Raw genomic sequence first — 55,137 nt, 5'->3', positions numbered from 1 at the left:
CGATCCGGATCCTCGCCCAGCGTCTGTTCGACCAAGGCCACCACCGGCTCACCATCGACCCGGCGGCGGCCAACGTCCGTGCGATTCACGTGTACGAGAAGCTCGGCTTCCGCCGCGTCGGGATCCTCCGCGACTACGAGCAGGGGCCCGACGGGACCTGGCACGACGGCCTGCTGATGGACCTCCTCAAAGGCGAACTCAAGGGCGAACTCAAGTAACCGGCAGCTGCTGCGAAAGCCGGTCCGCGATCTTCTGCACCACCGGCGCGATATGGCTCACCGCGTCCGCCGTCAGGCGTCCGGACGGGCCGGAAACCGAGACCGCCGCGGGCACCGGCGCTCCGGGGATCGCGACGGCGATGCAGCGCACTCCGAGCTCCTGTTCCGCCTCGTCCAGCGCGTAACCCTGTCCGGCGATCTTCTTCAGCTCCACCGCGAGCGCGTCCGCGTCGGTGAACGTGTGCTCGGTGTATGCGGGCATCCCCGTACGTTCCAGCAGCGCCGCGACCTCGTCGGCGGGCAGTTCCGCCAGCATCGCCTTGCCCACGCCGGTGCCGTGCGGCAGCAAGCGCCGTCCGACCTCGGTGAACATGCGCATCGAGTGCTTCGAGGGCACCTGTGCGACATACACCACCTCGTCGCGTTCCAGCACCGCCAGGTTCGCCGTCTCGCCGACCTCCTCGACCAGCTCCACCAGCAGCGGCCGCGCCCACGCGCCGAACTGCATGCTCGCGTTCTCGCCGAGCCGGATCAGCCGGGCGCCGAGCGCGTAGTGCCGGTTGGTGTTCTGCCGGACGTAGCCCAGCGACACCAGCGTGCGGATCAGCCGGTGGATCGTCGGCATCGGCAGCCCGGACAGGGTCGCCAGCTCCGACAGGCTGGCCTCTCCGCCAGTGTCCGCCAGGTGCTCCAGCAGCTCGAACGCGCGCTGCAGGGACTGGACGCCGCCGTCTCGTCCGCTCTTCTCAGCCGCCACCAGTGGTCCTCCTCACAGACCCGATTGATGTTCCGCTATGCAGAAACTATAGTCCGTCAGGTAAAAACCGTAGGGACGTTATCCAAAGCACTACTCGGGGTGTTGCGCATGTCTGAGGTCCAGGTTCTCGGCGGGTCCGTCGAGCGTGGGGACGAGATTCTGACGCCGGAAGCCCTCGCTTTCGTAGCGGGCTTGCACGACGAGTACGCCGCACGGCGCGACGAACTCCTCGTCGCGCGGGGCAAGCGGCGCGAGGAGGCCCGTACCACCGGCCGCCTCGATTTCCTCGCCGAGACCAAGGAGGTCCGCGAGAGCGACTGGCAGGTGGCCGGCGCTCCGGCCGCGCTGCGCGACCGCCGCGTGGAGATCACCGGTCCGACCGATCGCAAGATGACCATCAACGCCCTCAACTCCGGCGCCAAGGTGTGGCTCGCCGACTTCGAGGACGCCAACACGCCGCACTGGGCGAACGTCGTGGGCGGCCAGGTCAACCTGTCCGACGCGATCCGCGGCACCATCACGCTCGACCAGAACGGCAAGCACTACGAGCTGAAGCCGGACGTCGAGCACGCGACGATCGTGGTCCGCCCGCGCGGCTGGCACCTCGACGAGCGGAACCTGACCTTCGGCGGGCGCAAGGGCGTCGGCGCGCTGGTCGACTTCGGCCTGTACTTCTTCCACAACGCGCAGGAACTGCTCAACCGCGGCAAGGGCCCGTACTTCTACCTGCCGAAGATGGAAAGCCACCTCGAAGCGCGGCTGTGGAACGACGTGTTCACGCACGCCGAGAAGGCGCTGGGCATCCCGCACGGCACCGTCCGCGCCACCGTGCTGATCGAGACCATCCCGGCCGCGTTCGAGATGGAAGAGATCCTCTACGAACTGCGCGAGCACGCCTCCGGCCTCAACGCAGGCCGCTGGGACTACCTGTTCAGCGTCATCAAGTACTTCCGCGACGCGGGCGAGAAGTTCGTGCTGCCGGACCGCAACTCGGTCACCATGACCGCGCCGTTCATGCGCGCCTACACCGAACTGCTCGTGCGCACCTGCCACAAGCGCGGCGCGTTCGCGATCGGCGGCATGGCGGCGTTCATCCCGAGCAAGGACCCGGACGCCAACAAGGGCGCCTTCGACAAGGTGCACGCCGACAAGTCGCGGGAGGCCGGGGACGGCTTCGACGGTTCGTGGGTGGCGCACCCGGGCATGGTCGCACTCTGCAAGGAAGAGTTCGACAAGGTCCTCGGCGACCAGCCCAACCAGCTGGGCCGCACCCGCGACGAGGTGAGCGTGACCGCCGACCAGCTGCTTGACGTCGCCTCGACGCCGGGCAGCGCCACCGCGGCCGGGCTGCGCGCGGCGGTCGACGTCGGCATCCGCTACCTGGCCTCGTGGCTGGGCGGCAACGGCGCGGCGGCGATCCACAACCTGATGGAGGACGCCGCCACGGCGGAGATCTCGCGGTCGCAGGTGTGGCAGTGGGTCAAGAACGGCACGCAGCTGGACAACGGCGAGAAGGTCACCGCGGAGCTGGTGCGCGGCGTCGTGGCCGACGTCCGCGGCGAGCTCGCGGCGGAGGTCTCCGACGATCTGCTGAAGCCCGCGGTCGAGCTGTTCGAGCAGGTCGCGCTGGCTGAGGAGTTCCCGGACTTCCTGACCCTGCCGGCGTACGAGCACATCCAGTAATGGGCGACGGACGGCTCGCCGAGGACGTCTACCGCAACGCCGACGCGCGGTTGGCCGAGGCCGACGCGCGCGTGGCGGCGCGGTATCCCGGCGAGTCTCCGGGCCGTCGTCCGGTGCACACGGTGTACGTGCCGGCGTCGCAGTACCGCACGCGCCTGGTCGCCGATTGGGGCAAGCAGGCGATGCGGGTCTTCGTCGAACACGGCGACCTGCTGAACCTCGACCCGGCGGTGGCCGAGCGGGTCCGCGAGAAGCTCCTCACCGAGCCGATCGAGGATCTCCGCATCGACTTCGAGGACGGCTACGGCCATCCCGGCGACGAAGCGGAGGACGCGGCCGCGGAGGCCGCCGGGCGGACGCTCGCGACCACCGGCGGTACCCCGTTCGTAGGAATCCGGTTCAAGAGCTTCGAAGCCGCGACGCGGCGTCGGGGCATCCGGACGCTCGATTTGTTCTTGTCCGGCTTGCTGTCCGAAGGATCGCTGCCGGACGGATTCGTGGTGACGCTGCCGAAGGTCACCGCGGTCGAGCAGGTCGAAGTCGCCGCGGAAGTGTTGGGGCGACTGGAAACCGCGTACGGACTGGCGGACCGCGCATTGCGGTTCGAGGTGCAGATCGAGACCGCGCAGTCGATCCTCTCGACTGACGGCACGGTCTCGGTGGCACAGATCATCCAGGCCGCGGACGGCCGGTGCTCGGGCCTGCACTACGGGACTTACGACTACAGCGCGGGTCTCGGCATCAGCGCGGCGTACCAGAGCATGGCGCACCCCGCGGCCGACTTCGCGAAGCAGTTGATGCAGGTCGCGGCTGCCGGAACGGGTGTGCGGCTGTCCGACGGTTCGACCAACCGGCTCCCGGTGGGCGACGACCTGCCGGGTGCGTGGGCCGAACATCTGCGGCTGGTCCGACGGTCGCTGGAGAACGGCTTCTACCAGGGCTGGGACCTGCATCCGCACCAGCTGCCGACCCGGTACGCGGCGACGTACGCCTTCTACCGCGAGGGCGCCCCGGCGGCGGCCAAGCGGTTGCAGGACTACGCGTCGAAGACGGCCGGGGGAGTGCTGGACGAACCCGCTACGGCGGAAGCGCTGGCCCGGTATCTGCTGGGCGGGTACAACTGCGGAGCGCTGGCCGAGTCGGAGCTGCCGTTCGAACCGGCGCGGCTGGACGCGTACGCGCGGCGGCAAGCCTGAACGATCGCGAGTGCCTGTGCTACTCAGCGCAGGCACTCGCGATCGCCGCGGTGTCCCAGTAGAACGGGCGCACCTCGGCGATCCGCCCGTCCTCGATCCGGATCGCCTGCAGGATCGGGAACTCCAGCTCCCGCCCGGTCGCGCGCGCCCGGGCGCGGACCTGGGTGAGCACCACCGACGTCGCGCCGAGGGCGAGGAACTCCTGTTCGCCGATCTCGAACGACTCCCAGATCCGGCTCATCTCGAGGAAGAACTTTTCCAGCCCGGCGTGGCCGTGCCAGTCGCCGCCGAACGGCAGGCCGTCGGCCTGGTGCAGTACGACATCCTCGGCGAAATACGCGGCCAGCGGGGCAAACGAGGCCGAACCGGGGCCACCGGCGGCGAAATACTCAGCTTCGGCTCGATACATGCCGTTGAGCACGGCAGCGGGGTCAGTCACGACCGCCAGCTTGCCCACGCGCCGACGGCGCCGCTGGCGGCAATCGGACTTCGCGGTCCCCGCACCCGGCTGCCCCGGCCTGGGTAGACTTCACGGCGGTCTTTTCGAGGGCGGGAAAGGAAACACGAAAGCCATGGCTGAGGAAACCGGAACGGTCGAAACGCTGGAGTTCCAGTCCGAGGCGCGCCAGCTGCTGCAGCTGATGATCCACTCGATCTACTCGAACAAGGACATCTTCCTGCGCGAGCTGGTCTCCAACGCCTCCGACGCGCTGGACAAGCTGCGGCTGGAGACGTATCGCGACAAGGATCTGCAGGCCGAGACGGAAAACCTGCACATCGAGATCCTCCTCGACGCCGACGCGCGCACCCTCACCGTGCGCGACAACGGCATCGGGATGAGCCGGGACGACGTCGTCAACCTGATCGGCACCATCGCGAAATCCGGCACCGCCGACTTCCTGCGCAAGCTGAAGGAGTCGAAGGAATCCGCGGGCCAGGACCTGATCGGGCAGTTCGGCGTCGGCTTCTACTCCAGTTTCATGGTCGCCGACAAGGTCACCCTGGTGACCCGGCGCGCGGGCTCCGGCGAGGGCGCCCGCTGGGAGTCCACCGGCGAAGGCACCTACACGATCGAAACCCTCGCCGACGCCCCGCAGGGCACCTCGGTGACGCTGCACCTCAAGCCCGCCGACGACGAGGACCACCTCTACGACTACACGTCGCCGTGGAAGGTGCGCGAGATCGTCAAGCGCTACTCGGACTTCATCACCTGGCCGGTGCAGATGGCCAAGGAAAGCAAGGAAGACGAAGAGGGCGGGCTCGAGACCGTCAACTCCATGAAGGCGCTCTGGGCGCGTTCGAAGGACGAGGTCTCCGACGAGGAGTACCACGAGTTCTACAAGCACATCAGCCACGACTGGACCGACCCGCTCGAGACGGTCCGGATGCAGGCCGAGGGCACCTTCGAGTACCAGGCCCTGCTGTTCCTGCCCTCGCGCGCGCCGGTGGACCTGTTCATGCGGGACGCGAAGCGCGGCGTGCAGCTGTACGTCAAGCGCGTGTTCATCATGGACGACTGCGAAGCGCTGATGCCGAACTACCTGCGCTTCGTGAAGGGTGTTGTCGACGCGGCGGATCTGTCGCTGAACGTGTCGCGCGAGATCCTGCAGCAGGACCGGCAGATCCGCGCGATCCGGCGGCGGCTGGAGAAGAAGATCCTCTCGACGGTCAAGACCATGATGACCGAGGAGGCCGAGAAGTACGCGACGTTCTGGTCCGAGTTCGGCCGCGCGGTCAAGGAGGGCCTGATCGACGACCCGGAGAACCGGGAGCAGATCCTGGAGATCTCGTCGTTCGATTCGACGCATCACGCGGAGAAGCCGACCTCGCTGCGCGACTACGTGTCGCGGATGAAGGACGGCCAGGAGCACATCTACTACCTGACCGGCGATTCGCGCACCGTCATCGAGAACTCGCCGCACCTGGAAGCGTTCCGCGCCAAGGGATACGAGGTGCTGATCCTCACCGACCCGGTCGACGAAATGTGGACGGAGTCGGCGAGCGGCTTCGACGGCAAGACGTTCCAGTCGATCGCGAAGGGCGAGGTCGACCTCGGCGACGAGACGTCCGAGGAGAAAAAGGCCGAGTACGAAGACCTGCTGAAGTGGATGTCGGCGACGCTGACCGACACCGTCAAGGAGGTCCGGCTGTCCTCGCGGCTGACGACGTCGCCGTCCTGCATCGTCGGCGACGCGGGCGATCTGACCCCGACGCTGGAGAAGATGTACCGCGCGATGGGGCAGGAACTGCCGCCGGTGAAACGGATTCTGGAGCTCAACCCGGAGCATGCGCTGGTGACCGGCCTGCGCAAGGCGTTCGCCGAGCACCCGGAGGACACCTCGCTGGCCGAGACGGCGGAGCTGCTGCACGGCATGGCGTTGCTGGCCGAGGGCGGCGAGCTGAAGGACCCGAGCCGGTTCCTGAACCTGGTGGCGGATCGCGCGGCCAAGGCGTTGTGAGGCGTTTCGTGAGTGGCTGCACCGGTTTCGGGGCAGCCACTCACGAACCCTTCCGGAGGTGAGTGTCGCATGAGGACAGTCGTCGAGAACGCCGCGATCGCGACGGTCAGCGGTCCCGAGTACCGCCACGGACACGTCGTGATCGAGGACGACCGCATCGCTGCTGTCGGCGACGGAGCCTTCACCGGAGAGGCGGACGAACGCGTCGACGCCGCTGGCTGCCTCGTCACGCCGGGCCTCGTGAACACGCACCATCATCTTTACCAATGGGCTACCCGGGGCCTCGCCGCCGACCACACGCTGTTCGAGTGGCTGGTCGCGCTGTATCCGGTGTGGGCCAAGCTGGACGCGGACATCACGCACGCCGCGGGCACCGCCGGAATGGCGCGGCTCGCGCTGACCGGCTGCACGACGGTCGCCGATCACCACTACGTCTTCCCAGCCGACGGCGGCGATCAGGTGGCCGCGCTCGCCGCCGCACGGGAGCGGATCGGCCTGCGGCTGCACTTGGTCCGCGGCTCGATGGACCGTGGCGAATCGGACGGCGGGCTGCCGCCGGACAGCCTGGTCGAGACCGTCGAGGACGCCCTGCTCGGCACCGAGGCCGCAATCGACCGCTATCACGACGCCTCACCGGGTGCGCATCTGCAGATCGCGGCAGGCCCGTGCTCGCCGTTCACCGTCACCGAGCGGCTGATGGCGGAGTCGGCCGAATTGGCGCGCCGCAAGGGCGTCCGGCTGCACACGCACCTGGCCGAAACCCAGGACGAGGAAAAGCAATGCCTCGCCGAAACCGGTCTCACGCCTGCTGAATACGCGGACAAACTCGGCTGGCTGGCACCGGACGTCTGGCTCGCGCACACCGTGCACCTCGCGCCGGACGCGATCCGCCGGTTCGGCGCGACGTCGACTGGTTCCGCGCATTGCCCGACCTCGAACGGCCGGCTGGGCAGCGGAATCGCCCCGGTGCGGGATTTGCTCGACGCGGGTGCTCCGGTCGGGTTGGGCGTCGACGGCGCGGCTTCGAGCGAATCCGGCGGCTTGGCGGAGGAATTGCACCAGGCGTTGCTGCAGGCCCGGCAACGCGGCGGGCCGAAGGCGTTGACCACGCGGGAAGCGTTGTGGCTCGGCACGATGGGCGGCGCGCGCTGCCTCGGCCGGGAGAGCGAGATGGGCTCGATCGAGGTCGGGAAGCTCGCGGATCTGGCGGTATGGGAGCTGAACGGGCTGAACTACGCGGGGATCGACGACCCGGTCGCGGCGTTGGTGCTGGCCGCGCCGCCGCCGCTGCGGAAGCTGTTCGTGGGCGGACGAACAGTGGTGGATCAAGCGCGGCTCACTACGGCGGACGAGACGGCGATCGCGGGCGAGCTGGCGAAGGCGAGCGCTCGGCTGCGGGAAAGCTGAGTGCGGTGGGCCGCCCTCGCGGACGGCCCACCGGTTCCAGGCTCAGGCTCGTGCCACGGTCCACAGCGCGGTCGGTGCGTGGCAGATCCGCACCCCCACCGCTTCGGGGCTGCCCCCGCTGTTGTTCAGGCAGAGACCGGTCTGGACGTTCTTGAAGTACTTGTTCGTGGTGGACGAGGTCGTCCAGTCAGTGGTGTTGGACGAGCAGGTCGTGGTGAACACGGCCGTTCTGCTCGCGGCGAGGCAGGCGTTGGTCTCCAGGTTCCGGAACTTGCCCGGGGCGTAGTTGGTCCACACCTGGTTCCGCCCCTCGTTGCACTTGAGCGTGTAGACGTCGCCCTTGGTGTTGCTGTCCAGGCAGACGCTGGTTCCCGCGCGCTGGATGTAGAAGTTCGCGATGGCGGTGACGGATTGTTCCCCCGCGGACGCGGTTCCGGACAAGGCGGCAGTCAGCATTGCGGCGGCCGCGCCCTCTCCGGCGAGCCGCAGCATTCCCCTCGATGACATTTCGCAGTCGATGGCCGGACGGGAGACACGCTGCCGGGCGTCGTCCCGAAGCCGTCCCCGCCTCGTCATCCAGCTCACTGCGGGCGGTTGACCAGCACCGTTCCCGCCTCCGCCAGCGGCGCCCGCACCGCCTGGACCGGATCGGTCGCGCTCGGCTTGCGCGCCGCGTCGGAGATCCGCAGCAGCAACGCGACCAGGATGTAGTTCGCGAGCAGCGACGAGCCGCCCTTCGACAGGAACGGCGCGGTGATGCCGGTCTCCGGGATCAGCTTCGTCACTCCGCCGACGACCACGAAGATCTGCATCACCACGGTGAACGCGAGCCCGCCGCCGAGGAGTTTGCCGAAGCTGTCGCGGACCGCGAGCGCGTGCCGCATCCCGCGCAGTGCTATCAGCAGGTACAGCATCAGCACCGCGGCCAGCCCGAGGAAACCCAGTTCCTCGCCGATGCTGGCGGTGATGAAGTCGGTGTTCGCCTCCGGCACGATGTCCGGCCTGCCCGCGCCGAGGCCGGTTCCGCCCATGCCGCCGGTGCCGAGGCCGAACAACCCCTGCGCGACCTGGTACCCGCCGCCGGCCTGGTCGTAGGTCGCGAGCGGGTCCATCCAGTTTGCGACCCGCTGCCGCACGTGGTTGAACAGGAAGTACGCCAGCACGCACCCGCCGGCGAACACCGTCAGCCCGGCGTACACCCAGATCACCCGCTCGGTCGCCAGGTAGATCATCACCAGCACGATCCCGAAGAACAGCAGCGAGGCGCCGAGTTCCTTCTCGAACGCCAGCACCGCGACGCAGCCGAGCGCGGCGAGGATGATCGGCCCGAGGTCGCGCGCCCTCGGCAGTTCGACGCCGAGCATCTTGCGCCCGGCCACGCGGAACAGTTCTCGTTTCGCCACCAGTGTGGTCGCGGCGAAGACGATCAGCAGCAGCTTCGCGAACTCGCCCGGCTGGATCGACAGCGGGCCGATCTTGATCCACACCTTCGCGCCGCCGGCTTCCGACAGCGACGCCGGCAGCAGTGCGGGCAGCAGGACCGCGACGATCCCGGCCAGCCCGGCGAGATAGCCGTAGCGGGTCAGCACTCGGTGATCGCGCACGAACCCGAGCACGGCCAGGAACAACGCCAGCGACACCACCGTCCACAGCACCTGCTGCCCGGCGACGGCCGAGTACACCTTGCCGCGCTGCACCGCCTGTTCGGCGAGCCCGAGGTCGATCCGGTGGATCACCACCAGGCCCAGGCCGTTCAGCAGCACGGTGCACGGCAGGATCAGCGGATCCGCGTGCGGGGCCCAGCGCCGGACCGCGAGGTGCGCCACCGCCGCGACCGCGGTGAACGACGCGCCGTAGCCGATGATCGAGAAGTTGATCTGTCCCAGGGCGTTCGCGTCCACGAGGAGGAACGCGAACCAGACGATCGCCACCGCGAGCAGAAGCAGCCGCAATTCCGTACCGCGCGCGGCAGGCATGAATTTCCCGTCTTTGGCAAGCAGTGAACCGCCGCGAGGGTAGTCACGATTTCTGGCAGGACGCTGAGAATGCGCGGCAATTCGGTCGGACTGTCCGAAAGCGACGAGTTCGCGGCCAGGATATGCTTCGGAAAAAGCGGACGGGCGAGCGGAGAACCAGCGGTGGCGACAGAACTGACCCCGGTGCCGGTCCAGGCGCCGGCGCCAGCCCCGTCGGCGAAAGGAACGAAACGCGCGCTCGGCGCGGCGGTGGCCGCGGTGCTGCTCGCGGCCGCGTTCCTGGTGGTGCTGCACGTCGACCGCTACTGGGGGCCGATCGACCCGGTCAGCGCGATGCTCAGCGACTACGCCTGGACTCCCGGCTGGTGGATGTGGGCGGCGGCGATGCTGCTGACGTCGGCCGGATCGGTGGTGATCGCCGTGGTCCTGCGCCGCCGCGGGCTGCTGTACGGGCCGCTGACGCTCGTCGCGGTGGCCGCCTGGTGCGCCGGGCTCGCGGCGGTGGCGTTGTTCACGAAGGACCCGCAGGGAAATGCGGTGACATGGGTCGGAAAAGTGCATCTCGGCGCGACTGGGATCAGTTGTGTGAGTTTGCCGTTAGCCGGCTGGCTGCTCGGCTGGGCGCACCGGAATTCGCCGCAATGGCGGGGTTACGCGCGCTGGTCGCGCATTTTGGGGCTGACCGCCGTGCCGTTCTTTCTGCCGTTTCTCATTCCGTTCGCGGCTAATGTCGCATTCGGGCAGCATCTGCCGACCGTGGCGACCGGGCTCGTGGAACGGCTGATGGCGGTGCTGGAACTGGCCGAACTGCTCGTGCTGGCCGGATGGGCGTGGCGCGCGGCGGAGTAGCTCAGGTGGCGTCGGGGTCGACCGGCGGGCGTTCGTTGGCCCGCAACGGAACCGGCGCCGGAGCGGGCGGCGGAGTCGGAGCCGGGGGAGTGTCGTCGAGCAGATACCTCGTCACGGCGGCCCGGGGGTTGCCGACTCGCAGGGATTGCAGTTCCTGCAACGGTTTCCGCAGCTCCTGGTACTCGGGGCCGAGCTCCGCTTCCAGCTGGGCTTTGGTGCCCGCGGCGAACCCGCGCGCCCGTTTCAAGGCCTGCGCGGCCCACTGCGCGGCCTCGGGCAGCCGTTCCGGGCCGAGGATGAACAACCCGGCGAGCAACAGAATCACGATGTGGTCGATGCTGAGACCGAACACCGGCCACCTCCTGCGGACCCGGATGTTGGTCCCAGCTTAGCCGTCCCCGGTGCAGCGTTTCCCGTCGTCACCCAGTTCGGTCAGCAGCCGTCGCGCTACGTCGACGACGGCCGCGCCCGCGACCGCCATCGGTTCAGTCGTCCGCATGGAGCGGCACAACACGAACGCGCCCTCCAGGCTGGTCACCAAGGCGAGCGTGAGCGTGCGCGCGTGCTCCTCGGGAAGGCCGAAGGCGGAGAACCCCTTGGTGCCCGCTTTGGTCCACGCCTCGAACACGTCCGCGGTGGCCTTGCGCAGGGGTTCGTTCGTGGTCGCCACTTCGAGCGCGACGGTCGCGATCGGGCAGCCTTCGACGTAGTCCGTGTCGAGCAGCGTGGTGACCGCGCCCGCGAAGAAGGTTTCGAGGCCGGTGATCAGGTCCGGCGCCGGGGTGATGAAGACTTCGAACAGCTGCGCGTACTGCATCCCCGAGGTGCGTACCACTTCTTCGCCCAGCTGTTCCTTGCCGCCGGGGAAGAAGTGGTACACCGACCCGAAGGGCGCGCCGGCCTTCTCGACAATCTGCTTCATGCCGGTGCCGGCGTACCCGCCTTGCCGGAACAGCTCCGCCCCGGCGGCGAGGATGCGGTCCTTGGTGCCTGTCACGCCACCGAGGATAACTCCTTGACAGTAGAGCGTTCTATCAAGCGCGGCCGGAGCACCAGGTTGAGCACCACCGCGGTCACACAGCCCGCGCTGATCCCGGAGTTGAGCACGACCTGCAGCGCCGCCGGGAACCCGGAGTAGAAGTCCGGCATGACGATCGGGATCAGCCCGACCCCGAGCGACGCGGCGACGATCGCGACGTTGACCGGATGCTCGAACGACGCCTTCGCGAGCGTCCGGATGCCGCTCACCGCGACGCTGCCGAACAGCACCAGCCCGGCCCCGCCGAGCACCGGCTGCGGCACCAGCGCGACGATCCCGCCGGTCATCGGGAACACGCCGAGCAGCACGAGCACCACGCCGCTGGCCGCGACCACGTACCGGCTCACCATGCGGGTGAGCGACACGAGCCCGATGTTCTGCGCGAACGCCGTGCAGGCGAACCCGCCGAAGATCGTGCCGACTGCGGTGGAAAGCCCGTCCGCGCGCAGGCCGTCGGCCAGTACGCGGCTGGTCGTCGGCCGGTCCACGATCTCGCCGAGCGCCAGCAGGTCAGCGGTGCTCTCCGCCATCACCACGAGCATCACGATGAGCATCGAGACGATCGCCGCGATGTCGAACGCCGGAGCGCCGAAATGGAACGGCGTCACGATGCCGAACACCGGGGCCTGCTTCAGCGTCGATGTGTCGACTTGGCCGAGCGGCCACGCGACGGCGGTGCCGACGACCAGGCCGAGCAGCAGCGCGATCCGGCTCCAGAACCCGGTCAGGAACCGGGTGAAGACGAGCACCGCGACGAGCGTGATCCCGGCCAGCACGAGCCCGCTGGGCTTGGCGGATTTCTGCTGCGCGGCGATCCACTGCACGGCGACCGGCAGCAGCGAGACCCCGATGAGCGTGATGACCGTCCCCGTCACCACCGGCGGGAAAAACCGCGTCAGCTTGGAGAAAAACGGTGCGGCGAGCACGACGAACACGCCGCCGGCGAGCGTGGCGCCGTAGACGACACCCAAGGCGTTGCCGTCGCGATGCTGCGCTGCGATGGACAGAATTGGCGCTACGGCGGCGAAAGTGACGCCGTTGACCAGGGGCAGTCTCGCGCCGAAGCGCCAGAAACCGAGGGTCTGCAACAGGGTGGCCAGTCCCGCGGTGAACAGCGCCGCGCTGATCAACAGCGTGAGCTGGCCGGGGGAGAGGCCGACGGCCGCGCCGATGACGAGCGGTGGCGCTACCACTCCGGCGTACATGGCCGCGACGTGCTGGATTCCTCCGAGGATCAGTTGCGGCAGCGGGGGCCGCACGTCCACGGGGTGCCGAGAAGGTCGTTCCTGTGTAACTGACATGCGCTCTCCCGGAGGGGACTCGGGGCTAGAGCACGGCGTCGGTCCAGGCCGGGCCGGGCTCTTCGGCTTCGTCGCGGACCACCGTGCCTTCGATGAGGCCGTACGGCCGGTCGGCGGCGTAGAACACCTCGTTGTGGTTCTCGAGGCCGAAGGGGCTTAGATCGACGAGGAAATGGTGCTTGTTGGGCAAGGAGAACCGGATCTCGGCTACTTCCGGCCGTGCCTGCAGCACGGCTTCGCCCATCGCGTACAGGGTCTGCTGCAGCGAAAGACTGTGCTTGGTGGCGAACGTCTCCAGGAGCGTCTGCCGGATCGCCCGATGGCTCTTGGCCCAGTCGATCCCGGTGAATCCCTCGTAACGCCAGCGCGCGGTCACGGCGGTGGCGAGAATGCGGTCGTCGGTTTCGACGAGCGTGGTGTACTCGTCCTTCGGGTAGCCGTGGAATTCGGACCCGGTGGACTTGAGCACGACGAGACCGTCCACTCCGGACACGACCCAGGCGCGGTCGGCGTGCACGGTGACAGTGGTGGTGCGGCGTTCGCCGCCGGAGCTGCTGAACGAATGGTCGTGCGGCGCGCCGTCCACCGTGATGCGGTCCCATTCCTGCTCTTCGACGGAGACCCGCGCGCCGGTGATCTTTTCCTGCGTGTCGACGAAGCGCCTGCCGAGCCGGAGGGCGAAGTCCTCGATCTCGCCGACGTCCTGCTGCTTGGCGAAGGCGTACATCGTGTTCTTCTGCGTGTCGGTGGCCAGCACGGCGGAGTTGTCGCCGGTGAGATGCGTGTCCGACAGGTCGCCGCGCAGCGCCGAGGACACCGTGAGGTCGCGCAGATGGTGCACGCCGCCGGTGCGCCGGACGGTGACGAGGCGGACCTCGGCCTTGCCGTACTGGTTGGGGCCCAACGAGATTCCCATGTCAGCTCCCGCGATAGGTGGAATAGGCGAACGGGCTCAGCAGCACCGGCACGTGGTGGTGCGACGTGCCGTCGACGATCCGGAAGGCGATGGTGACGTCGGGGAAGAACGCCTCCGGGCCGAGGTAGCTCCCGGTGTCGAAGATCAGCCGGTACACCCCGGGGGCGAGCGTGTCCGGGCCGAGGTCGCGGATGCGGCCGTCGTCGTCGGTCTTGCCCTCGGCGATCAGCGAGCCGTCCTGGCGCTCGAAGCGCACTGAGATACCAGCGGCGGGCTTTCCCGTGGCGGTGTCGAGGACGTGGGTCGTCACGAGGCTCATGCCGTCGCCTCCTTGATGAGTTTCACACTGGCTGCCTGGGAGTCGACGGCATGAATATCCATGATTCGCTTGCAAGCGGCGCTCATGCTGTTACCGCTTTCGCCAGGCGCAGTTGCGCGATCTTGGCCAGCTCCGCGCCGGCGACGTCGAGTTCGGTCTCCGGGTCGTTGCCGAGCCGGGAGCGCAGGTTCGCGAGCAGCTCCTCGCCGCTGCGCCCGCTGGCGCACACCAGGAACACATGACCGAAACGCTGCTCGTAATCGGCGTTGGCGGCGGCGAATTCGTCCGCATTGTCCACTCCGGACTGTTCCGAACGGGACCAATCGGCGTCGCTTCCCCTGCTGGTCGGGCGTTCCCCGATCCTCGGGTGCGCGGCGATCGCGTCGCGGATCTCGTTGCGCCGCAACGGAGTCGCGCTGTCCGCGCTCTTGCTCAGCGCGGCGAAATCGGCGTACGGGCGGCCGTCGAGCACGGTGTCGACCCAGCGCGGCACGGCCAGGCAGGCGGTGAGCGTCGGCCGGAGTTCGGCGGCGGATGCGGAGTTGAACTCGGCGAGTGCGAGCGGCAACGGAATCTCCTCCGGGGAGGTGGTGTTCCGCTGACCGTACGGCCGGGTCGAGCGTGCGTCAACACTTTGTTGAATCGCGGCCCGTGGCTGTTTCAGTCGGCTTCCCGGTTGAGGTAGTTGTAGACCGTGAACCGCGTGACGCCCAGTTCCTCGGCGACTGCCGAGACCGATTTCCGCAGGTTGAAGGCCCCTCGCTCGCGCAGCAGGCGTACCGCGCGCTGCTTCTCCGGGCGGTCGAGGTCGCGGAGTTTCGAACCGAGTTCGCGTTCCACGTCGGCGATCAATCGCGACAGCGCGCTGTTGAGTTCGACCGCCGGAACGGTGTCGGAATCGTCGGTCCGGCGCAGCTGCAGCGTCACCCGGGTGGCCCCGCCTTCGAGGGCGGCGCGGGCGATCGACGGCAACGCGGCGAACAGTTCGTCGGCGGTCCCGCGGGCCAGGGTGCCGAGCGGGCCGAAGTCGGTGTCGAGTCCGGCCGCGTCGGCGGCGTCGCGGGCGCGAACGGCGTGCTCCGGCGGCGCGCCCTCGCCGCGGAACGGCTCGCTGGTGAACTCGGCTTCCAACTCCACCCGGTGACCGTAACGTGGTAGGGACGGCGTTGACGAGCCGGGAAGGACGTGTCTAATCTCGGTGAGCGAAAGACTCTTTCCGTAACGTGGAACTGGAGGGTGCCGTCGATGGACCTCGTGGTGCGGGCCGCGCGTGCGGTGACCCCCGCCGGTCTCGGGCCGGCGACGATCGGCGTGCGCGACGGGCGGATCGTCGCGGTCGAACCCGGTGTCGTCGAGATAGCCGGCGCGCGGGTCGTTGACCTGGGCGAGGACGAGGTGCTGCTGCCCGGTCTCGTAGACACCCACGTGCACGTCAACGACCCTGGCCGGGCCGAATGGGAAGGCTTCGAGACCGCGACGCGCGCGGCCGCAGCCGGTGGCGTCACGACGATCGTGGACATGCCGCTCAACAGCCTGCCGCCGACGGTCGACGTGGCCGCGCTGGAGGTGAAGCGCAAGGCAGCGAGCGGCCGGGTGCACGTGGACGTCGGGTTCTGGGGCGGCGCGATTCCCGGCAACGAAGGCGATCTGCGCGGGCTGCACGACGAGGGCGTCTTCGGCTTCAAATGCTTCCTGCTGCACTCCGGCGTCGACGAATTCCCTCCGCTGGACGCGGCCGGCCTGGAATCCGCGCTGCGCGAGCTGAAGTCGTTCGACGCGCAGATGATCGTGCACGCGGAGGATTCCGAAGCGATCGACGCCGCCCCCGATCCGCACGGCGAGAAGTACCACGACTTTCTCGGTTCTCGCCCGCGCGGCGCGGAAAACCTGGCCATCACGCACGTGATCGAAGCGGCCCGGCGCACCGGCGCCCGCGCGCACGTCCTGCATCTGTCCTCTTCGGACGCTTTGCCGCTGATCGCCAGCGCGCGCCGCGAAGGGGTCGCGCTGTCGGTGGAGACCTGCCCGCACTACCTGTCGTTCATCGCCGAGGAAATCCGTGACGGGGCAACGCAATTCAAGTGCTGCCCGCCGATTCGCGAGGCAGCGAACCGGGAATTGCTGTGGCAGGGTTTGGCCGACGGCGTGATCGACACGATCGTCAGCGACCATTCGCCGTGCACGCCGGAGCTGAAACGCTTTGACACCGGCGATTTCGGTCTCGCCTGGGGCGGAATCTCCAGCCTGCAGCTCGGTCTGCCCGCGATCTGGACGCAAGCCCGCCAGCGCGGCTTCGGTCTCGTCGACGTGGTGCGGTGGATGGCCGAGCGTCCGGCCGCGCAGGTGGGGATGACGCGCAAGGGCAAGCTGGAAGCGGGCTGTGACGCCGATTTCTGCGTCTTCGCGCCGGACGAAGCTTTCGTCGTGGACGTCGCGAAGCTCGCGCACCGCAACCCGGTGAGCGCGTACGACCAGCGTCCGCTCGCCGGTGTCGTGCGCGGCACCTGGCTGCGCGGCGAGCCGGTGACCGGCGACGAGCCGAGGGGGACTTTGCTGACCCGGGGCAATTGCTGAAGAGATGGAGGAGCACGTGTCCGACCGTCCGGAGTGGACTACCCAGCCCGATCTGGCCTCGCGCCTGTTCGGGGGCACCGTGATGTGGGCGAGCGACGAACTGTTCGCCGAGAAGGAAAACCTGGTCAACCCGTGGCGGCCGGCGCACCGCGCCGAAACGTTCGGCCCGAAGGGCCAGGTGTACGACGGCTGGGAGACCCGGCGGCACCGCGAACCCGGCGACGACCACGCCCTCGTCCGCCTCGGCCTCGGCGGCGTGGTGTCCGGGGTAGTAGTGGACACGGCGTTCTTCAAGGGCAACTACCCGCCGTTCGTGTCCGTGGCGGCGACGTCCGTCCCCGGCTACCCGAGCGCGGCCGAGCTGCAGGACGCCGACTGGGACGTCCTGGTCGACCGCGAACCGGCGGTCGGCGACTCGGAGAACTACTACAAGGTGACGTCCCCGCGCCGCTACACCCACGTGCGCCTCACCCAGCACCCCGACGGCGGCGTCGCGCGACTGCGCGTGCACGGTTCTCCGGTGCCCGATCCGGCGTTGCTCGACCCGCGCTCGCTGGACCTGGCGGCCTTGGAGAACGGCGCGGTCGTCACCGGATGCAGCGACATGTTCTATTCGTCGCCGAACAACATGCTGTCGCCGGGCCTCGCCGCGCACCAGGCGGAAGGCTGGGAAACCGCCCGCCGCCGCGATGACGGCAACGACTGGGCAACGGTGCGGCTGGCGGGCGCGGGCTTGATCCGGTTCGTGGAGCTGGATACCAGCAACCTCAAGGGAAACGCGCCCGGCTGGGCTTCGGTGAGCGGCCGCGCCGACGAGGGCGAGTGGGTGGAGTTGTTGCCGCGCACCAGGTTGCAGCCCGACACCCGGCACCGCTTCGCCCTGGCGGACGACGGCCCCGAGGTAACCGAAGTCCGGCTGGACATCTACCCGGACGGCGGCCTCGCCCGGCTGCGCCTCTTCGGCGAACTGAGCAAACGCGGCCGGGAAGCCGTGACTGCGCGGTTCGCGGAGACCTCCGACTGAGTTTTCCCGGTCCGTGAAGGGCCCCTTGAGGGAACCAGATTCCCTCAAGGGGCCCTTCACGGCTTTTGGGGTTACTCCGCGCTGTTTCCCTCGGTCGCGGGGTCCGGGTGCTCCTTGCGCCACTCCTCGTCGGAGGTCTTCCAGGCTTCCTCGGCCTGCATGTGGATGTCAGTGATCGCCTTGTCGAAGTTGATCGAGTCCTTGCCCATCCAGCCTACGAAGTTCTTGCTGCTCTTGGCGTCCGCCAAGCCCTTCATGAAGGGGTACAGGTTCGGGTGCGTCTTGAAGTACTCGTCCGGGCCCTTGACGATGTCCTTCCAGACGTTCTTGCCCCCGGTGTACTTCTGGACCTGGGGGAGGTTGCACATGTTCTCCATCCAGTCCTCGTGCTTCTTCATCCACCTGAAGTCGTACGGCTTGAACGGCGACTGCGGGCCGGAGGGCCGCCCGGACCCGCCTCCCTCGCCCTGAGAGTTCCCGTGCTCGCCGCCGCCCTGGTTGCCTTCTTGGTGGTTTCCGCCTGCGTTGTTGTCGTGGTGGTTGCCACCCGCGTTGTCGTCGTGGTGGTTGCCGCCGCCCGCGTTGTCGTCGTGGTGGTTGCCGCCGCCCGCGTTGTCGTCGTGGTGGTTGCCGCCACCCGCGTTGTCCTCGTGGTGGTTGCCGTTGTTCTCGTGGTTCGGGTTGTTGCCCGGGTGGTCTTCCTGGTGGTTGTTGCCGCCGGGAGTGTCGTCGTGCGGGGTGTTGCTGCCGCCGGGGGTGTCCTCGTGGTGGTTGTTCCCGCCGGAGGTGTTGTCGTGGCCGGTGTTGTTGCCCGGCGCGTTCTCGTGGTTGCCGCCCCCGCCCGGGGTGTCTTCGTGGTGCGGGTTGCCGCCAGGAGTGTCGTGCGGGCGGTTGGTCGGCGGGTTGAAGTGCTGGTCCGCGGCCAGCCAGGTGTCGAACGGGTCGTCCTCGTGCGGCTGGTTGTTCGGCCGCTCTTCGTGCGGGTTGTTGTTCCCGCCCGGCGTGTCGTCGTGGCCAGGGTTGTTGCCCGGCGCATCGTCGTGGTGGTTGTTGCCGCCGCCGGGAGTGTCGTCATGGTGATTGTTGCCGCCCGGCGTGTCGTCATGCGGCGTGTTGTGCCCGCCATTCCCGCCGCCACCGCCGCCGTGGTTTCCGCCGCCGGGCGGGAGGTCGGTCATCTCGTGGTTGTTCCCGCCGCCGTGCGTGCTGCCGCCCCCGCCGTGCGTCCCGCCGCCACCGGCACCGCCGCGCGAAGGCTTGACCTTCTCCGCCAGTTGGGCCAAGCGGCTCGCGGTCCGCCCGCCCAGGCCGACCACCCGGGCGATCTTCGACGCCATCGTCAGCGCCAGCGAGATCCCCGACCGGATCACGTTGCCCACCCCGACCACGATCGACGCGCCGAACGTGAACGCCGCCATCGCGAGCGCGATCAGCATGGTCGCGATGACGTCGCCGAGGAACGTCGTGATCAGGTCGCGGATCAGCGAGCGCACCACGGTGACCAGGGCCATCGTCGTCTCGACGACGTAACCCGCGACGTCGACCGCCTGTCCGGCGCTGTCGATCTGGCCGCGCCGGTCGCCGATGTTCTTCTTGAACGCCTCCGCGCCCTCGCCCTGCCAGTTGACGACCGTCTTCTGCAGCGTGGTGTCGAGGTCCTTCGCCGCGTTGCGCAGGTTCTGGGCGGTCTTGTGCAGTTCCTCGGCCATCTTCTTGATCGCCTCGGGTTTGCCGGCGAGCTTGTCGAGGCCTTCTTTGAGGAACGAGATGTGCTCGATCAGCCAGCCGAGCCCGGCCGCGATCAGCTTGCCGAACGGGTCGAGGACGAGCGCCGCGGTGTCCGCGATCGCGCCGACGATCGAAACGCCGATCTCGACGCCCACCGCGGCCGCGTCGGCGCCGTGCAGGTGCTGGATCTCCTGGATCGACGAGACGACGCTGTGCCAGCTGTCGATGGCGCCCGCGCCGGTGGTGTTGTTCGAATCCGTGATGGGGACGACGGCGCTCATTTCACCTGCTCCGGCTTGAACTGGTCGAACGCCTTCGCGAGGTCCTGGTCGCCCTTGCTGTACTGCTCGCTGGCCTGGCGCGTCTTGTCCGCGCTGTCGGTCACGTCCTTCGCGACGCCGTGCAGATTGTCGGAGACGGCCTTCAGCGCGATCCGCGCGGGAATGGCGAGCACCTGCGCGAGCACGACGCCGAACGCGTCGATGTCCCCGCCGTTGGCGTCGTCCACCGCCTTCGCGGAGTCGTCCACCGTGGGCACGGTGGTCTTGTCCATGTACTCGCTGAATTTGTGCAACTCGTCCGGGTGGACGGTGAAGCCGTTCCCTGCCACCAACACTCCTTCGCCTGCCGCGATCGCGCCGCGCCGAGTAGAGCAGCGGCGGTTGAACCGGAGGCGACGTCCGTGCGGACGAAGGTTGAACGAGACGCCCTTCCTGCCCGAGCGTCCGGGCCGGGTTGCCCTCGCGGGTCAGCCCCGGGCGCTCGGCCGGTTCAGGTAGGCGGAGAAGGACGACAGCAGGGCCGCGACGCCGACGATCGCGGTGACCCACCACGGGCCGCCGGTCACCAGGTTGAACACGAACGCGGCAGCCATCAGGACGGCGGCGATGATGTTCCTGATCTGCAGCCCGGAGGGTTTCGCCATGCCTCCACCTTCTCACGGCGGCCGCGGCCCGGACTTGCCTGCCGCTGGCTAGATTGCTAGCATTCTAGAATGGCCGGTGAAGAGGTCAAACAATTCAACGTCTACCTGCCGGTCGAGCTGATCAAGCAGGTGAAGTACCGGGCGATCGAGAACGAGCAGTCGCTGTCCGCGCTGGTCGCCGCGGCTTTGCGGGCTTATCTCGGCGACCCGCCGGAACAACGAGAGGACGGCTGACATGAGCGACGGCATCACCATGCTTTTCCTGGAGACGCACAACTGGGGCAAGACCGCGAAGTTCCTGCAGCGCGTGGGTTTCGGCCTCGATTTCGAGACCGACCACAGCTCGGGCCAGCTGTCGAACGGCGACGGCGTGCCGGTGTTCGTGGCCGAGGTCCCCGAAAGCCAAGAGCCGCGCACGAGCGTGGTGGTAGCGGTGCCGGACGAGTCGGTCGACGCGGGACTCGACGTCGTCACCCCGTTCGAGGACACCCACTACGGCACCCGCGAAATGACCGTGCGGGATCCGGACGGCAGGGCCTGGGTCCTGCGTGCCCCGAAGTGAGCGAGCCGGACCACACCGCGGTGCGCGTCGCGTTGTGGCGCGCGCTGCACGTGCTCGCCGATCCGCCGCCGCACGCGCTGGTCGACGAGATCGGTCTCCGGCTGGCGGATCCCGGCCCGGACTGGCGGTCCCGGCCGGACATGGACCTGGACTTCACCCGCGGGTTCCGCGCCGGGATCGTGCTGCGCAGCCGGTTTGTCGAGGATCTGGTGCGTGAACGCGGGGTCTCGCAGTACGTCCTGCTCGGCGCCGGGCTGGACACGTTCGCGCAGCGGGAGCCGGAGCTGGGCGTGCGGGTGTTCGAGATCGACCAGCCGGGCACGCAGGAGTGGAAGCGGGAACGGCTGGCCGAACTCGGGCTGCCCGCTCCGTACCGCTTCGTGCCGGTCGACTTCGAATCCGGCGAGCAATGGCCGGAACGCTTGGCCGCCAACGGTTTCGAGGTCGCGAAACCCGCCGTGGTGGCGTCGACGGGCGTCAGCATGTACCTGACCCGCGAGGCGAACGCCGCGACCTTGCACGCGCTCGCCGGGTTCGCGCAGGGCACCGTCGTGGCGATGACGTTCCAGATGCCGGAGGAGTACCTGGACGCACCCGACCGGGCGGCGCGAGCAGCGGCGATGAAGGGCGCGGAGGCGGCCGGGACGCCGTTCGTGAGCTTCTTCGCGCCGGACGAGATGCTGGATTTCGCGCGGGAGTGCGGCTTTCAGGACGTCCGGCACGTCAGTGCGGCCGAGTTGACCAAGCGGTATCTGTCCGGGCGTTCGGACGGGCTGGAGACGTCGGGGGAGGAATTCCTGGTGGCGACGGTCAGCTGAACTCGGTCTCGTGGTATCCCACCGGAAACCCTTCGGCGGTAAGGAAATCGCACAGCTGGGCGGCCAGATCGTCCTTCTCCGCGCCGGCCTCCATCGTGGTCGTGGCAGTGGCTTCCCATTCGCCGCAGACGGAGTGCCGCCACGGCCGGATCGTCCAGGCCAGCTCGATGTGTCCGCCGGAGCGGAACGTCGCGGACACGATCAGGTCCCGATCGGCGTTGACCCAGCGTCGTTCGCCTTCCCAGCCGCGGAAGTCGAGTCCGTCGAGGAATCGGGCGAGGCCGCGGCCTGTCACGTAGTTGGTGACGTGCTCCAGCCGGGCATCGAGCCCAGGCGCCTGGACGCGCACGGCAAAGAACAACCGCCGGTCCAGGTGGTGGTCGGCGGCGTGCCGTTCGCCGAACCGCACCGAGACCTGGTCGCCGCGGAAGACGACTTCGAGGTCGTCCAGGCAGGTCATCTCGGTTTCGGGCCGCGGCCAGCCGTGCGGGCAGTTCGGGTTCACGCCGCCAACGTACTGGTCAGGGCGCGGCTTGCCGCCGAGAGCTGATCACCCCGGTGTTGAACCCCGCGAGATGCAACCCGCCCGCGAACCGCGCGTGCTCGATCTTCACGCAACGGTTCATCACCACGTCCAGCCCGGCTTCGCGCGCCCGATCCGCCACCGGTTCGTGCCACAGCCCGAGCTGAAGCCACAACGTCCGCGCTCCGGCGTCGACGACCTCCTCGGCAACCCCGGGGAGGTCGTCGTGCTTGCGGAACACGCTCACCAGATCCAGCTCGCCCGGCACGTCCGCCAGCGACGGATACACCGGCCGTCCCAGCAACGTGTCGAGCCGCGGGTTCACGAAGTTGACCTCGTACCGCGTCGAAGACAGCAGATACGTCGCCACGAAGTAGCTCGGCCGTGCCGGATTCGCCGACGCACCCACGACCGTCACCGATTCCGTACGCCCGAGAAGCCGCCGCCGCTCGACCGCTCCGACGTCGTAGCTCATGCGTTCACCGCCTTGTCGAGGGCCTGGTCGAGGTCCCACAGCAGATCCTCGACGTCCTCCAGCCCGACCGACAGCCGGATCAAGTCCGCGCCGACGCCAGCCGCGGCGAGCTGATCCTCGGACAGTTGCGCATGCGTCGTCGAGGCCGGATGGATCACCAACGTCCGCGCGTCGCCGACGTTTGCCAAGTGCGACAACAGTTCCACCGACTCCACGAACTTCTCGCCCGCCGCGCGCCCGCCCTTCACCCCGAACGAAAACACCGCGCCCGGCCCGGCAGGCAAGTACCGCGCAGCCCGCTCGTGATCCGGATGGTCCGGCAGCCCCGCGTAAGACACCCACGCGACCCGCGGGTCCGCGTTCAGGTACTCCGCGATCGCCCGCGCGTTGACGACGTGCGCGTCCATCCGCTGCGGCAACGTTTCCACACCCTGCAGCAGCAAAAACGCCGAATGCGGCGACAACACCGCGCCGATGTCGCGCAACTGCTCCGCGCGCAGCCGCGTGCAAAACGCGTACTCGCCGAAGTTCTCCCAATACTTGAGCCCGCCGTAGCTGTCGACGGTCTCGGTCATCCGGGGGAAGTTTCCGTTGCCCCAGTTGAAAGTTCCGGCCTCGACGACCACCCCGCCGAGCGTCGTGCCGTGCCCGCCGAGGAACTTCGTGGCCGAGTGCAGGACGATGTCCGCGCCGTGCTCGATCGGACGGCAGAGGTACGGCGTGGCGAGCGTCGCGTCGACCACGAGCGGGATGTCGTGCGAATGCGCGAGATCGGCCAGCCCGGCGAGGTCCGCGATCGCGCCGCTCGGATTGCCGATCACCTCGGTGTAGATCAGCTTCGTGCGGTCGGTGACGGCTTTGGCGTACTCCTCGGTGTCGCCGTGCACGAACGTCGTCTCGACGCCGAACCGCGCGAGCGTCCCGGTCAGCTGCGTGACCGTCCCGCCGTACAGGCCGGCTGCCGACACGATGTGGTCGCCGGACTCCGCGAGCGCCGAGAAGGTGAGGAACTCCGCCGCCTGCCCGCTGGCCGTCGCGACCCCGCCGATGGCCCCTTCGAGACTCGCGATGCGCTCCTCGAACGCCGCGACGGTCGGGTTGCCGATCCGGCTGTAGACGTTCCCGTACTTCTGCAGCGCGAACAGATTGGCCGCGTCGGCCGCGTCCTCGAACACGAAGCTGGTCGTCTGGTAGATCGGCACCGCACGGGCCCCGGTGGCGGGGTCGGGAGTGCCGCCGGCGTGCAGGGCGCGGGTGCGGAAGCCCCAGGTGCGTTCGCTCATCGACCGCCACGCTAACCCAGCGCCGGGGGCGGCGGCCATTCCTCCCGGAGAGTGGTTCGGCCAGCGGTCTAGGCACGCCGCCAAGTGCTCACCGAAACCGCCAGCGTCACGTCCCGCCCCGCTGCGGCCTCGAGCCGCTCCCGCCGCCCGTCCCGGTCCAGATGGAACCCCGCTGGCCCCATCGCCACGACATCCCGCACCTGCGCGGCACTGAACTCCTGAGTCCGCACCACCTCGACCCCGGACTCCCGCACGAACAACCCGCCCAACGCGGCTTCGAGCCGTTCTTCCTTCCGGGAATCCACCGCGAGCACCAGATCGCCCAGCTCCGCGAGATGTCCCGGCAATGGCGACGCCACCACGAGCTTCCCGCCTGGCGCGAGCACCCGATGAAACTCCGAAGCATTCCGCGGCGAGAACACGTCCAGCACCACCGAAGCCACCCCGTCGCCCACCGGCCACGGCTCCCACAGATTCCACACCGCCGCACCCAGCCGCGAGTGCGCCCGCGCGGCCCGCCGCAGCGCGATCGCCGAGACGTCCAGCGCGAGACCGACCGCGTCCGGCGCGTCGTCCAGCACCCGCGAGAGGTAATAGCCGGGTCCGGCGCCGGCGTCGATGATCAATCCAGGAGCAGAACCAGCAGCGGCGACCGCCTCGGCGAGCGGCGCGTACGCCCCGGATGACAAGAACGCCGCCCGCGCGTCCACCATCGGCGCGGTGTCGGCCGTCCCCGCCGGGATGCGCGCGTGCAGGAGATTGACGTAACCCTGCCGGGCCAGATCGAACGAATGCCGCCGCTCGCAGCGCAGCGTCCGGCCGGTCAGCGCGACCGGCTCCGCGCACACCGAACAGCGCAGCGCTTCGATCACCCGATCAGGCAAAGACATGGGCGTTATTCGACCACGAGGTTGCCTGACCGGACATTTCGCCCCACTCTCGGGGAAACGTCCCCGTAACAACCACCGCACCGGAGTTCACGCGAGGGAAACGTGAACCGAAGCCCGGTGAAACACCCGCGGCCAACACTTCCTCAGCAGTTGCCCACGGCACGGGAGGACGATTGTGCTGAACGCCGGAGATACCGCCTGGGTGCTGATCAGCGCCGCGCTGGTCATGCTCATGACCCCAGGCCTCGCGTTCTTCTACGGCGGCATGGTCCGCGCGAAGAGCGTTTTGAACATGTTGATGATGAACTTCATCGCACTCGCCATAGTCGGGGTGCTGTGGGTGCTCTTCGGGTTCTCGCTGTCCTTCGGCAACGATGCTTTCGGAGGCCTGGTCGGGAACTTCGACTACGCCGGCCTGTCGGACGCGTTCGGCAAGCTCGTCGGCCTCGCGAGCGCGGGCCCGCCCGCCGTTCCGTGGCCCGGGCCGGACGCATTGCCGCTGCTCGCGTTCTGCATGTTCCAGCTGATGTTCGCGATCATCACCCCGGCGCTGATTTCCGGCGCCATCGCGGATCGCGCGAAGTTCTGGGGCTGGACGCTTTTCGTGACAATCTGGGTGATTGTCGTGTATTTCCCGGTCGCGCACTGGGTGTTTTCGTTCGACGGATTCACCGGCAAGGACGCGGTGGGCGGCTGGATCGCCAACCAGCTCAAGGCGCTCGACTTCGCGGGCGGCACGGCGGTGCACATCAACGCGGGCGCCGCGGGTCTCGCCCTCGCGCTGGTGCTCGGCAAGCGCAAGGGCTGGCCGAAGGACACCGGCCGTCCGCACAACGTCCCGTTCGTCCTGCTCGGCGCCTCGCTGCTGTGGTTCGGCTGGTACGGCTTCAACGCCGGTTCCGCGCTCGGCGCGAACGACCTGGCGGGCGTCGCGTTCACCAACACCACCGTCGCGACCGCGGCCGCAGTGCTCGGCTGGCTGCTCGTGGAACAGCTCAAGTTCGGCAAGCCGACCACGCTCGGCGCGGCTTCCGGCGCGGTCGCCGGCCTGGTCGCGATCACGCCCGCCTGCGGTTTCGTGAGCCCGCTCGGCTCGATCGCGATCGGTGTGATCGCCGGGGTGCTGTGCGCGCTGGCCATCTCGCTGAAGTTCCGCTTCGGCTTCGACGACTCCCTCGACGTCGTCGGCGTGCACCTCGTCGGCGGTCTCGTCGGCACCATCCTGATCGGGTTCTTCGCCACCAAGAGCGTCAACTCGGCGGGCGCGGACGGTCTCTTCTACGGCGGCGGTTTCAAGCAGCTGGGCATCCAGGTGGTCGCCGCGCTTGCCGTCCTGGGCTACTCGTTCGTCATGACCTTGATCATCGGCTTCGCGATCAAGAAGGCGGGCGGGTTCCGCGTCAGCACCGAGCACGAGGTCAGCGGCATCGACGAGGGCCAGCACGCGGAGAGCGCCTACGACTTCACCGGCATGGGCGGCCTCGGCCACTCGGCGACCTTCCCGGTCAAGCCCGTCACGAAACTCGAGGAGACCAAGGCATGAAGCTCATCACCGCGATCGTCAAGCCGTTCACGCTCGACGACGTCCGCTCCTCGCTGGAGCAGCTGGGCGTGCTCGGGATGACGGTCAGCGAGGTCCAGGGCTACGGCAGGCAGAAGGGCCACACCGAGGTCTACCGCGGGGCCGAGTACTCGGTGGATTTCGTGGCCAAGCTGAAGATCGAGGTCGTGGTGGACGACGCCGTCGTCGAGAAGGTCCTCGACGCGGTCACCACCGCCGCGCACACGGGAAAGATCGGCGACGGGAAGGTCTGGGTGACGCCAGTGGAGACCGTGATCCGGGTCCGCACCGGCGAACGCGGCACGGACGCGCTGTAGCCGATGACCGACGGGGGAGAACTGGCCCGAGCCACTGCGCTGCTGCTCGAAGGACGGCACGGAGCACCCGCACTGCGGGCGTCCCTGGTCGATCTCTACGAGTTCTGGCTCGGGAAAGGAGCGACGGCGGCCGGCGTCGACACCGCGGACCCAGGTGTCGCGCTGGTCGCCGTGGGGGGTCTGGGACGGCGCGAGCTGGTGCCGTACTCCGATCTCGATCTGGTGTTGCTGCACAACGGAAACGCCGGGATCGGAGAGATCGCCGACGCCCTGTGGTACCCGCTGTGGGACGCGCGAGTCGGTCTCGACCACTCTGTCCGAACCCCTGGCGAGGCCCTGAAAGTCGCCGCGGAAGACCTGCGCACCGCGCTCGGTCTCCTCGACGCCCGGCACCTGGCCGGCGACCCAGCCCTCAGCGAACGCCTGGCGTCCGCCGCCCGTGACCAATGGCGGCGCACTGCCCGCAAACGCTTGGCGGAGCTGGCCGAATCCGTCCACGCCCGGTGGCACCGCAGCGGCGAGATCGCCCAATCCGCCGAGCCGGACCTCAAACACGGCCGCGGCGGACTCCGCGACTTCGGCGTACTGGAAGCACTCGCCGCCGGACAGCTCACTGCCCGTCCCGGCGAAGAACTGTTGGCAGCCAAGCAACTCCTGCTGGACGTCCGCACCGAACTGCGCCGCGAGTCGCGTCGCGAACGAGACATCCTCGGTGCCGCGGACGCCGACGTCGTAGCGCACGAACTGGAACTCGGCGATCGATTCACCCTGGCACGCAAGCTTTCCGGCGCGGGCCGAACCATCGCCTACGCCGTCGACGTCGCCCTCCGGTCCACTGTGGAACAACCACGCCCGCTCTTCGGCCGGCGTCCCGTCCGCCGCCCGCTGGCCGAAGGCGTCGTGCTGCACGGCGACGAGGTCGCACTGGCCCGAGACGCACTCCCCGCCCGAGACCCGGCCCTCCTGCTTCGTGCCGCGGCCGCCTCCGCCCGCACCCGAAAGCCCATCTCGCCTGGCACTCTGCGCACCCTCGCCGAATCCGCACCTGAACTGCGCGAACCCTGGCCAGACGACGCCCGCAACGCCCTCGTCGAGTTGCTGGGCGCGGGGGAGGGCCTGGTCGACGCAGTCGAAGCACTGGACCGCACCGGCTTGTGGTCCCGGCTGTTCCCCGAATGGGGCGCCGTACGCGACCTGCCGCCGCGATCGCCAGTACACCAGTGGACAGTCGACCGCCACCTAGTCCAAGCGTGCGTCGAAGCAGCGAAACTCACCACCACCGTGTCGCGGCCAGACCTGCTCCTGATCGGCGCACTGCTGCACGATATCGGCAAAGGCCGCGAGGCTGACCACTCGGAACTGGGCGCGAAGATCTCCGCCTCGGTAGCGCGACGACTGGGCCTCCCGCCCTCGGACGTCGCGACCGTCTCCGCCATGGTCCGCCACCACCTGCTGCTCCCGCACACGGCGACCAGACGCGACATCGGCGACCCCGCGACCATCTCGCGCGTGGTGAAAACCCTGGACCGCGACATCGTCCTGCTGGAACTCCTGCACGCCCTGACCCGCGCCGACTCGCTGGCCACCGGCCCCGGCGTCTGGACCGACTGGAAGGACCGCCTCCTGGCCGAACTGGTCAGCGGCTGCGAGGAAGCGGTGCACGGCAAGGGTTTCACGCCTCCCGAACCACTGGACGACGACCAACGCGAACTAGTCGCCGAGGCTGCCCGCACGGGCACCGGCCAGATCCGGATCTCCGCACACGGCAAGGTCGTCACAGTCCTGCTGGCCGTGCCCGCGGACCGCGAACTGCTGGCGCCCGCGGCCGGAGTCCTGGCCCTGAACTCGCTGGAGGTCCACTCCGCGATCCTGCGCGAACACTCCGGCCGCGGCCGTGCGGGCGTCTTCACCGCGTCACCGAAGTTCGGCTCCCTGCCGGATCCCGCGCTGCTGCGGGAACAGTTCGCCCGCGCAGTCGCCGGAACGATGCCGCTCACCCAACGCCTGGCCGCGAAGGAACGCGACTACGCCACCTCGTCGCCAGCCGTGGTCAAACCAGTAGTCAGATGGTTCGACGACGAAACGAGCGGCCCCGACGCCGTAGTGCTGGAACTGCGCGCCGCCGACCGGATCGGCCTGCTCTTCCGCGTGGCAAGCGCCCTGCGCCGCGCCGAGGCAGACGTCCACTGGGCGAAAGCCGCGACCCTGGGCGGCGCGGTAGTCGACTCCTTCGCCCTGTCGCCACGCTCCGGCCACGTCACCCCACAGTGGCGAACCGCCATCACCGACGCCGTCCTGGCGGCTCTCTCCTGAAGGTCCGTGAAGGGCTCCTTGAAGGAATCAGATTCCTTCAAGGAGCCCTTCACGGACAGCTGGCCAGGGCAAGCAGACCCGGCCGCATTGCGCCATCCGGGCTCACCCATCCGGGGTGTCGGGAGCGAAAAGGCCGATTCCGGTGGCAGGATGGCAGGTCCGAGCAAGGGGGCGAGGTGAACGCGGTGCGGGGTCAGGAGAACCTGCCGGAGCTTTCGCTGCCGCCGACAGTCGTGGCCGGGCACCTCCGCACCTGCGCCGAAGAACTCTCCGCACTGCTGCGCGGCGACGGATCCGCGGCCACCCTCGGCGAACTCTCCGAAGTGGTCACCCAGCTGGTCGCCGGCCAGCACGCGCTCTCCCACGCCTTGGCCGGTCTCGCCGGCCGCATGGACGTCCGCAACCCGGCGCTGGCCACCGTCTCGCCGTCCGAAGTAGAGGTCCTCACCGAAGTCCTCCAGGCCGCCGCCTGCGCGGTCAGCTGCTCAGCCGAGGAACTCGCCGACGCCGAACCGCTCTTCGAGTTCACGAGCGACTCCGCGGGACCCGACACCCGCGTTTGAGTAGTCCTACTCAGTCCGGATTGGGGGACTTCACGCTGCCGCGCGACCGTCCCCGGACGGCAGACTTCTCCCCAACGCCGGGTGGTCGAGGGGAAACCGCTTCGCGTGCCTGCGGCGGAAGGCCTCCTGGGGAGGTGAGCTCTTCCGCCACAGTTCCGGGGACGGCCGTGGGGAGCGGCCGCCCCGGAACTCCCAGGCCTCAGGAATCCGCGATCCGAGCCAGCAGCCCGGCCGCGAGCCGGAGCAGTTCCTGTTCGGTGGGGCTCAGCGTCCGTTCGAGAGCCGCGGCCAGCCAGGCCTCCCGCGCGATCGAGTAGTCGCGCAGCACCCGCAGCCCGGCCGGGGCGATGTCGACCAGCGACCGCCGCCCGTCCGCCGGATCCGGCGTGCGCGTGATCCATTCGCGTTCGGCCAGGGAGGCCAGGATCCGCGTCAGCGACTGCGGATGCATCCGCTCGGCGTCGGCCAGTTCGCTCGGCGTGTGCGTGCCGCCCCGGTACAGCCGGGACAGCACCGCCAGCGCGGCCGGTCCCGGGGCAGGCGTGGCCGCCTCGGCGCGCATCCGCCAGTTCAGCCGTCCGATGCCCTCGCGCACCGCCCGCGCCAAAGTCGCCAGGTCGTCGGCGGGTTCGGTCTGCATAAGGCCACATTAGGCGGTTTCTCCCCGCACCAACGCGGCATACCGCCCGTCCGACGCGAGCAGCTCCGCGTGCGTCCCCCGCTCGACAATCCTTCCCGCGTCCAGCACCGCGATCTGATCGGCATGCTCCACAGTGGACAGCCGGTGCGCGATCGCGATGGTCGTGCGCCCGGCGGCGAGCCGGTCCAGTTCTGCCTGCACCGCCCGCTCGGTGCGGTTGTCCAGCGAACTCGTCGCCTCGTCCAGGATCAGCACCGGCGGATTGCGCAACAGGATCCGCGCGATCGCCATCCGCTGCTTCTCCCCGCCGGAAAACCGGTAACCGCGTTCCCCGACAACGGTGTCGTACCCGTCCGGCAGCGCGGCCAGCGTGTCGTGGATGTGCGCGGCCTTCGCGGCGTTCTCCAACTCCTCGTCGGTGGCGTCCGGCTTCGCGAACCGCAGGTTCTCCCGCACCGACGCGTGGAACAGATACGTCTCCTGCGACACCAGCCCGACCCCAGCGGCCAGCGACGCGAGCGTCACGTCCCGGACATCCGTCCCATCGACGCACACCTTCCCCTCAGTCACCTCGTACAACCGAGCGACCAGATAGGCGAGCGTCGTCTTCCCCGAACCCGTCGTTCCGACCAACGCCGTCGTGGTCCCCGCAGGCACGTCGAGATCGATTTCGCGCAACGTCCACGGGCCCTCGTCGTCGTAGCGGAACGACACCCCGCGCATCGAAACCGCTCCGCCGCTCAGGGCCAGCTCACGCGCTCCCGGCCGGTCGTCGATCTCCACCGGCAGATCGAGCACCTCGAAGATCCGTCCGAACAACGCCTTCGCCGACGCGACGTTCTGGCCCACCGTCTGCATCGCCGTCGCCGGCGCGAGCAGCCGGTTCACCATGCTGGTGAACGCGACGACAGTGCCCAGCGAGATCGGTGCCGCACCACCGGCGAGCTCCAGACCGGCAGCCCAGTAGACCAGCGCCGGGACGATCGTCAGGCTCATCGACCGCGCCGCCCGCTGCCACCGTCCGGCCAGCGCGGCGCTGCGCTCCAGCGCCGCGACCTCGCGCGATTCCTCGGCGAACCGGTCGCGCATCAGCTTCGCGTTGCCCATCGTCTTGGCGAGCAGCACGCCGGTGACCGACAGCGATTCCTCGACGATCGTGGTCAGCCGGGCCATCCGCCGGGTCCGGCCGCGGGCGAGCTTCCGCTGCTTGCCGCCGAGCCGCAGCGTGAACAGCAGGAACAACGGCACGACGACCAGCGACAACAGCGCCAGCTGCCAGTCCATGACCAGAATCGCCACCGCGATCGCCAGCGCCGTGGTGCCGTTCTGCACGATCGACGCGGCGGTCCCGGTCACGACGTTGTCCACGCCGCCGATGTCGTTGAAGACCCGCGACAGCACCTCGCCGGTCTTGGTCCGGGTGTAGAAGCCCAGCGACATCCGCTGCAGATGGCCGTACACCGCGACCCGCAGCTCGTTCATCACCCGCTGGCCGATGGTGTTGGACAGCCCGGTGGTCCGCACGCTCAGCGCCCCGGACCCGAGCGCGGCGGCGATCATCCCGGCGGCCAGCAGGCTCACCAGCAGGGCGTCGCGGCGCGGCAGCGCGGTGTCCAGCATCTCCCGCAGCAGGACGGCGAGGTGACGCCCAGTCCGGCCTGCACGACCAGCAGCGCGCACAGCCCGGCCAGCGCCCGCCGGTGCGGCCGGAACAGGCCCGCGATGCGGCGGAACGGCACGTGTTCTTCCTCGTCTCCTGCCGGTTCGGCGAGCGTGGGACGCCGGGCAGTAGCTGATGTCATACGCTTATGTTTACTTAATTCCCGAGCCCGGTCGACCAGTTTTCGCGTGGTTGACCTATTGTCGGTCGGCCAGTTAATACGCGCATGCGTAGTACCCATCCCGTACCCGTGAAGGCCGGGCGGCCGGGGCGGCTACCCTCGGAAGATGCCGGGGGTGCCGAGCACCTCCCGGCACGCGAACTTTCGACCCAGCTGGAGCGTGCACCCCCGTGTTCGACACCCTCTCCGATCGGCTCACCTCGGCCCTGCAGTCGCTCTCGCGCAAGGGCAGGCTGTCCGACGCCGACATCGACGCGACCGCGCGCGAGATCCGCATCGCGCTGCTGGAAGCGGACGTCGCGCTCCCGGTGGTCAAGGCGTTCATCGCGAAGATCAAGGACCGGGCGAAGGGCGCCGAGGTCTCCCAGGCGCTGAACCCGGCGCAGCAGGTCGTCAAGATCGTCAACGAGGAGCTCGTCGGCATCCTCGGCGGCGAGACGCGGCGGCTGAACCTGGCCAAGAACCCGCCGTCGGTGATCATGCTGGCCGGTCTCCAGGGTGCTGGCAAGACGACGCTCGCCGGCAAGCTGGCGATGTGGCTGAAGAAGCAGGGCCACGCGCCGATGCTGGTCGCCTGTGACCTCCAGCGGCCGAACGCGGTCACCCAGCTGCAGGTCGTCGGCGAGCGCGCCGGCGTCGTCACGTTCGCGCCGGAGCCGGGCAACGGCGTCGGCGACCCGGTCGACGTCGCCCGCCGCGCGATCGAAGAGGCCAAGCACGCGCAGCACGACATCGTCGTGGTCGACACCGCCGGTCGCCTGGGTGTCGACGAAGAGCTGATGAAGCAGGCCGCGGACATCCGCGAAGCCGTGCAGCCGGACGAAGTCCTGTTCGTGGTCGACGCCATGATCGGTCAGGACGCGGTCACCACAGCCGAGGCGTTCCGCGACGGCGTCGGCTTCACCGGTGTGGTGCTCACGAAGCTCGACGGCGACGCCCGCGGTGGTGCGGCGCTGTCCGTGCGCGAGGTCACCGGCCAGCCGATCCTCTTCGCCTCCAACGGCGAAAAGCTCGAAGACTTCGACACGTTCCACCCGGACCGGATGGCTTCGCGCATCCTGGGCATGGGCGACGTGCTGACCCTGATCGAGCAGGCCGAACAGCACTTCGACCAGGAGCAGGCCGAACAGGCCGCGCAGAAGCTCACCAGCGGCCAGCTCACGCTGGAGGACTTCCTCGAGCAGATGCTCGCCGTGCGCAAGATGGGCCCGATCGGCAACCTGCTCGGCATGCTGCCCGGCGCGGGCCAGATGAAAGACCAGCTCGCCTCGGTCGACGACAAGCAGCTCGACCGGCTGCAGGCGATCATCCGCGGCATGACGCCCGCCGAGCGCGCCGACCCGAAGATCATCAACGGCTCGCGCCGGCTGCGCATCGCGAACGGCTCCGGCGTGACCGTCCGCGAGGTCAACGACCTGGTCAACCGCTTCTTCGAGGCGCGCAAGATGATGGCGCAGATGGCGGGCCGGTTCGGCTTCGGCGGCGGAGGCGGCGGAAGCAAGAACCGCAAGGGCAAGAAGGGCAAGAAGGGGAAGAAGGGCCCCACGCAGCCGAGGATGCGCGGCGGGATGCCCGGCGGCATGCCGATGCTTCCCCCCGGCGGCGGCATGCCCGGCGGGATGCCGGACCTGTCCCAGCTCGGCGGCATGAACGACGTGCCCGGCTTCGACCCGTCCAAGTTCAAGCTGCCGAAGGACCCGAAGAACAATTGAGCCCGCTGCACCTGTCCGGCACCGTCCTGCCCGACGGCGAACCGCGTGACCTCTGGGTCCAGGACGGAAAGCTGTCGTTCGAGCCGGTTCCCGGCGCGGAAACGCTGTCCGTCGGCGGATTCGTGGTCCCGGGACTCGTCGACGCGCATTGCCACCCGGGCCTCGGCCCGAGCGGCGGACTGTCGGTGGAGGAGGCGGCGGACCAGGCCGCGACCGATCGCGACGCGGGCACGCTGCTGATCCGCGACTGCGGCCTGCCGCTCGACGTCCGGCCGCTGCAATCGCGCGCGGACCTGCCGACGATCATCCGCTGCGGACGCCATTTGGCTCTGCCCAAGCGGTACATCCCCGGGTTCGCGATCGAGCTGGACGACCCGGCGCTGCTGCCCGAGGCGGTCGCCGAACAGGCCCGCGACGGCGACGGCTGGGTCAAGCTCGTCGGCGACTGGATCGACCGCGGCCAAGGCGACCTCGCGCCGCTCTGGCCGGACGACGTGCTCGCCGAAGCCATCCGCGTCGCCCACGACCTCGGCGCACGCGTCACGGCGCACGTGTTCGGCGAAGCGGCGTTGCCGGGCCTGATCGGCGCTGGCATCGACTGTCTCGAACACGGCACCGCGCTGTCGCCAGACCAGCTGGCCGAACTCGCGCGCCGCGACGTCGCGTTGGTGCCCACGCTCATCAACATCGAGAACTTCCCGGGCATCGCGGACAAGGCAGGCAAGTACCCGACGTACGCGGCACACATGCGCGCGCTGCACGCCGGTGTGGGCGAGATGGTGTCCTCGGCGGTCGAAGCAGGCGTACGCGTCTTCGCGGGCACGGACGCGGGAGGCATGGTCGAGCACGGCCGTATCGCCGACGAGGTCGAAGCGCTCCACCGCGCGGGAATGTCGCGTACGCAAGCGCTTGCGAGCGCGTCCTGGGAAGCGCGCGAATGGCTGGGCCACCCCGGCATCGAGCACGGCGCCCCGGCGGACCTGATCGTTTACGCCGACGACCCGCGCGCCGACCTCGCCGCACTGCACCACCCGACCCACATCGTCTTGGGCGGCACGGTCTTCCACTGACCCCCGCCTCGATACGCCGCAACGGTCCGTGAGGGGAACCCTGACGGAATCTGATTCCCTCGGGGTTCCCCTCACGGACAACGGAGCGAGGCGACCCCGACTGGATGCGCCACAGCACAGGCACATAGCGTGAACCCGTGGCCGAAGACGGTGGGGGAAAGCGAATTCTGGGCGCCCATTGGGCCTTTGCCGCGTTCTTCTTCGGAGTCGCCGGCTACTACCTCGTCACCCTCCTCACCGCGGCCGCGTTCAACCGCCACGTCGGCGACGACGACCCGGTCGAGGCGTACGCGGGACCGTTGCTGCTGCTGGCCTTCCTGCCGAACCTGGTGCTCGGCCTCGGCCCGGCGATCGCCTCCCTGCGCTACGGCTCCGGCCTCGAACGCGACTTCGGGCTCCGCACCCGAGGCCGCGACCTCCGCATCGGCCTCGCCTGCGGCCTGCTCGCGCTCGTCGTCGGCTTCGTGCTGAACGCCGCCGAAATCGCCGTCTTCGGCGGCGACGAGGTGTCCGACAGCCCGCTCACCGACCTGCCCGACGTGTCCGGCGGAAGCCCGGTCTGGCTCGTCACGACCGCGCTGGTGCTGGTGATCGCCGTCCCGCTCACCGAGGAACTGCTGCTGCGCGGGGCGCTGTGGAACGCCTTGGCGCACTACAAGATCCCGCCGTGGGTGGTCCTCGTGCTCACCTCGCTGGTGTTCGCGCTGCTGCACGGCGAGACCACGCGGACGATCGCGCTGTTCGGCCAGGGGCTGGTTCTCGGACTGGCGCGGCATTACTCCGGCCGGACCTCGGCGAGCGTCCTCGCGCACGCGGCCAACAACCTGCCGCCCGCCGTCCTGCTCTTCACCGGGCACTGAGCTCATCGGGGAATGCGGAAACCAGTGACCGGTCGAGTACTGTGCGAAACCATTTCGGCCGCTAGGCTCGACCGGTGAGCAGAGCGAGCACGGGGAGGCGGGCGTGACCACATCACAGCCCCGTGAACCCCTCTCGAGTGCGCTCTCCCCGGAGGACTTCGTGGCCGAACCGACCGCGTTCCCGGCGCATCGCTGGGGATTCGGGGCGTTCCTGCTGGTCGAGGCCGTTTTGCTGGCGTCGGCCGCGTTCATCGGCGCGCTCGCCGGGCCGACGGTCCCGGGCAGGCCGCTGCCGATCAGCACGGTGCTGCTCGGCACGATGCTGCCCACCATGATCGCCGCCGGCGTCGCGGTGCTGGTCACCGTCGTCCGCGGCAACGGCCCGAAGCTCGACCTGCGGCTCGAATGGCGCTGGGCGGACGTCTGGACCGGGCTCAAATTCGGCATGCTCGGCCTCGTGCTCACCTCGCTGAGCGCCTACGTGTGGACCGAGCTGGTCGGCACGGCGGACGCGACGTCGGCGATCAGCGCGCTGGTCGACGACCGCAAGATGTCCGTGCCCGCCGCCGCGGTGATGTTCGGCTACCTGTGGCTGCTCGGGCCGATCTGCGAGGAGATCATCTACCGCGGCCTGCTGTGGGGCGCGGTCGAACGGCTGCAGTGGCGCAGCGAGCGGTGGGGCCGTTTCGCCGCGTTCCTGCTGTCCACCGCGGTGTTCGCGGCCAGCCACCTGGAACCGCTGCGCACCACGCTGCTGCTGGTGATCTCCATCCCGATCGGGCTGGCCCGGCTGTCCACCGGACGGCTGGCGGGCAGCATCGTCGCGCACGCGGTCAACAACTTCCTTCCCGCGGTCGCGATCCTGCTCGGGGCGCTCGGGCTCGCGTCGTTCTGACGCTGGTCGCGCACGCGTAACCGGGGCCTTGTGCGGGCTCGGCGACGGGCGTCTGGCAGAATGTTTGCTTGCCCGCTTCCGCCGGACCCTCTCGCCGTGTGGAAGCTCCTGACCTCCGGGCGCCGCGAGCCTGTCCCCACGGGTTCCGCGCGCGCCCTGCACCACACAGCACTGAGGAGTACCCACACCCGTGGCCGTCAAGATCAAGCTGCAGCGCCTCGGCAAGATCCGTGCGCCGTACTACCGCATCATCATCGCCGACGCGCGCACCCGCCGGGACGGCAAGGCCATCGAGACGATCGGCAAGTACCACCCGAAGGAAGAGCCGAGCTTCATCGAGGTCGACACCGAGCGGGCGCAGTACTGGCTGGGCGTCGGCGCGCAGCCGACCGAGCCGGTCCAGCGCATCCTCGAGATCACCGGCGACTGGCAGAAGTTCAAGGGCCTGCCGGGCGCCGAGGGCACCCTGAAGGTGGCCGAGCCGAAGCCGTCCAAGCAGGACCTGTTCAACGCGGCGCTGGCCGCGGCAGGCGAGGAGCCCTCCACCGAGGCCACCACGCCGAAGAAGAAGTCGGCCCCGAAGAAGGCCGAAGCCGAGAAGGCTGAAGCCGCCGAGGGCGAGAAGTCCGAGTGAGCTTCCTCGCCGACTCCCTCGAGCACCTGGTGCGCGGGATCGTCGACAACCCGGACGAGGTCCGGGTCGAGCTGCTGACCACGCGCCGTGGCCGCACGCTCGAGGTGCACGTCCACCCCGACGATCTCGGCAAGGTGATCGGCCGGGGCGGGCGCACCGCGACCGCTCTGCGCACCGTGATGGGCGGCATCGGCGGCCGCGGCGTCCGCGTGGACGTCGTCGACACCGATCGCTGACCCGGATTCTCGGAAACGGTCAGGTATGGACGTCGTAGTCGGCCGCATCGCGAAAGCGCACGGCATCCGCGGCGAGCTCGCGGTCGACGTGCGCACGGATTCGCCGCAGCAGCGGTTCGCGATCGGTGCGGTCGTCACGACGAAGCTGCGCGACGGCAGCACGAGAGAACTCACCATCGCAGCCGCCCGCGAACACAGCGGGCGGCTGCTGGTGCGTTTCGAGCAGGTGCTCACCCGCGATGTCGCGGAAACCCTGCGCGGCGCCCTGCTTCTGGCGGACACCGACACGCTGCCGCCGACCGGCGACCCGGACGAGTTCTACGACCACGAGCTGGCCGGTCTGCGCGCCGAACTGGTCGACGGGACCGTCGCGGGCAAGGTCGTCGAGGTGGTCCACTCGCCGGCAGGCGAACTGCTCGAACTCGATCACGACGGACGCTCGGTGTTGGTACCTTTCGTCCGCGCCATCGTTCCGGTGGTGGACGTCGCGGGGGGCCGGGTCGTGCTCGATCCGCCCGAAGGCCTCCTCGACGCTGACTGAGGGGGAGTTCGTGAAGTTCTGGACGAAGGCTGTCTTCGCAGCCGTTCTGGCCACCGCTTTCGCCGCGCCGCCCGCGCAGGCCGCTTCGCCGGTGTACGGCGACTTTTCGATGATGTTCCAGCGCAGCGCCGGCCAGTACGCCCCGCCGGGGGAGAAGGCCTTCCAGTGGGCGTGGTCGCCGCAGTCGGCCACCGAATCGCAGATCACCTGGGGCGACCCGGTCACCTGGCCGCCGGCGACCGCCGAGCACTTCGTCCGCTCGGGCGACTGGGTGCTGCTCGACGGCTGGGACGGCAACGGCACGTACTACACGGAGCGGGTCACCGAAGAGTCCGCGTGCACCGGCTCCGCCTGCACGCCGATCCCGTCCGACGGCGGCCGCCAGCACTACGTGCGCTGGACCGTGCCGTCCACCGACTACCGGCTCGTCGCGCGCGGCACGATCACCGAGAAGAGCTCGGGCAAGGTCGTCCGCTTCGAACATCTGCAGACGTGGGGCGCGCCCGCTCCGTGCTCGAACGCCCGCTTCGGAGCGCGAACCTGCGTCACGCAGACCGAAACCTGGTCGGACGACAACGGGCTGCCCGCCGGGTCGCCGATCCGCAAGACCCTGCACCGCAGCATCAAGATCGCGAAGGGACTCGGCATGGCCTTCGCGATCGACCAGGACTTCCCGAGCTCCTGGCACGCCCAGGCCACCGAGTACTGGAACTGGTAACCGCTTGCGCATCGACGTCGTCACCATTTTCCCCGAGTACCTCGACCCGCTGCGCGCCGCGCTGCTGGGCCGGGCGATCGACCGCGGCCTCATCGAGGTCGGCGTGCACGACCTGCGCGACTGGACCCACGACGTCCACCGCGCGGTCGACGACGCGCCGTACGGCGGCGGCCCCGGCATGGTCATGAAACCGCAGATCTGGGGTCCCGCCCTGGACGACGTATGCGGTGAGGGGACGCGGCTCGTGGTCCCGACTCCGGCGGGCAAGCCGTTCACCCAGGAGCTGGCGCATTCCTACGCCGAGGAAAAGCACCTGGTGTTCGCCTGCGGCCGCTACGAGGGCATCGACCAGCGGGTGGTGGACGACGCGGCCCGCCGGATGCCGGTCGACGAGGTTTCGATCGGCGACTACGTGCTGGTCGGCGGCGAGGCCGCGGTGCTGGTGATCGTCGAGGCAGTGGTCCGGCTGCTGCCGGGCGTGCTCGGCAACGCGCGGTCGGCGGCCGAGGACTCGTTCTCCGACGGCCTGCTCGAAGGCCCCAGCTACACCCGCCCGGAAGTGTGGCGCGACCTGGCGGTGCCAGACGTGCTGCGCTCGGGCAACCACGCGCTCATCGACCGGTGGCGGCGCGACCAGGCGCTGGAGCGTACGGCGCTTCGGCGGCCGGATTTGCTTGCCCAGCTGCCCGAGGGCAGCCTGGACAAGCGGGACCGAGAGGTGCTCGACGGGCTGGAAGACCAGCCCGGATAGGCCCCGTGCGAGGTCTCCGGGGGCCTCTGCCATAATGGATTGGTTGGCGTGACGCGCGAGTCGATACTTTAGGGCCGAACGGTTCAGTTTTGTAGAGACCGCGACGCCAACCGTGAATGCCATCAGCCCCGGGCTAGTCGCAGTGAACTCCACTGCGCGCTCAAGCTGTACGTAAGCCACACGAATACGAGGACGGACCACCGATGAACACCCTGGACGCGCTGGACGCGCAGTCACTGCGTTCCGACATCCCGGCCTTCCGCCCCGGCGACACGCTCAAGGTGCACGTCCGCGTCATCGAGGGCAACCGCGAGCGCAACCAGGTCTTCCAGGGCGTCGTGATCCGCCGTCACGGCGGCGGCGTCCGGGAGACCTTCACCGTCCGCAAGGTCTCGTTCGGCGTCGGCGTCGAGCGCACCTTCCCGGTGCACTCGCCGAACGTGGCCGAGATCGAGGTCTTCAAGCGCGGCGACGTGCGCCGGGCGAAGCTGTACTACCTGCGCGAGCTCCGCGGCAAGAAGGCCAAGATCAAGGAGCGCCGCGAGAACCGCGAGACCACCTCTGCCCGCTGAGTGGCGAGTCGGTTACCGGTAGCCTGGCGACGTGGTCGAACCTGTGTCGCGGAACGCCGATGAGGACGGCCCCGAACGCCCGGAAGAGGACCAGGAACGGTCCGGCGGGCGTCGGGGGTCGCACCGGCGGGGCAAGTCCTCGAAAAAGCGGTCGTTCTGGAAGGAACTGCCGATCCTGATCGTGATCGCCCTGGTGCTCACGATCGTGATCCAGGCGTTCCTCGCGAAGGTCTACATGATCCCCTCGGGATCGATGGAGGCCACGCTGCACGGCTGCCCGGGCTGCACCGGCGACCGGATCCTGGTCGACCGCGTCACCTACGACTTCACCGACCCCTCCCCGGGGGACGTGATCGTGTTCAAGGGTCCGCCCGCGTGGACCGAGAACGAGATCGCGCCGCAGGAGTCGACCAACATCGTCGTGCGCGCGCTGCGCGGCCTCGGCTCGCTGGTCGGCTTCGCGCCGCCGGACGAGCGGGACTTCGTCAAGCGCGTCATCGCCACCGGCGGCCAGACTGTCCAGTGTTGCGACGACCGCAACCGGGTGATAGTCGACGGCAAGGCACGCGACGAGCCCTACATCCACTGGGAAGACGAGCATCACCGCGTGCAGGAGTCGTTCCCCCCGGTGAAGGTTCCGCAGGGCGCGCTCTGGGTGATGGGCGACAACCGCAACAACTCCGCCGACTCGCGCTATCAGGGCGGCGGCGGGCCCAACGGTGCTGTTCCGGTCGACGACGTCATCGGCAAGGCCCGCGTCATCGTGCTGCCGCCGAGCCGCTGGGGCGGGATCTCGGACCACAATCCGCAGCAGAACGCCCAGCCGGTCGCGCTCGGCGCGCCCGCGTGGCAGCAAGGGCTGCCGCTCGGCATCGGCTTCGCCACCGCGGTGCCGACGCTCTTCGTCGGACGCCGGTTGAAGGCAGGCCTCCGCAAGGCGGCCGGCCGGAGACGGTAAGCGGTGCGCTCCGTCCGCGACTTCCGGGTGGTGCTTCGGTGACTCTCCCTCCTCCCCGCACTCCGGCGGACCCGCTGCGTCCGCCGCGTGCTGTGGTGCGCGGCGAGCTGTTCTGGGGTCTGCAAGGCGCTCTCGAACGTCGCGGCCTGGGCCCGGTCGCCGGTGTCGACGAGGCCGGAGCCGGAGCCTGCGCGGGCCCGCTCGTGGTGGCTTCGTGCGTGCTCCGTCCCGGCGACGGCGCGCGGCTGCCCGAGCTGACCGATTCGAAGATGCTCACCGCGAAGGCCCGGGACCGGGTGTACGACCGGGTCCTTCAACGCGCCCTCGATTATTCGGTGATCGTCATCCCCTCCGAGCAGGTGGACCTGCTCGGCATCCGGGTGATGAACCTGGAAGGCATGCGCCGCGCCGTCGCCGGCCTGCGCACCCATCCCGGCTACGTCCTCACCGACGGCTTCCCGGTTCCCGGCATCCCCGCGCCGAATGTCGCGGTGATCAAGGGAGACCGCAGCGTCGCGAGCATCGCGGCGGCGTCGGTTCTGGCGAAGGTGACGAGGGACCGGATCATGGCCGGCCTGCACGAAGAGTTGCCGGCCTACGGCTTCGACGTGCACAAGGGCTACAGCACCTCGGACCATTTGGCTGCGCTGAGTGAGCACGGCCCGAGCCCGGTGCACCGCTGGTCCTACACGAATGTCGCCACCGTCGCGCTCGCACACGGACTCACTGCCCCGCATCCGGTCGTGCTGACCTACGCTGCACTGGAGAACGCCCTGGAAAAAGCGGGCGGGCCGGTCCGTGCCCCGGGCCGCTCGGTGGGTAAGAATGAACGCTCCGCCGCCGGAGCAGGACGAACGCGAGGAGGGGCGCGGATTTCATGAGCGCAGAGGATCTCGAGAAGTACGAGACCGAGATGGAGCTCTCGCTGTACCGCGAGTACCGCGACATAGTGGGCCAGTTCTCGTACGTGGTGGAGACCGAGCGGCGGTTCTATCTGGCCAACGCAGTGGACGTGCAGGTGCGCGACGGCGGCGGCGAGGTGTACTTCGAGGTGCGCATGTCCGACGCCTGGGTGTGGGACATGTACCGCCCCGCCCGGTTCGTGAAGCACGTCCGGGTCATCACCTTCAAGGACGTCAACGTCGAGGAACTCGACAAACCCGACCTGCGGCTCCCCGAGGACGGCCCGTTCTCGGGCTGACTTCCCGCACTTTTCACCACGAAGGCCACCCGCACACCGCCCGGGTGGCCTTCGTCGTCTCCGCCCCCCGCACACCGCCCCGACACTTCCGTCTCGGTTTCCCCTTCCGGGCCAGCCGCGATCCACAACCCCCCGGTTATCCACAGCCGGCGGAAATCCCCCTGGCGCGGCTTCCGGTCACGTTGCGATCGTGAAAGCACACGCACCGTGACCGACGGTGCTCACGCTGTCCGAGGGGGACACCATGAACGACGGCCCGCACCCCGGCGCGCACTGGCGCCGGACGTTCGGCCGCTGGGGCGAGGACCTCGCCGCCCGGCATCTGCAGGCCGCCGGCATGGTCCTGCTCAGCCGGAACTGGCACTGCCGGGAAGGCGAACTGGACCTGGTCCTGTCCGAGGGCGACCGGGTGATCTTCTGCGAGGTCAAAACCCGTTCCAGCACCGAATACGGCACTCCGGCCGAGTCGGTGACTCCGGAGAAGATCGACCGCGTCCACCGAGCCGCGATGCGCTGGCTGAAGGAACATCGAGTCGGCTGGTGCCGCGTCCGGTACGACGTAGTGACCGTCTACGCCCCGGCTGGCGAAGAGCCGGTCGTGCGGCATTTGGTGGGAGCTTTCTGATGCCCCACGCCAAAACCTGGTCCGTCGCGTTGCTGGGCATCGAAGGCCGAGTAGTAGAAATCGAAGCCGACCTGGGCGGCGGCCTGAGCCGAGTCACCCTGGTAGGCCTGCCCGACGCCGGCCTGCGCGAGGCGAAAGACCGAGTCCGCTCCGCCGTCCGCAACTCCGGCCAATCCTGGCCCGACGGCAAGATCACGCTGGCCCTGTCGCCCGCCAACCTGCCCAAAATGGGTTCCGGTTACGACCTGGGCATCGCCGCCGCGGTCCTAGCCGCGATCGGCGCCGTCCCCGCCCGGAAACTCCTGCACACCATCCTCCTGGGAGAACTGGCCCTGGACGGCAGAATCCGCCCCGTACGCGGCGTCCTCCCCGGTCTATTGGCAGCCAAAGCCGCCGGCCACGAACGCGCCGTAGTACCGATGGAATCCTTGGTAGAAGCCGCCCTGGTGGACGGCCTGGAAGTCTCCGGCGTAACCCGCCTGGCGGAACTCATCGCCTGGCTAAAAGACGAAGGCGACCTAGAACCACCCGCCGCCCCGATCGCCGCCGCCCCCGCGGCAGTCCCCGACTTGGCCGACGTAGTAGGCCAACCAGAAGCCCGATGGGCCCTGGAAGTCGCCGCAGCAGGCGGCCACCACCTCCTGCTCACCGGCCCGCCCGGAGTCGGCAAAAGCATGCTGGCCAGACGCCTCCCCGGCCTGCTCCCGGATCTGTCGTCCGACGAATCCCTGGAAGTAACCGCCATCCACTCAGTCGACGGCTCCCTGTCACAGTCGTCGCCCCTGGTCACCGTCCCGCCCTTCGTCGCCCCACACCACTCGATCAGCCCACCGGCCCTCATCGGCGGCGGCACCGGCCTAGCCGCCCCCGGGGCCATCAGCCGAGCCCACCGAGGCGTGCTTTTCCTGGACGAGGCCTGCGAATTCGGCAACCAACGCCTCGACTCGCTCCGCACTGTCCTGGAAGAAGGCGAAGTCCGCATCGCCCGCGCGAAAGGCGTTGTCCGCTATCCCGCCCGGTTCCAATTGGTCCTGGCCACGAACCCCTGCCCCTGCGCCCCACCTAGGGAAACCGACTGCACCTGCTCGGCAACCACCCGCCGCCGCTACCTCTCGCGGCTGTCCGGCCCGCTGCTGGACCGAGTAGACCTCCGCGTCCGCCTGCGCCCCCTCACCGCGATCTCCGCCCACCAATCGACTACTCCCGAACCTTCGTCGGCAGTCCGAGCCCGAGTCCTGGCCGCCCGAGACCGCGCAAAACACCGCTGGCACGAACACGGCTGGCAATCCAACACCGAGGTGCCGGGCCCCGCCCTGCGCCGAGATTTCGCCCTGCCGCCGCCTGCCACCGCAGTCCTGGACCGAGCCCTGGACCGAGGCCTCCTGACCGCACGAGGAGCCGACCGATGCCTGCGCATCGCCTGGACCCTGGCCGACCTGGCCGCCCTGCCCCAACCAGAAACCGACCACGTCACCGCGGCACTGGACTTCCGAGAACGCAAAACCGGCTAGCCACCCGCTCATCCCGCAGGGACTCCTCACCGGTGCGGTCGTCTGTTCGCCAGGACCGGAGCGAATGGCCTCGGTGCCGACCGAGTCCCGACCTCGTACACGGCTCAACGCCGCCTGGCACCCACTCACTCACCTGGGCCACGGTGAACAGCCCCCAAACCAGTCCGCCGCCCTCTCGCCAACGCCCCGACCAGATGTCCCACCCCCGGACCGGCAACCCCGCCCGTCCGAACCTTCAACGAAAGGAACCACTCATGTCCAACCGAGCCGTCCCCTCCGCCACCCCGCGCACTCGGCACCGCAGGCCGAAGACGCCGCAGCACAAGATCGTCCGGCATCTGCACCCCGTGCGGCGCAGGGAAGTCCGCCCCGAGCACGACCCGGTCCGGGTGCGAGAACGGCTGGCGCTGCATCGCCACCTCGCCGTCGTCCGCTCCGAGAACCCAGGCTGCCGAAGAGGTGCGGCGTGAGTGTCGCCGTCGAGGATCAGACCGCGGCGACCGACTCCGAACGGCTCGCCCGCGCGTATCTGCTCGGCGTCGCCGAACCGCCGGCGCCTCACCTGCTGGAGTTCGTCGGCGAACACGGCCCGGTCGTGGCAGCCGAGCGGGTCCAGGCCGGAGACTGTCCCGAGCGGGTTCTCCGCGAAACGGCCGCACGACGGGAATCCACGATCGCGGAACAAGATCTCGAGGCAGCAGCCAAAGCCGGTGCCCGGCTCGTGGTTCCCGAAGACCACGAATGGCCAGCGTGGCCACTGCTCTCGCTGGCCGTAGCGACCGGCAACGGTGTGAAAAACGTAGCCGCGCCGCTCGGGCTGTGGGTCCGCGGCAGCGCAAGTCTGGCCGAAGCCGCCGACCGTGCGGTGGCCGTTGTCGGCGCTCGGATGGCCACGGACTACGGCGTGCACAACGCGCTCGAGATCGGCCACGCGTTGGCAACTCGACAAGTACCGGTCTTCTCCGGCGCAGCCCTGGGCATCGACGCCGCAGCCCACCGCGGTGCGCTCAGCGGTGGAGGGGTCACTGTCGCGCTGCTCGGATGCGCAGTCGACTATTCCTATCCGGCAGGAAACGTCGCCTTGTTGAACCGTATCGCCGACGGCGGTGCGCTCGTCAGCGAGTACGCACCGAAGACACCGCCCGCGCGCCATCGATTTCTGGTGCGCAACCGCCTTATCGCAGGTCTCACCGACGGCACAGTCGTTGTGGAAGCCGGAATCCGCAGCGGTGCACGCAACACCGCCACCATCGCGGGCGCGCTCGGCAAGGTCGTGATGGCGTTGCCAGGGTCAGTGCATTCAGGCAGTTCGGCCGGGTGTCATGCGCTGATCCGGGACTGCAAGGCCACGTTGGTCACGTCGGTCGACGAGGTGCTCGAAACCGTCGGCAGGTTCGGCACCACGGCTCCAGCGGCCGACACGAGTCGACGACCCACCGACAATCTCGGCCCGGAGGCGTCGCGGGTTTACGACGCGCTGCTTCCGCGGGCCGGGCGGGCTCCGGAGGAGATCGCGGAGAGCGCTGGAGTGCCGGTTTCCCGAGTTCGCGCCTTGTTGCCGGCACTGGAAATCGACGGCTTCGCGATGCGCGGCGACACCGGCTGGCGGCAGATCGTCCGAACGGCCAACCGATGATGGGCGTGGCGATGCTTGACCAATGGCGATGGTTCGCGCAGCGTAATCGTCATGCCCTCAGCGAGTGCACGCAAGGACGCGGTCCCGCGTCCCGGTGGACACCGGAAACGCCCGCCACGACCCGATCTTCGTGCTCTTCGCGCCGAATTGCCGGAGTCGGCCGAGTCGGTGGTGGCCGGTTACGAACGGCATCTGTCGCTGGAGCGTGGGCTGTCGCCGCACACCGTGCGCGCGTACGTCGGCGACGTCGTTTCGCTGTTGGCGTTCGTGACCGTGGGGGAGGGAGACCGTCCCGCGCGGCGCTTTGAGGACTTGGACGTCACGCAGCTGCGCGCGTGGCTCGCGGGGCAACGCTCGGACGGCGCCGGGCGCACCACCCTCGCGCGCCGCGCCGCGGCCGCGCGCACGTTCACCGCTTGGGCGCACCGCACCGAGTTGCTGAAGTCGGACCCGGGCGGACGGCTGGCCGCGCCGCGCGCGCACCGGACCCTGCCCGGCGTGCTCCGCGCCGAACAGGCCGACGCGCTCATGGACGCCTCCGCGAAAGGGGCAGCCGAACGGGATCCGGTCGCTCTGCGTGACCGTGCGTTGGTCGAGTTGTTGTACGCAACCGGCATTCGGGTGTCGGAGTTGTGCGGGCTGGACGTCGGCAGCGCGGACTTTTCCCGCCGCGTGGTTTCGGTGGTGGGCAAGGGAGACAAGGAGCGGACGGTTCCGTTCGGCGTCCCGGCGGCGGAGGCGCTGACCGCGTGGCTGGAGGACGGACGGCCCGCGCTGGCTGGGGAAACGCCGGGGCCGGCGCTTTTCCTGGGCGTTCGCGGCAAGCGCCTGGACCCGCGCGCGGCGCGCCGGGTGGTGCACGAGGCGGTGGCCGCGGTGCCGGGTGCAACGGACATGGGGCCGCACGGGCTAAGGCATTCCGCCGCGACGCATCTGCTCGAAGGAGGTGCCGATCTCAGGAGCGTTCAGGAACTGCTTGGTCACGCTACGCTGGCCACGACCCAGCTCTACACTCATGTGACCGTCGATCGGCTGAAGGCGATCCATGACCGAGCACACCCGCGGGCCTGAAGAGGCCGGCGGCGGCTCGGCCGGGGACGGCAGGGCCGGAACGCCGGCGCACGCGCATCCGCACGAGCACGGAGACCACACTGAGCAGCACGCCGAGAACGACCGTGCGATGACTTCCACGTCGCAGGTCACGGAAGCCGGGACGGACCGTCCCGGCGTGCAGGACGCCGTCAACGGGGACGGTCGTCCTGGTCAGGACGTCGACGCGGGGATTCAGGCGCTGTGGCAGCAGTTCGCCGACAAACCGGACCAGACGTCGCGCGACCGGCTGGTGCTGCACTACGCGCCGCTGGTGAAGTACGTCGCGGGCCGGGTCGGCACCGGCCTGCCGACGCACGTGGATGTCGGCGACCTCGTGCAGTCTGGAATATTCGGATTGGTCGACGCGATCGAGAAGTTCGACCCGGAACGCGGCCTGCGCTTCGAGACGTACGCGATGCAACGCATCCGCGGCGCGATCCTGGACGACCTGCGCTCCCAGGACTGGGTTCCGCGCGCGGTGCGCAGCAAGGCGAAGGAAACCGCCCGCGCCCTGGAACGCCTCGGCGCCCGCCTGCACCGGACCCCGACCGACGCCGAACTCGCCGGCGAAATGGGCATCAGCCTCGACGACCTGCGCGATTTCTACGGCCAGCTCCGCCTGACCAGCGTGGTGGCCCTGGAAGATCTTGTTGCCGCGGGCAAAGACGCCGGTTCGCTGGTCGACACCCTCCCCGACGACGGCGCGGTGGACCCGGTGGCCGTCCTGGTGGACCAGGACAACCGCCGTCAGCTCGCGGAAGCCATCGCGCAGCTCACCGACCGGGACAAGATCGTGGTCAGCCTCTACTACTTCGAAAGCCTGACCCTGGCGGAAATCGGCAAGGTCCTGGGCGTCACGGAGTCTCGGGTGAGCCAGTTGCACACCCGCGCGGTGATGCGGCTGCGCGCCAAGCTGATGGAACAGCCCAGCGGCTGACCCGCTGTCGCTTGTCCTTGCGCTGTCGCTTGTCGCGGTCTGGGCGGGGCCGTGGCGGCGGCAGCGGTGATCTGGGCTGTCGGTCCCGCGAGGTCCGCGGCTTTGCGATGGCTTTGACTGGATGGCCTTGGCTGGATTGCCTTGGCGTCACGGGCCTTCTGCCCACGGTTTGAGGCGGACTCGGCTCGGGTCGCCGACCAAGGCGAGCGGGTCGATGTATTCCGTGCCGCGGCGGGCGCCCCAGTGCAGGCAGGCGGCGGTCGGGCAGCCGGGGTGGCCTGGTGTCGCGGTTCCCAGGGGCTGGCCGCGGTAGATCTGGTCTCCGGGGACGACTGTCGGGGCGATGGGGAGATAGGTCGTGTGCAGGCCGCCGTCGTGGTCCAGGGCGACTACTCCCTGGCCTGCTACTTGACCGGCGAACACCACGACGCCCTTGTCCGCGGCCAGTACTTGTTGCCCGGCGGTGGCTTCCAGGTCTACGCCTCGGTGGCCTGGGCCGAATGGGGTCGCGGGTGGTTCGAAGTTGCGGGTGACGTGCGGGCGGGGCGTCAGGGGCCAGGCGAGGCGGCCGGATTGTTCTGGGGCGGGTTGGAGGGATTGGGCGTCGGCGCGGGAGTTGAGCAGGGCTGCTGAGCCTGCGGAGAGGGTCAAGACTGTCGCCAGGATTAGCCACGTACGGGTGGTGTTTCTGTGGCTGCGCGGGGCGAAAAGCGGGACTTCGCTGACCGCTCCGGCCAGGCGCAGCGGTGGGTGGCCCCAGCTGAAATCGCAGGGCAGGGAGATTCGGATCCTCGGCAGGAGCGTCGCTGCTGGTTGGGGGCGGGGTGGGCGGAGGATCCGGCGGGAGGCGAACAGGGCGTAGCGGGTGACTGCGCTTGCGGCGGACGTCGCGCGGGTCCAGGTGCGGCGCAATGCGGTGCGGATTCTGGGCGGTCTGGCGGGTGTTCGGCGGTGGCGGCCGCTCCGGGGGAGTGTCGGGGGGAGTGGATGTGCTGAGGCAGCGGGCGGGGAAGTAGCGGGCGGGGAAGTAGCGGGCGGGGAAGTAGCGGGCGGGGAAGTAGCGGGCGGGACTGTGCCGTCTGGGCTCAGCAGGGCGGCTGCCGCCGGTGGGTGCTGGGCGAGGAGGGCGGTCGTTGCCAGGACTACCGGGTGAGGCATCTCGGCCGACGCAGACGCAGACGCCGCCGACGATGGCACCGCCGCCGACGATGGCACGGGCACCCGCGCCGACGATGGCACCGGCGACGGTGGCGACACCTGCGGTGGCGACGGCGGATGCGGCGACGGCGGGAGCGGCGACGGCCTGAGCGGCGACGCACTGGGCGGCGACGGATTGAGCAGTGAACCGGACTGGCTGCTCGCTTCCCTGTCCGGGCGAGGAGAAGCCGCGGCCGTTGAGCAGGCCTTACCCGGCGTCGAGGGTGAACCAGGCAGGGAATCAGCACGAGAATCGGCAGGTCGGGCAGAAGCGGCAACGACGGGAAAAGATCGCGTAGTGGTCATGCCTCCATCGTCATCCACCGGCCGACAGGAACCGGCCCTTCGGCGTCAGTTGTCCACAGGCGGGCACAGTTGTGGACAACCCCTGGCCGGGCGAAGGCTGCCCGCAGGGGCGGGCCTGGTGGCAGGGGGTAGAATCAATTCCGCAGTCCACTTGCTGGGCTGACTTCGCGTGCACGTGCGCGCGTCCCCGGACGGGCCGCTTCGGCGGGAACCCGGACGGAGGGGCGCACGGTGTCCGGCGGTCCCTGGGGTTTCGCACTACCGAACCCGCGGGTCCGGGCATCGGCTACGGCACCAGGGCCCACGACCTCCCGGTCGCGGGCGACTAACCGGAACAGCGCCTCCGCGGGCGGATCGAAGACCTCCAGCGGGAGCGCGCGAGTACAGAGAAGGTGTGATTCCGGCAATGGCCGTCGTCACCATGAAGCAGCTGCTCGACAGCGGCGTGCACTTCGGGCACCAGACTCGTCGGTGGAACCCGAAGATGAAGCGCTACATCTTCACCGAGCGCAATGGCATCTACATCATCGACCTGCAGCAGACGCTGACCTACATCGACCGTGCGTTCGAGTTCATCAAGGAAACCGTCGCGCACGGCGGCACCATCATGTTCGTCGGCACGAAGAAGCAGGCTCAGGAAGCGATCGCCAACGAGGCCGCGCGCGTGGGCATGCCCTACGTGAACCAGCGCTGGCTCGGCGGCATGCTGACCAACTTCCAGACCGTCCACAAGCGCCTTCTCCGCCTGAAGGAGCTCGAGGCCCAGGAGCAGACCGGCGGTTTCACCGGCCTGACCAAGCGCGAGATCCTCACGCTGACCCGCGAGAAGGACAAGCTCGAGAAGACCCTGGGCGGCATCCGGGACATGGCCAAGGTGCCGTCCGCGGTGTGGATCGTCGACACCAAGAAGGAGCACATCGCCGTCGGCGAGGCTCGCAAGCTCAACATCCCGGTCGTCGCGATCCTCGACACCAACTGCGACCCGGACGAGGTCGACTACCCGATCCCGGGCAACGACGACGCGATCCGTTCCGCCGCGCTGCTGACGAAGGTCGTCGCCGAGGCCGCCGCTGCCGGGCTGATGGCCCGCTCCGGCCGCAACGGCGCTTCGGCCGACGCGAAGCCGGAGACCGGTGCTTCGGACGAGCCGCTGGCCGAGTGGGAGAAGGAGCTCCTCGCGGGCTCGGAGACCGCCGCCGCCGACGCGACCGCCGCCGCCGACGCGACCGAGGCCGCTGCCGCCACCGAGACGGCCGCGACGGCCGAGACGGAGACCGCCGCGACCGAGACCGCGGAAGCGACCGGCGAGCAGGCTCCGGCCAACTCCTGATCCACCCCGTCCGGGCGGTCCGCGCAGGGCCGCCCGGACGGCGCTCACCGCACACGTACCTGAAACGGACGGATTCAACACGATGGCGAACTACACCGCCGCTGACGTGAAGCGCCTGCGCGAGATGACCGGCGCGGGCATGATGGACTGCAAGAAGGCCCTCGAGGAGAACGACGGCGACTTCGAGAAGGCTGTCGAGTTCCTGCGCATCAAGGGCGCCAAGGACGTCGGCAAGCGCGCCGAGCGCGCCACCGCCGAGGGCCTGGTCGCCGGCGACGGCGGCGTCATGATCGAGCTCGACTCGGAGACCGACTTCGTCGCCAAGAACGACGAGTTCCAGCAGCTCGCGGCGAAGATCGTCGAGGCCGCGAAGGCGCTGAAGTCCAGCGACGTCGAGGCCCTCAAGGCCGCCGACCTGGACGGCAAGCCGGTCAACGAGGTCGTGCAGGAGCTTTCGGCCCGCATCGGCGAGAAGCTCGAGCTGCGCCGCGTGGTGTCGTTCGAGGGCAAGACCGCGACCTACCTGCACCGCCGCGGCTCCGACCTTCCGCCCGCCGTCGGCGTGCTGGTCGAGTTCACCGGCGACGACACCGACGCCGCCCGCGGCGCCGCGATGCAGGTCGCCGCGCTGCGCGCGAAGTACCTGACCCGCGAGGAGGTGCCGGCCGAGATCATCGAGAACGAGCGCCGCATCGCCGAGCAGACCGCCCGCGAGGAAGGCAAGCCCGAGCAGGCGCTGCCGAAGATCATCGAGGGCAAGGTCAACGCGTACTACAAGGACAACGTGCTGCTCGAGCAGCCGTCGGTCAAGGACAACAAGAAGACCGTCAAGGCCCTGCTCGACGAGGCCGGCGTGACTCTGACCCGGTTCGCCCGGTTCGAGGTCGGCCAGGCCTGAGCGAGGCACTGGGACTAGGTTCTGGCACTGTGCCCCGTCTCCGCGCATCGGGGACGGGGCACAGTCGGGTCTACCGAGGGGCAGGAGGCGACAGACATGGGTGAGGACCGGGTCGAGGGCGGGTACCGCCGGGTGCTGCTGAAACTGGGCGGCGAGATGTTCGGCGGCGGCGCGGTGGGCGTCGACCCCGACGTCGTGCACTCCGTCGCCCAGCAGATCGCCGACGTCGCGCGCACCGGAGTGCAGATCGCGGTGGTGATCGGCGGCGGCAACTATTTCCGCGGCGCGGAGCTCTCCCAGCGCGGCATGGACCGCGACCGCGCCGACTACATGGCGATGCTCGGCACCGTGATGAACTGCCTGGCGCTGCAGGACTTCCTCGAAAAGGAAGGCCTCCCGACACGCGTGCAGACCGCGATCACGATGGGCCAGGTCGCCGAGCCCTACATCCCGCGCCGCGCGGAACGGCACCTCGAGAAGGGCCGCGTCGTCATCTTCGGCGCCGGCGTCGGCATGCCGTACTTCTCCACCGACACCGCCGCCGCGCAGCGCGCGCTCGAACTCGGCTGCGAAGCCGTGCTGATGGCGAAGGCCGTGGACGGCGTCTACACCGCGGACCCGAAGACCGACCCGGACGCGAAGATGTTCACCGACATCACCCATCGCGAGGTGCTCGAGCGCGGCCTCAAGGTCGCCGACGCCACCGCGTTCAGCCTCTGCATGGACAACAAGATGCCGATCATCGTGTTCAACCTGCTCACCGAGGGCAACATCGCCCGCGCGGTGGGCGGTGAGAAGATCGGCACGCTGGTCTCCACCCCCGCCGACGAGGCATCCGCCTAGACCTGCTGGGATCAAGCTCAGGTCCGACAACACAACACCGGGAGTAGCCGTGATCGACGAGACCCTCCTCGACGCCGAGGAGAAGATGGAAAAAGCGGTGTCCGTCGCGAAGGAAGACCTCACGTCGGTGCGCACCGGGCGGGCCAACCCGTCGATGTTCTCCCGCATCGTCGTCGAGTACTACGGTGCGCCGACCCCGCTGAACCAGCTGGCGAGCGTCAACGTGCCCGAGGCGCGGATGGCGCTGATCAAGCCCTACGACCAGACGCAGCTCGGCGCCATCGAGAAGGCGATCCGCGAGTCCGACCTCGGCGTCAACCCGAGCAACGACGGCAACGTCATCCGCATCGTCATCCCGCAGCTCACCGAGGAGCGGCGCAAGGAGATGGTGAAGGTCGCGAAGGGCAAGGGCGAGGACGCCCGCGTCTCGATCCGCAGCATCCGCCGCAAGGCCAAGGAAGAACTCGACCGCATCGCCAAGGACGGCGAAGCGGGCGAGGACGAGGTCGCGCGCGCCGAGAAGGAGCTGCAGAACCTCACCGACACCTACGTGCACCAGGTCGAAGAGCTGGTGAAACACAAGGAAGCCGAGTTGCTCGAGGTCTGATGAGCCAGGTGAGCGAGGAACGCGACGAGCGGGTGAGCGACATCCCGCCACCGGACCCGGCCGCCGAGCCGGACCCGGTGTCGCGGCCGGAACCGGCTCCGGAAAACCCTGCCGTGGCACGGAAAACGGACTCCGCGTCGGCTTCGCGCGCGGAATCCGGTGCTGCGTCGGGGAAATCGGCGGAAGTCGGGGACGAGTCGGGGAAGGGCGCGAAAGGCATTCCCGCGAGCGAGCCAGCGAACGGCGCGAAGGCCGAGTCGGTGAACCGCGAGCCGGTCGCTGCCGAGGGCCAGTCGGCGAACGGCGGGAAAGCCGAGTCGGTCGCTTCTGGGAGCCAGCCGGGCAACGACGGGAAAGCCGAGCCGGAGAAGAAGGCGTCCCGGGCCGGGCGCAACCTCCCCGCGGCGATCGGCGTCGGGCTGCTGCTCGGGGCCGCGATCATCGTTTCGCTCGTCACCGTCCGGTTCCTCTTCATCGGGATCATCGCCGCCGCGATCGCGGTCGGCACGTTCGAGTTCTCCGGCGTGCTGCGCCGGGTCGCGGACACCAAGGTCGCGCTGATCCCGGTGCTCGTCGGCGGGCAGGCGATGATCTGGCTGGCCTGGCCGTTCGGCCGGGAAGGCGCGCTCACCGCGTTCGTGCTCACCGTTCTCGCCTGTCTGCTGTGGCGATTGCCCGGCGGTGCCAAGGGCTATGTGCGCGACGTCAGCGCTTCCGTTTTCGCCGCCGCGTACCTGCCGTTGTTCGGCGCGTTCGCGGCCATGCTCGTGCCGCCGCACGACGGTGTCGGCCGCGTGCTCACGTTCCTGATCGCCGTGGTCGCCTCCGACACCGGCGGCTACATCGCCGGCGTGCTCGGCGGCAAACACCCGATGGCGCCCACGATCAGCCCCAAGAAGTCCTGGGAGGGCTTCGCCGGTTCGATGATCGCGGGCATCGCCGCGGGCGTGCTCACGATCAGCCTGATGCTGGACGGCCACGCCTGGCAGGGCGTCATCTTCGGCGCGGCCATCGTGCTCACCGCGACGCTCGGCGACCTCGTCGAATCGCTCATCAAACGCGACCTCGGCATCAAGGACATGGGCACGTTGCTGCCCGGCCACGGCGGCATCATGGACCGTCTCGACTCGCTGCTGCCCTCGGCCGTCGTGTCGTGGCTGCTGCTGTCGGCGTTCGTTCCCGCCTGATTCCTAGTCGTCGTACGGGTCGTCGACCTCGGCGCGGCCCACGTCTTCCAGCACCCGCGAGTGGTCGATCACCGCGAATACCGCACTGTCCGGATCGGCGAGGATCGCGGTGCGGCCGAACGGGGTGTCGTACGGCTCGATCACTACCGAACCGCCCAGCATCAGCGCTTCGCCCGCCGCCGCGTCCGCTCCGCGCGCGGGGTCGATCTCGAAGTACACGAGCCAGTGCGGGGGAGTGTCCCGGCGGTACTCGGGACCCATCACGTAGCGGTACAGCACCGCCGTGTGCTCAATGGAATATTCGGCATAGTCAACGCTTTCACCGTCGCCGACCTGACGGCTCGAGTAGTTGAACAGCTTGGTGTAGAAGTGGTCCGCGGCCACGCCGTCGTGCGTGTTGAGGTCCGCGCCGCTGAACGTGTTGGGCACGCCGCCCGCGAACTGCCAGTCCGGCGGGGCTTCCCAGAACACCACCGGCGCGCCGCACGCGTCGATCGCGTGCAGGATGCTGCCGCGGTCGGGAATCGCGATCGGCCCGAGCGTCACCTGGCCGCCGAGGTGCTCGACCCATTCGGCCGCGCTCGCCGTGTGCGGCACCGCGAGCTGCATCGTCCAGCCGGGCGCGCTGCGGGCGCCCGCTTGGTACAGACCACCGGCGGCCAC

General features: G+C 69.2%; 60 protein-coding genes and 1 pseudogene (2 of these 61 cut by a window edge). 39 read left to right on the top strand and 22 right to left on the bottom strand.

Features of this window, described 5'->3' with window-relative positions; all coding sequences use genetic code 11:
• Positions 1-218, top strand: partial view of a GNAT family N-acetyltransferase gene (locus ACZ7OI_RS26500; protein ID WP_470266871.1) — the 3' end only. The gene continues 280 nt to the left of window position 1, outside the view; the window shows 218 of its 498 coding nt (coding positions 281-498); its start codon lies off the left edge, out of view; it ends in the stop codon at positions 216-218.
• Here the strand turns inward: ACZ7OI_RS26500 and ACZ7OI_RS26495 are convergent.
• Complete coding sequence (locus ACZ7OI_RS26495) at positions 211-975, bottom strand: IclR family transcriptional regulator (RefSeq protein ID WP_470266870.1); 765 nt, start codon at positions 973-975, stop codon at positions 211-213. The genes ACZ7OI_RS26500 and ACZ7OI_RS26495 overlap by 8 nt on opposite strands.
• Before the next feature lie 108 nt (positions 976-1,083).
• On the opposite strand from ACZ7OI_RS26495, the gene aceB reads away from it, so the two are divergent.
• Positions 1,084-2,658 carry a malate synthase A gene (aceB, locus tag ACZ7OI_RS26490; RefSeq protein WP_470266869.1) on the top strand — a complete coding sequence of 525 codons (1,575 nt, stop codon included), beginning with the start codon at positions 1,084-1,086 and terminating at the stop codon, positions 2,656-2,658.
• Positions 2,658-3,854, top strand: coding sequence for a DUF6986 family protein (locus tag ACZ7OI_RS26485; RefSeq protein ID WP_470266868.1), 1,197 nt, complete (start codon positions 2,658-2,660; stop codon positions 3,852-3,854). The genes aceB and ACZ7OI_RS26485 overlap by 1 nt, the downstream gene beginning before the upstream one ends.
• Before the next feature lie 19 nt (positions 3,855-3,873).
• On the opposite strand, the gene ACZ7OI_RS26480 is transcribed toward ACZ7OI_RS26485, so the two are convergent.
• Complete coding sequence (locus ACZ7OI_RS26480; RefSeq protein ID WP_470266867.1) at positions 3,874-4,293, bottom strand: nuclear transport factor 2 family protein; 420 nt, start codon at positions 4,291-4,293, stop codon at positions 3,874-3,876.
• Between the two features lie 133 nt (positions 4,294-4,426).
• Here ACZ7OI_RS26480 and htpG point away from each other — a divergent pair, with 133 nt between their 5' ends.
• Both htpG and ACZ7OI_RS26470 read left to right on the top strand, forming a co-directional pair.
• Positions 4,427-6,313, top strand: coding sequence for a molecular chaperone HtpG (gene htpG, locus ACZ7OI_RS26475; protein ID WP_470266866.1), 1,887 nt, complete (start codon positions 4,427-4,429; stop codon positions 6,311-6,313).
• Positions 6,314-6,382: 69 nt separating this feature from the next.
• Positions 6,383-7,720: an 8-oxoguanine deaminase gene (locus ACZ7OI_RS26470; RefSeq protein ID WP_470266865.1), complete on the top strand. Its 1,338-nt coding sequence runs from the start codon at positions 6,383-6,385 to the stop codon at positions 7,718-7,720.
• A 42-nt stretch (positions 7,721-7,762) separates the two neighbouring features.
• On the opposite strand, the gene ACZ7OI_RS26465 is transcribed toward ACZ7OI_RS26470, so the two are convergent.
• Together ACZ7OI_RS26465 and ACZ7OI_RS26460 are read right to left on the bottom strand one after the other, a co-directional pair.
• Entirely contained in the window at positions 7,763-8,227 is a 465-nt protein-coding gene (locus ACZ7OI_RS26465; RefSeq protein WP_470266864.1) for an RICIN domain-containing protein, read from the bottom strand.
• 74 nt (positions 8,228-8,301) lie between these two features.
• Complete coding sequence (locus tag ACZ7OI_RS26460) at positions 8,302-9,696, bottom strand: FtsW/RodA/SpoVE family cell cycle protein (protein ID WP_470266863.1); 1,395 nt, start codon at positions 9,694-9,696, stop codon at positions 8,302-8,304.
• 162 nt (positions 9,697-9,858) lie between these two features.
• On the opposite strand from ACZ7OI_RS26460, the gene ACZ7OI_RS26455 reads away from it, so the two are divergent.
• Complete coding sequence (locus ACZ7OI_RS26455; protein WP_470266862.1) at positions 9,859-10,545, top strand: DUF998 domain-containing protein; 687 nt, start codon at positions 9,859-9,861, stop codon at positions 10,543-10,545.
• Between the two features lies 1 nt (position 10,546).
• Here the strand turns inward: ACZ7OI_RS26455 and ACZ7OI_RS26450 are convergent, their stop codons facing one another.
• The 7 genes from ACZ7OI_RS26450 to ACZ7OI_RS26420 all read right to left on the bottom strand — a co-directional run bounded on the left by ACZ7OI_RS26450 (position 10,547) and on the right by ACZ7OI_RS26420 (position 15,257).
• Positions 10,547-10,897 (bottom strand): twin-arginine translocase TatA/TatE family subunit, encoded by a 351-nt coding sequence (locus ACZ7OI_RS26450; protein WP_470266861.1) that lies wholly within the window; start codon positions 10,895-10,897, stop codon positions 10,547-10,549.
• A 36-nt stretch (positions 10,898-10,933) separates the two neighbouring features.
• Entirely contained in the window at positions 10,934-11,542 is a 609-nt protein-coding gene (locus ACZ7OI_RS26445; protein WP_470266860.1) for a TetR/AcrR family transcriptional regulator, read from the bottom strand.
• Entirely contained in the window at positions 11,539-12,885 is a 1,347-nt protein-coding gene (locus tag ACZ7OI_RS26440) for a nucleobase:cation symporter-2 family protein (protein WP_470266859.1), read from the bottom strand. The genes ACZ7OI_RS26445 and ACZ7OI_RS26440 overlap by 4 nt, the downstream gene beginning before the upstream one ends.
• 25 nt (positions 12,886-12,910) lie before the next feature.
• Complete coding sequence (pucL, locus tag ACZ7OI_RS26435) at positions 12,911-13,801, bottom strand: factor-independent urate hydroxylase (RefSeq protein ID WP_470266858.1); 891 nt, start codon at positions 13,799-13,801, stop codon at positions 12,911-12,913.
• Between the two features lies 1 nt (position 13,802).
• Positions 13,803-14,120, bottom strand: coding sequence for a hydroxyisourate hydrolase (gene uraH / locus ACZ7OI_RS26430; RefSeq protein WP_470266857.1), 318 nt, complete (start codon positions 14,118-14,120; stop codon positions 13,803-13,805).
• An 82-nt stretch (positions 14,121-14,202) separates the two neighbouring features.
• The gene (gene uraD, locus ACZ7OI_RS26425) at positions 14,203-14,688 is read right to left on the bottom strand and encodes a 2-oxo-4-hydroxy-4-carboxy-5-ureidoimidazoline decarboxylase (RefSeq protein ID WP_470266856.1); all 486 of its coding nucleotides are present in this window, start codon (positions 14,686-14,688) and stop codon (positions 14,203-14,205) included.
• Between the two features lie 92 nt (positions 14,689-14,780).
• Positions 14,781-15,257 (bottom strand): helix-turn-helix domain-containing protein, encoded by a 477-nt coding sequence (locus ACZ7OI_RS26420; protein WP_370939479.1) that lies wholly within the window; start codon positions 15,255-15,257, stop codon positions 14,781-14,783.
• Between the two features lie 108 nt (positions 15,258-15,365).
• On the opposite strand from ACZ7OI_RS26420, the gene allB reads away from it, so the two are divergent.
• Complete coding sequence (allB, locus tag ACZ7OI_RS26415) at positions 15,366-16,694, top strand: allantoinase AllB (RefSeq protein WP_470266855.1); 1,329 nt, start codon at positions 15,366-15,368, stop codon at positions 16,692-16,694.
• A gap of 4 nt (positions 16,695-16,698) precedes the next feature.
• Positions 16,699-17,718, top strand: a complete 1,020-nt coding sequence (gene alc / locus ACZ7OI_RS26410; protein ID WP_470266854.1) for an allantoicase — start codon at positions 16,699-16,701, stop codon at positions 17,716-17,718.
• A gap of 71 nt (positions 17,719-17,789) precedes the next feature.
• Here alc and ACZ7OI_RS26405 read toward each other — a convergent pair whose 3' ends face one another.
• From ACZ7OI_RS26405 to ACZ7OI_RS26395, 3 genes are all read right to left on the bottom strand, one after another.
• Positions 17,790-19,727, bottom strand: a complete 1,938-nt coding sequence (locus tag ACZ7OI_RS26405) for a WXG100 family type VII secretion target (RefSeq protein WP_470266853.1) — start codon at positions 19,725-19,727, stop codon at positions 17,790-17,792.
• A complete protein-coding gene (locus tag ACZ7OI_RS26400) occupies positions 19,724-20,056 on the bottom strand; it encodes a type VII secretion target (RefSeq protein ID WP_470266852.1) in 333 nt (110 codons plus the stop codon). Before ACZ7OI_RS26400 ends, ACZ7OI_RS26405 begins: the two co-directional genes overlap by 4 nt.
• 138 nt (positions 20,057-20,194) lie before the next feature.
• Entirely contained in the window at positions 20,195-20,371 is a 177-nt protein-coding gene (locus ACZ7OI_RS26395; protein ID WP_167441866.1) for a hypothetical protein, read from the bottom strand.
• Positions 20,372-20,440: 69 nt separating this feature from the next.
• On the opposite strand from ACZ7OI_RS26395, the gene ACZ7OI_RS26390 reads away from it, so the two are divergent.
• Genes ACZ7OI_RS26390 through ACZ7OI_RS26380 form a run of 3 tightly spaced genes read left to right on the top strand, consistent with a single transcriptional unit; the run spans position 20,441 to position 21,751 of the window.
• Complete coding sequence (locus ACZ7OI_RS26390) at positions 20,441-20,605, top strand: CopG family transcriptional regulator (RefSeq protein WP_470266851.1); 165 nt, start codon at positions 20,441-20,443, stop codon at positions 20,603-20,605.
• Between the two features lies 1 nt (position 20,606).
• Positions 20,607-20,933, top strand: a complete 327-nt coding sequence (locus ACZ7OI_RS26385) for a VOC family protein (protein WP_470266850.1) — start codon at positions 20,607-20,609, stop codon at positions 20,931-20,933.
• A complete protein-coding gene (locus ACZ7OI_RS26380) occupies positions 20,930-21,751 on the top strand; it encodes a class I SAM-dependent methyltransferase (protein ID WP_470266849.1) in 822 nt (273 codons plus the stop codon). The genes ACZ7OI_RS26385 and ACZ7OI_RS26380 overlap by 4 nt, the downstream gene beginning before the upstream one ends.
• Here ACZ7OI_RS26380 and ACZ7OI_RS26375 read toward each other — a convergent pair.
• The 4 genes from ACZ7OI_RS26375 to ACZ7OI_RS26360 form a co-directional block, all read right to left on the bottom strand.
• The gene (locus tag ACZ7OI_RS26375) at positions 21,744-22,256 is read right to left on the bottom strand and encodes a DUF6228 family protein (RefSeq protein ID WP_470266848.1); all 513 of its coding nucleotides are present in this window, start codon (positions 22,254-22,256) and stop codon (positions 21,744-21,746) included. The genes ACZ7OI_RS26380 and ACZ7OI_RS26375 overlap by 8 nt on opposite strands.
• 16 nt (positions 22,257-22,272) lie before the next feature.
• Positions 22,273-22,749, bottom strand: coding sequence for a CoA-binding protein (locus tag ACZ7OI_RS26370; RefSeq protein ID WP_470266847.1), 477 nt, complete (start codon positions 22,747-22,749; stop codon positions 22,273-22,275).
• On the bottom strand, positions 22,746-24,032 hold the full coding sequence (locus ACZ7OI_RS26365) for an O-acetylhomoserine aminocarboxypropyltransferase/cysteine synthase family protein (protein ID WP_470266846.1): 1,287 nt from the start codon (positions 24,030-24,032) through the stop codon (positions 22,746-22,748). Before ACZ7OI_RS26365 ends, ACZ7OI_RS26370 begins: the two co-directional genes overlap by 4 nt.
• A gap of 68 nt (positions 24,033-24,100) precedes the next feature.
• Positions 24,101-24,922 carry a putative RNA methyltransferase gene (locus ACZ7OI_RS26360; RefSeq protein WP_470266845.1) on the bottom strand — a complete coding sequence of 274 codons (822 nt, stop codon included), beginning with the start codon at positions 24,920-24,922 and terminating at the stop codon, positions 24,101-24,103.
• 175 nt (positions 24,923-25,097) lie between these two features.
• Between ACZ7OI_RS26360 and ACZ7OI_RS26355 the strand changes: the two genes are divergently transcribed.
• The 4 genes from ACZ7OI_RS26355 to ACZ7OI_RS26340 all read left to right on the top strand — a co-directional run bounded on the left by ACZ7OI_RS26355 (position 25,098) and on the right by ACZ7OI_RS26340 (position 29,676).
• Positions 25,098-26,465, top strand: a complete 1,368-nt coding sequence (locus ACZ7OI_RS26355) for an ammonium transporter (protein WP_470266844.1) — start codon at positions 25,098-25,100, stop codon at positions 26,463-26,465.
• The gene (locus tag ACZ7OI_RS26350; protein WP_037358212.1) at positions 26,462-26,800 is read left to right on the top strand and encodes a P-II family nitrogen regulator; all 339 of its coding nucleotides are present in this window, start codon (positions 26,462-26,464) and stop codon (positions 26,798-26,800) included. The genes ACZ7OI_RS26355 and ACZ7OI_RS26350 overlap by 4 nt, the downstream gene beginning before the upstream one ends.
• A gap of 3 nt (positions 26,801-26,803) precedes the next feature.
• Positions 26,804-29,113 (top strand): [protein-PII] uridylyltransferase, encoded by a 2,310-nt coding sequence (locus ACZ7OI_RS26345; protein ID WP_470266843.1) that lies wholly within the window; start codon positions 26,804-26,806, stop codon positions 29,111-29,113.
• Positions 29,114-29,289: 176 nt separating this feature from the next.
• On the top strand, positions 29,290-29,676 hold the full coding sequence (locus ACZ7OI_RS26340; protein WP_470230842.1) for a hypothetical protein: 387 nt from the start codon (positions 29,290-29,292) through the stop codon (positions 29,674-29,676).
• Positions 29,677-29,875: 199 nt separating this feature from the next.
• On the opposite strand, the gene ACZ7OI_RS26335 is transcribed toward ACZ7OI_RS26340, so the two are convergent.
• A complete protein-coding gene (locus ACZ7OI_RS26335; RefSeq protein ID WP_470266842.1) occupies positions 29,876-30,316 on the bottom strand; it encodes a MarR family winged helix-turn-helix transcriptional regulator in 441 nt (146 codons plus the stop codon).
• Positions 30,317-30,325: 9 nt separating this feature from the next.
• Positions 30,326-32,118: pseudogene (locus ACZ7OI_RS26330) on the bottom strand (ABC transporter ATP-binding protein).
• Positions 32,119-32,327: 209 nt separating this feature from the next.
• Between ACZ7OI_RS26330 and ffh the strand changes: the two are divergent.
• The 19 genes from ffh to ACZ7OI_RS26235 all read left to right on the top strand — a co-directional run bounded on the left by ffh (position 32,328) and on the right by ACZ7OI_RS26235 (position 48,106).
• On the top strand, positions 32,328-33,869 hold the full coding sequence (ffh, locus tag ACZ7OI_RS26325) for a signal recognition particle protein (RefSeq protein ID WP_470266841.1): 1,542 nt from the start codon (positions 32,328-32,330) through the stop codon (positions 33,867-33,869).
• Positions 33,866-34,939 carry an amidohydrolase family protein gene (locus ACZ7OI_RS26320; protein WP_470266840.1) on the top strand — a complete coding sequence of 358 codons (1,074 nt, stop codon included), beginning with the start codon at positions 33,866-33,868 and terminating at the stop codon, positions 34,937-34,939. Before ffh ends, ACZ7OI_RS26320 begins: the two co-directional genes overlap by 4 nt.
• 137 nt (positions 34,940-35,076) lie before the next feature.
• A complete protein-coding gene (locus tag ACZ7OI_RS26315) occupies positions 35,077-35,799 on the top strand; it encodes a CPBP family intramembrane glutamic endopeptidase (protein ID WP_344286005.1) in 723 nt (240 codons plus the stop codon).
• 103 nt (positions 35,800-35,902) lie between these two features.
• On the top strand, positions 35,903-36,694 hold the full coding sequence (locus ACZ7OI_RS26310) for a lysostaphin resistance A-like protein (protein ID WP_470266839.1): 792 nt from the start codon (positions 35,903-35,905) through the stop codon (positions 36,692-36,694).
• A gap of 190 nt (positions 36,695-36,884) precedes the next feature.
• Positions 36,885-37,328 (top strand): 30S ribosomal protein S16, encoded by a 444-nt coding sequence (rpsP, locus tag ACZ7OI_RS26305; protein WP_116205654.1) that lies wholly within the window; start codon positions 36,885-36,887, stop codon positions 37,326-37,328.
• A complete protein-coding gene (locus ACZ7OI_RS26300) occupies positions 37,325-37,564 on the top strand; it encodes an RNA-binding protein (protein WP_003103110.1) in 240 nt (79 codons plus the stop codon). The genes rpsP and ACZ7OI_RS26300 overlap by 4 nt, the downstream gene beginning before the upstream one ends.
• Positions 37,565-37,589: 25 nt before the next feature.
• Positions 37,590-38,105 (top strand): ribosome maturation factor RimM, encoded by a 516-nt coding sequence (gene rimM / locus ACZ7OI_RS26295; RefSeq protein ID WP_470266838.1) that lies wholly within the window; start codon positions 37,590-37,592, stop codon positions 38,103-38,105.
• A gap of 10 nt (positions 38,106-38,115) precedes the next feature.
• The gene (locus ACZ7OI_RS26290; RefSeq protein WP_470266837.1) at positions 38,116-38,823 is read left to right on the top strand and encodes a hypothetical protein; all 708 of its coding nucleotides are present in this window, start codon (positions 38,116-38,118) and stop codon (positions 38,821-38,823) included.
• 4 nt (positions 38,824-38,827) lie between these two features.
• A complete protein-coding gene (trmD, locus tag ACZ7OI_RS26285) occupies positions 38,828-39,574 on the top strand; it encodes a tRNA (guanosine(37)-N1)-methyltransferase TrmD (RefSeq protein ID WP_470266836.1) in 747 nt (248 codons plus the stop codon).
• Positions 39,575-39,777: 203 nt separating this feature from the next.
• Positions 39,778-40,146 (top strand): 50S ribosomal protein L19, encoded by a 369-nt coding sequence (rplS, locus tag ACZ7OI_RS26280; RefSeq protein ID WP_067589193.1) that lies wholly within the window; start codon positions 39,778-39,780, stop codon positions 40,144-40,146.
• 31 nt (positions 40,147-40,177) lie between these two features.
• Positions 40,178-41,104, top strand: coding sequence for a signal peptidase I (lepB, locus tag ACZ7OI_RS26275; RefSeq protein ID WP_470266835.1), 927 nt, complete (start codon positions 40,178-40,180; stop codon positions 41,102-41,104).
• 92 nt (positions 41,105-41,196) lie between these two features.
• A complete protein-coding gene (locus ACZ7OI_RS26270) occupies positions 41,197-41,985 on the top strand; it encodes a ribonuclease HII (protein ID WP_182895714.1) in 789 nt (262 codons plus the stop codon).
• Positions 41,982-42,305: a DUF2469 domain-containing protein gene (locus tag ACZ7OI_RS26265; RefSeq protein WP_003096226.1), complete on the top strand. Its 324-nt coding sequence runs from the start codon at positions 41,982-41,984 to the stop codon at positions 42,303-42,305. Before ACZ7OI_RS26270 ends, ACZ7OI_RS26265 begins: the two co-directional genes overlap by 4 nt.
• A 244-nt stretch (positions 42,306-42,549) precedes the next feature.
• Positions 42,550-42,930: a YraN family protein gene (locus ACZ7OI_RS26260; RefSeq protein ID WP_470267155.1), complete on the top strand. Its 381-nt coding sequence runs from the start codon at positions 42,550-42,552 to the stop codon at positions 42,928-42,930.
• Positions 42,930-44,441 (top strand): YifB family Mg chelatase-like AAA ATPase, encoded by a 1,512-nt coding sequence (locus tag ACZ7OI_RS26255; protein ID WP_470266834.1) that lies wholly within the window; start codon positions 42,930-42,932, stop codon positions 44,439-44,441. Before ACZ7OI_RS26260 ends, ACZ7OI_RS26255 begins: the two co-directional genes overlap by 1 nt.
• A 254-nt stretch (positions 44,442-44,695) precedes the next feature.
• The gene (locus tag ACZ7OI_RS26250; RefSeq protein ID WP_470266833.1) at positions 44,696-44,911 is read left to right on the top strand and encodes a hypothetical protein; all 216 of its coding nucleotides are present in this window, start codon (positions 44,696-44,698) and stop codon (positions 44,909-44,911) included.
• Positions 44,908-46,077 carry a DNA-processing protein DprA gene (dprA, locus tag ACZ7OI_RS26245; RefSeq protein WP_470266832.1) on the top strand — a complete coding sequence of 390 codons (1,170 nt, stop codon included), beginning with the start codon at positions 44,908-44,910 and terminating at the stop codon, positions 46,075-46,077. Before ACZ7OI_RS26250 ends, dprA begins: the two co-directional genes overlap by 4 nt.
• A gap of 51 nt (positions 46,078-46,128) precedes the next feature.
• On the top strand, positions 46,129-47,148 hold the full coding sequence (locus ACZ7OI_RS26240; protein ID WP_470266831.1) for a tyrosine recombinase XerC: 1,020 nt from the start codon (positions 46,129-46,131) through the stop codon (positions 47,146-47,148).
• A 109-nt stretch (positions 47,149-47,257) separates the two neighbouring features.
• On the top strand, positions 47,258-48,106 hold the full coding sequence (locus ACZ7OI_RS26235) for a FliA/WhiG family RNA polymerase sigma factor (protein ID WP_377926111.1): 849 nt from the start codon (positions 47,258-47,260) through the stop codon (positions 48,104-48,106).
• A gap of 147 nt (positions 48,107-48,253) precedes the next feature.
• Here the strand turns inward: ACZ7OI_RS26235 and ACZ7OI_RS26230 are convergent, their stop codons facing one another.
• Positions 48,254-48,730 (bottom strand): murein hydrolase activator EnvC family protein, encoded by a 477-nt coding sequence (locus tag ACZ7OI_RS26230; RefSeq protein WP_470267154.1) that lies wholly within the window; start codon positions 48,728-48,730, stop codon positions 48,254-48,256.
• Between the two features lie 1,285 nt (positions 48,731-50,015).
• Here ACZ7OI_RS26230 and rpsB point away from each other — a divergent pair.
• The 5 genes from rpsB (at position 50,016) to ACZ7OI_RS26205 (ending at position 54,474) form a co-directional block, all read left to right on the top strand.
• Positions 50,016-50,939, top strand: a complete 924-nt coding sequence (gene rpsB / locus ACZ7OI_RS26225; protein ID WP_470266830.1) for a 30S ribosomal protein S2 — start codon at positions 50,016-50,018, stop codon at positions 50,937-50,939.
• A gap of 82 nt (positions 50,940-51,021) precedes the next feature.
• Positions 51,022-51,837: a translation elongation factor Ts gene (gene tsf / locus ACZ7OI_RS26220; RefSeq protein WP_344286017.1), complete on the top strand. Its 816-nt coding sequence runs from the start codon at positions 51,022-51,024 to the stop codon at positions 51,835-51,837.
• A gap of 96 nt (positions 51,838-51,933) precedes the next feature.
• Complete coding sequence (gene pyrH / locus ACZ7OI_RS26215) at positions 51,934-52,680, top strand: UMP kinase (protein WP_009074499.1); 747 nt, start codon at positions 51,934-51,936, stop codon at positions 52,678-52,680.
• Between the two features lie 49 nt (positions 52,681-52,729).
• Complete coding sequence (frr, locus tag ACZ7OI_RS26210) at positions 52,730-53,287, top strand: ribosome recycling factor (RefSeq protein WP_470266829.1); 558 nt, start codon at positions 52,730-52,732, stop codon at positions 53,285-53,287.
• Positions 53,288-53,547: 260 nt separating this feature from the next.
• On the top strand, positions 53,548-54,474 hold the full coding sequence (locus ACZ7OI_RS26205) for a phosphatidate cytidylyltransferase (RefSeq protein ID WP_470267153.1): 927 nt from the start codon (positions 53,548-53,550) through the stop codon (positions 54,472-54,474).
• Between the two features lie 3 nt (positions 54,475-54,477).
• On the opposite strand, the gene ACZ7OI_RS26200 is transcribed toward ACZ7OI_RS26205, so the two are convergent.
• Positions 54,478-55,137 carry the 3' portion of a VOC family protein gene (locus ACZ7OI_RS26200; RefSeq protein ID WP_470266828.1) on the bottom strand. The gene runs 183 nt beyond the window's last position, so 660 of the gene's 843 nt are visible here — the last part of the coding sequence; the start codon falls outside the window, past its right edge; its stop codon occupies positions 54,478-54,480.

This window comes from Amycolatopsis sp. NPDC114503, assembly GCF_055633655.1.
This window is presented reverse-complemented; position numbering and strand designations above follow the sequence as displayed.

Excerpts from the sequence above, each read along its gene's own strand:
- rimM (WP_470266838.1), top strand. The coding sequence starts at position 37,590 with ATGGACGTCGTAGTCGGCCGCATCGCGAAAGCGCACGGCATCCGCGGC.
- ACZ7OI_RS26345 (WP_470266843.1), top strand. The coding sequence starts at position 26,804 with ATGACCGACGGGGGAGAACTGGCCCGAGCCACTGCGCTGCTGCTCGAA.
- ACZ7OI_RS26335 (WP_470266842.1), bottom strand. The coding sequence starts at position 30,316 with ATGCAGACCGAACCCGCCGACGACCTGGCGACTTTGGCGCGGGCGGTG.
- ACZ7OI_RS26465 (WP_470266864.1), bottom strand. The coding sequence starts at position 8,227 with ATGTCATCGAGGGGAATGCTGCGGCTCGCCGGAGAGGGCGCGGCCGCC.
- aceB (WP_470266869.1), top strand. The coding sequence starts at position 1,084 with ATGTCTGAGGTCCAGGTTCTCGGCGGGTCCGTCGAGCGTGGGGACGAG.
- ACZ7OI_RS26440 (WP_470266859.1), bottom strand. The coding sequence starts at position 12,885 with ATGTCAGTTACACAGGAACGACCTTCTCGGCACCCCGTGGACGTGCGG.
- ACZ7OI_RS26240 (WP_470266831.1), top strand. The coding sequence starts at position 46,129 with ATGCCCTCAGCGAGTGCACGCAAGGACGCGGTCCCGCGTCCCGGTGGA.
- ACZ7OI_RS26365 (WP_470266846.1), bottom strand. The coding sequence starts at position 24,032 with ATGAGCGAACGCACCTGGGGCTTCCGCACCCGCGCCCTGCACGCCGGC.
- ACZ7OI_RS26350 (WP_037358212.1), top strand. The coding sequence starts at position 26,462 with ATGAAGCTCATCACCGCGATCGTCAAGCCGTTCACGCTCGACGACGTC.
- pucL (WP_470266858.1), bottom strand. The coding sequence starts at position 13,801 with ATGGGAATCTCGTTGGGCCCCAACCAGTACGGCAAGGCCGAGGTCCGC.
- allB (WP_470266855.1), top strand. The coding sequence starts at position 15,366 with ATGGACCTCGTGGTGCGGGCCGCGCGTGCGGTGACCCCCGCCGGTCTC.
- ACZ7OI_RS26360 (WP_470266845.1), bottom strand. The coding sequence starts at position 24,922 with ATGTCTTTGCCTGATCGGGTGATCGAAGCGCTGCGCTGTTCGGTGTGC.
- htpG (WP_470266866.1), top strand. The coding sequence starts at position 4,427 with ATGGCTGAGGAAACCGGAACGGTCGAAACGCTGGAGTTCCAGTCCGAG.
- ACZ7OI_RS26395 (WP_167441866.1), bottom strand. The coding sequence starts at position 20,371 with ATGGCGAAACCCTCCGGGCTGCAGATCAGGAACATCATCGCCGCCGTC.
- ACZ7OI_RS26370 (WP_470266847.1), bottom strand. The coding sequence starts at position 22,749 with ATGAGCTACGACGTCGGAGCGGTCGAGCGGCGGCGGCTTCTCGGGCGT.
- rpsB (WP_470266830.1), top strand. The coding sequence starts at position 50,016 with ATGGCCGTCGTCACCATGAAGCAGCTGCTCGACAGCGGCGTGCACTTC.
- ACZ7OI_RS26390 (WP_470266851.1), top strand. The coding sequence starts at position 20,441 with ATGGCCGGTGAAGAGGTCAAACAATTCAACGTCTACCTGCCGGTCGAG.
- ACZ7OI_RS26265 (WP_003096226.1), top strand. The coding sequence starts at position 41,982 with ATGAGCGCAGAGGATCTCGAGAAGTACGAGACCGAGATGGAGCTCTCG.
- ACZ7OI_RS26485 (WP_470266868.1), top strand. The coding sequence starts at position 2,658 with ATGGGCGACGGACGGCTCGCCGAGGACGTCTACCGCAACGCCGACGCG.
- pyrH (WP_009074499.1), top strand. The coding sequence starts at position 51,934 with ATGGGTGAGGACCGGGTCGAGGGCGGGTACCGCCGGGTGCTGCTGAAA.
- ACZ7OI_RS26260 (WP_470267155.1), top strand. The coding sequence starts at position 42,550 with ATGAACGACGGCCCGCACCCCGGCGCGCACTGGCGCCGGACGTTCGGC.
- ACZ7OI_RS26255 (WP_470266834.1), top strand. The coding sequence starts at position 42,930 with ATGCCCCACGCCAAAACCTGGTCCGTCGCGTTGCTGGGCATCGAAGGC.
- ACZ7OI_RS26460 (WP_470266863.1), bottom strand. The coding sequence starts at position 9,696 with ATGCCTGCCGCGCGCGGTACGGAATTGCGGCTGCTTCTGCTCGCGGTG.
- uraH (WP_470266857.1), bottom strand. The coding sequence starts at position 14,120 with ATGAGCCTCGTGACGACCCACGTCCTCGACACCGCCACGGGAAAGCCC.
- ACZ7OI_RS26385 (WP_470266850.1), top strand. The coding sequence starts at position 20,607 with ATGAGCGACGGCATCACCATGCTTTTCCTGGAGACGCACAACTGGGGC.
- ACZ7OI_RS26470 (WP_470266865.1), top strand. The coding sequence starts at position 6,383 with ATGAGGACAGTCGTCGAGAACGCCGCGATCGCGACGGTCAGCGGTCCC.
- ACZ7OI_RS26235 (WP_377926111.1), top strand. The coding sequence starts at position 47,258 with ATGACTTCCACGTCGCAGGTCACGGAAGCCGGGACGGACCGTCCCGGC.
- tsf (WP_344286017.1), top strand. The coding sequence starts at position 51,022 with ATGGCGAACTACACCGCCGCTGACGTGAAGCGCCTGCGCGAGATGACC.
- ACZ7OI_RS26405 (WP_470266853.1), bottom strand. The coding sequence starts at position 19,727 with ATGAGCGCCGTCGTCCCCATCACGGATTCGAACAACACCACCGGCGCG.
- alc (WP_470266854.1), top strand. The coding sequence starts at position 16,699 with ATGGAGGAGCACGTGTCCGACCGTCCGGAGTGGACTACCCAGCCCGAT.
- ACZ7OI_RS26250 (WP_470266833.1), top strand. The coding sequence starts at position 44,696 with ATGTCCAACCGAGCCGTCCCCTCCGCCACCCCGCGCACTCGGCACCGC.
- rplS (WP_067589193.1), top strand. The coding sequence starts at position 39,778 with ATGAACACCCTGGACGCGCTGGACGCGCAGTCACTGCGTTCCGACATC.